Annotated in this window: 52 protein-coding genes and 13 tRNA genes (2 of these 65 cut by a window edge); 33 read left to right on the forward strand and 32 right to left on the reverse strand. The window is 70.4% G+C overall.

All coding sequences use genetic code 11. The annotated features are described in order from the left end of the window. A protein-coding gene (locus tag M1L60_RS30360; protein WP_253240971.1) for a M17 family metallopeptidase crosses the window boundary here: on the forward strand, window positions 1-436 show its 3' end. 893 nt of this gene lie to the left of the window's left edge; only the last 436 of its 1329 coding nucleotides appear in the window; its start codon lies off the left edge, out of view; the stop codon is at window positions 434-436. A gap of 61 nt (window positions 437-497) precedes the next feature. Here the strand turns inward: M1L60_RS30360 and M1L60_RS30365 are convergent, their stop codons facing one another. Together M1L60_RS30365 and M1L60_RS30370 are read right to left on the reverse strand one after the other, a co-directional pair. Then, complete coding sequence (locus tag M1L60_RS30365) at window positions 498-1406, reverse strand: serine/threonine-protein kinase (protein ID WP_253240972.1); 909 nt, start codon at window positions 1404-1406, stop codon at window positions 498-500. Then, window positions 1403-1936, reverse strand: coding sequence for an RNA polymerase sigma factor (locus M1L60_RS30370; protein ID WP_253240973.1), 534 nt, complete (start codon window positions 1934-1936; stop codon window positions 1403-1405). The genes M1L60_RS30365 and M1L60_RS30370 overlap by 4 nt, the downstream gene beginning before the upstream one ends. Window positions 1937-2153: 217 nt before the next feature. Between M1L60_RS30370 and M1L60_RS30375 the strand changes: the two genes are divergently transcribed. Together M1L60_RS30375 and M1L60_RS30380 are read left to right on the forward strand one after the other, a co-directional pair. After that, window positions 2154-2831, forward strand: a complete 678-nt coding sequence (locus tag M1L60_RS30375; protein WP_253240974.1) for a lytic polysaccharide monooxygenase auxiliary activity family 9 protein — start codon at window positions 2154-2156, stop codon at window positions 2829-2831. A gap of 61 nt (window positions 2832-2892) precedes the next feature. Then, complete coding sequence (locus M1L60_RS30380) at window positions 2893-3450, forward strand: hypothetical protein (RefSeq protein WP_253240975.1); 558 nt, start codon at window positions 2893-2895, stop codon at window positions 3448-3450. Window positions 3451-3528: 78 nt separating this feature from the next. Here M1L60_RS30380 and M1L60_RS30385 read toward each other — a convergent pair whose 3' ends face one another. Next, complete coding sequence (locus M1L60_RS30385) at window positions 3529-4530, reverse strand: MsnO8 family LLM class oxidoreductase (RefSeq protein ID WP_308208560.1); 1002 nt, start codon at window positions 4528-4530, stop codon at window positions 3529-3531. Between the two features lie 133 nt (window positions 4531-4663). On the opposite strand from M1L60_RS30385, the gene M1L60_RS30390 reads away from it, so the two are divergent. Continuing rightward, a complete protein-coding gene (locus M1L60_RS30390) occupies window positions 4664-5206 on the forward strand; it encodes a hypothetical protein (protein WP_253240977.1) in 543 nt (180 codons plus the stop codon). Here the strand turns inward: M1L60_RS30390 and M1L60_RS30395 are convergent. The 4 genes from M1L60_RS30395 to M1L60_RS30410 all read right to left on the reverse strand — a co-directional run bounded on the left by M1L60_RS30395 (window position 5150) and on the right by M1L60_RS30410 (window position 8721). Continuing rightward, complete coding sequence (locus M1L60_RS30395; RefSeq protein ID WP_253240978.1) at window positions 5150-5926, reverse strand: hypothetical protein; 777 nt, start codon at window positions 5924-5926, stop codon at window positions 5150-5152. The two genes, M1L60_RS30390 and M1L60_RS30395, sit on opposite strands and share 57 nt — an antisense overlap. Before the next feature lie 122 nt (window positions 5927-6048). Next, window positions 6049-6636, reverse strand: a complete 588-nt coding sequence (locus M1L60_RS30400) for a GIY-YIG nuclease family protein (RefSeq protein WP_253240979.1) — start codon at window positions 6634-6636, stop codon at window positions 6049-6051. A 76-nt stretch (window positions 6637-6712) separates the two neighbouring features. Then, window positions 6713-7969, reverse strand: a complete 1257-nt coding sequence (locus M1L60_RS30405; protein ID WP_253240980.1) for an HNH endonuclease signature motif containing protein — start codon at window positions 7967-7969, stop codon at window positions 6713-6715. A 287-nt stretch (window positions 7970-8256) separates the two neighbouring features. Beyond that, the gene (locus tag M1L60_RS30410) at window positions 8257-8721 is read right to left on the reverse strand and encodes a DIP1984 family protein (RefSeq protein ID WP_253240981.1); all 465 of its coding nucleotides are present in this window, start codon (window positions 8719-8721) and stop codon (window positions 8257-8259) included. Window positions 8722-8823: 102 nt separating this feature from the next. Between M1L60_RS30410 and M1L60_RS30415 the strand changes: the two genes are divergently transcribed. Next, window positions 8824-9015, forward strand: coding sequence for a hypothetical protein (locus M1L60_RS30415; protein WP_253240982.1), 192 nt, complete (start codon window positions 8824-8826; stop codon window positions 9013-9015). Window positions 9016-9049: 34 nt separating this feature from the next. On the opposite strand, the gene M1L60_RS30420 is transcribed toward M1L60_RS30415, so the two are convergent. Genes M1L60_RS30420 through M1L60_RS30450 form a run of 7 tightly spaced genes read right to left on the reverse strand, consistent with a single transcriptional unit; the run spans window position 9050 to window position 16893 of the window. Beyond that, window positions 9050-10582 (reverse strand): PucR family transcriptional regulator, encoded by a 1533-nt coding sequence (locus M1L60_RS30420; RefSeq protein ID WP_253240983.1) that lies wholly within the window; start codon window positions 10580-10582, stop codon window positions 9050-9052. Then, on the reverse strand, window positions 10579-11688 hold the full coding sequence (locus M1L60_RS30425; protein ID WP_253240984.1) for an S-methyl thiohydantoin desulfurase family protein: 1110 nt from the start codon (window positions 11686-11688) through the stop codon (window positions 10579-10581). Before M1L60_RS30425 ends, M1L60_RS30420 begins: the two co-directional genes overlap by 4 nt. Next, window positions 11685-12965, reverse strand: coding sequence for a hydantoinase/oxoprolinase N-terminal domain-containing protein (locus M1L60_RS30430; protein WP_253240985.1), 1281 nt, complete (start codon window positions 12963-12965; stop codon window positions 11685-11687). The genes M1L60_RS30425 and M1L60_RS30430 overlap by 4 nt, the downstream gene beginning before the upstream one ends. Window positions 12966-12983: 18 nt before the next feature. Further along, window positions 12984-13976, reverse strand: coding sequence for an ABC transporter permease (locus M1L60_RS30435; RefSeq protein ID WP_253240986.1), 993 nt, complete (start codon window positions 13974-13976; stop codon window positions 12984-12986). After that, a complete protein-coding gene (locus M1L60_RS30440; protein WP_253240987.1) occupies window positions 13973-15484 on the reverse strand; it encodes a sugar ABC transporter ATP-binding protein in 1512 nt (503 codons plus the stop codon). Before M1L60_RS30440 ends, M1L60_RS30435 begins: the two co-directional genes overlap by 4 nt. Before the next feature lie 49 nt (window positions 15485-15533). Further along, entirely contained in the window at window positions 15534-16559 is a 1026-nt protein-coding gene (locus M1L60_RS30445; RefSeq protein WP_253240988.1) for a sugar ABC transporter substrate-binding protein, read from the reverse strand. A gap of 10 nt (window positions 16560-16569) precedes the next feature. Continuing rightward, window positions 16570-16893 carry an antibiotic biosynthesis monooxygenase family protein gene (locus tag M1L60_RS30450; RefSeq protein WP_253240989.1) on the reverse strand — a complete coding sequence of 108 codons (324 nt, stop codon included), beginning with the start codon at window positions 16891-16893 and terminating at the stop codon, window positions 16570-16572. A gap of 331 nt (window positions 16894-17224) precedes the next feature. On the opposite strand from M1L60_RS30450, the gene M1L60_RS30455 reads away from it, so the two are divergent. The 3 genes from M1L60_RS30455 to M1L60_RS30465 are packed head-to-tail and all read left to right on the forward strand — an operon-like array spanning window position 17225 to window position 22145. Continuing rightward, entirely contained in the window at window positions 17225-19270 is a 2046-nt protein-coding gene (locus M1L60_RS30455) for a hydantoinase/oxoprolinase family protein (protein ID WP_253240990.1), read from the forward strand. Then, window positions 19267-20958, forward strand: a complete 1692-nt coding sequence (locus M1L60_RS30460) for a hydantoinase B/oxoprolinase family protein (RefSeq protein WP_253240991.1) — start codon at window positions 19267-19269, stop codon at window positions 20956-20958. Before M1L60_RS30455 ends, M1L60_RS30460 begins: the two co-directional genes overlap by 4 nt. Then, on the forward strand, window positions 20955-22145 hold the full coding sequence (locus M1L60_RS30465; protein WP_253240992.1) for a metal-dependent hydrolase family protein: 1191 nt from the start codon (window positions 20955-20957) through the stop codon (window positions 22143-22145). The genes M1L60_RS30460 and M1L60_RS30465 overlap by 4 nt, the downstream gene beginning before the upstream one ends. Here M1L60_RS30465 and M1L60_RS30470 read toward each other — a convergent pair. Genes M1L60_RS30470 through M1L60_RS30485 form a run of 4 tightly spaced genes read right to left on the reverse strand, consistent with a single transcriptional unit; the run spans window position 22142 to window position 24737 of the window. Next, complete coding sequence (locus tag M1L60_RS30470; RefSeq protein ID WP_253240993.1) at window positions 22142-22639, reverse strand: DUF302 domain-containing protein; 498 nt, start codon at window positions 22637-22639, stop codon at window positions 22142-22144. The genes M1L60_RS30465 and M1L60_RS30470 overlap by 4 nt on opposite strands. A gap of 10 nt (window positions 22640-22649) precedes the next feature. Next, window positions 22650-23582, reverse strand: coding sequence for an NAD(+)/NADH kinase (locus tag M1L60_RS30475; protein WP_253240994.1), 933 nt, complete (start codon window positions 23580-23582; stop codon window positions 22650-22652). After that, window positions 23575-24030 (reverse strand): DUF4345 family protein, encoded by a 456-nt coding sequence (locus M1L60_RS30480; protein ID WP_253240995.1) that lies wholly within the window; start codon window positions 24028-24030, stop codon window positions 23575-23577. The genes M1L60_RS30475 and M1L60_RS30480 overlap by 8 nt, the downstream gene beginning before the upstream one ends. Further along, window positions 24012-24737: an SDR family oxidoreductase gene (locus M1L60_RS30485; RefSeq protein WP_253240996.1), complete on the reverse strand. Its 726-nt coding sequence runs from the start codon at window positions 24735-24737 to the stop codon at window positions 24012-24014. The genes M1L60_RS30480 and M1L60_RS30485 overlap by 19 nt, the downstream gene beginning before the upstream one ends. Window positions 24738-24842: 105 nt before the next feature. On the opposite strand from M1L60_RS30485, the gene M1L60_RS30490 reads away from it, so the two are divergent. Further along, window positions 24843-25649 (forward strand): FAD-dependent oxidoreductase, encoded by an 807-nt coding sequence (locus tag M1L60_RS30490; protein ID WP_253240997.1) that lies wholly within the window; start codon window positions 24843-24845, stop codon window positions 25647-25649. Here the strand turns inward: M1L60_RS30490 and M1L60_RS30495 are convergent. Then, window positions 25538-26884 carry an FAD-dependent oxidoreductase gene (locus M1L60_RS30495; RefSeq protein WP_253240998.1) on the reverse strand — a complete coding sequence of 449 codons (1347 nt, stop codon included), beginning with the start codon at window positions 26882-26884 and terminating at the stop codon, window positions 25538-25540. The genes M1L60_RS30490 and M1L60_RS30495 overlap by 112 nt on opposite strands. A 970-nt stretch (window positions 26885-27854) precedes the next feature. On the opposite strand from M1L60_RS30495, the gene M1L60_RS30500 reads away from it, so the two are divergent. From M1L60_RS30500 to M1L60_RS30520, 5 genes are all read left to right on the forward strand, one after another. Continuing rightward, window positions 27855-27928: transfer RNA gene (locus M1L60_RS30500), tRNA-Gly, on the forward strand. A gap of 4 nt (window positions 27929-27932) precedes the next feature. After that, window positions 27933-28004: transfer RNA gene (locus tag M1L60_RS30505), tRNA-Leu, on the forward strand. Between the two features lie 65 nt (window positions 28005-28069). Beyond that, a tRNA-Thr gene (locus tag M1L60_RS30510) sits at window positions 28070-28143 on the forward strand. 3 nt (window positions 28144-28146) lie between these two features. Further along, window positions 28147-28219: transfer RNA gene (locus M1L60_RS30515), tRNA-Leu, on the forward strand. 42 nt (window positions 28220-28261) lie between these two features. After that, a tRNA-Ala gene (locus tag M1L60_RS30520) sits at window positions 28262-28334 on the forward strand. A 2-nt stretch (window positions 28335-28336) separates the two neighbouring features. Here M1L60_RS30520 and M1L60_RS30525 read toward each other — a convergent pair. After that, the gene (locus M1L60_RS30525) at window positions 28337-29215 is read right to left on the reverse strand and encodes a prenyltransferase/squalene oxidase repeat-containing protein (protein WP_253240999.1); all 879 of its coding nucleotides are present in this window, start codon (window positions 29213-29215) and stop codon (window positions 28337-28339) included. A 17-nt stretch (window positions 29216-29232) separates the two neighbouring features. Between M1L60_RS30525 and M1L60_RS30530 the strand changes: the two genes are divergently transcribed. From M1L60_RS30530 to M1L60_RS30565, 8 genes are all read left to right on the forward strand, one after another. After that, a tRNA-Ile gene (locus tag M1L60_RS30530) sits at window positions 29233-29306 on the forward strand. Window positions 29307-29324: 18 nt separating this feature from the next. Next, window positions 29325-29411, forward strand: a tRNA-Ser gene (locus tag M1L60_RS30535). A 36-nt stretch (window positions 29412-29447) separates the two neighbouring features. Continuing rightward, window positions 29448-29520 (forward strand) — tRNA-Lys (locus M1L60_RS30540). 1 nt (window position 29521) lies between these two features. Next, window positions 29522-29597, forward strand: a tRNA-Met gene (locus M1L60_RS30545). Between the two features lie 2 nt (window positions 29598-29599). Next, window positions 29600-29671: transfer RNA gene (locus M1L60_RS30550), tRNA-Val, on the forward strand. A 15-nt stretch (window positions 29672-29686) separates the two neighbouring features. Beyond that, a tRNA-Val gene (locus tag M1L60_RS30555) sits at window positions 29687-29758 on the forward strand. A gap of 2 nt (window positions 29759-29760) precedes the next feature. Further along, window positions 29761-29835, forward strand: a tRNA-His gene (locus M1L60_RS30560). An 88-nt stretch (window positions 29836-29923) separates the two neighbouring features. Then, a tRNA-Cys gene (locus M1L60_RS30565) sits at window positions 29924-29994 on the forward strand. Between the two features lie 154 nt (window positions 29995-30148). Here M1L60_RS30565 and M1L60_RS30570 read toward each other — a convergent pair. Then, a complete protein-coding gene (locus M1L60_RS30570) occupies window positions 30149-30826 on the reverse strand; it encodes a hypothetical protein (protein WP_253241000.1) in 678 nt (225 codons plus the stop codon). Between the two features lie 192 nt (window positions 30827-31018). Between M1L60_RS30570 and M1L60_RS30575 the strand changes: the two genes are divergently transcribed. The 5 genes from M1L60_RS30575 to M1L60_RS30595 all read left to right on the forward strand — a co-directional run bounded on the left by M1L60_RS30575 (window position 31019) and on the right by M1L60_RS30595 (window position 36283). Then, a complete protein-coding gene (locus tag M1L60_RS30575; RefSeq protein WP_253241001.1) occupies window positions 31019-32158 on the forward strand; it encodes a sensor histidine kinase in 1140 nt (379 codons plus the stop codon). Next, on the forward strand, window positions 32155-32817 hold the full coding sequence (locus tag M1L60_RS30580; RefSeq protein ID WP_253241002.1) for a response regulator: 663 nt from the start codon (window positions 32155-32157) through the stop codon (window positions 32815-32817). The genes M1L60_RS30575 and M1L60_RS30580 overlap by 4 nt, the downstream gene beginning before the upstream one ends. 10 nt (window positions 32818-32827) lie before the next feature. Then, window positions 32828-33598, forward strand: a complete 771-nt coding sequence (locus M1L60_RS30585; protein WP_253241003.1) for an enoyl-CoA hydratase-related protein — start codon at window positions 32828-32830, stop codon at window positions 33596-33598. Between the two features lie 101 nt (window positions 33599-33699). Further along, complete coding sequence (locus M1L60_RS30590) at window positions 33700-35073, forward strand: glycosyl hydrolase family 18 protein (protein ID WP_253241004.1); 1374 nt, start codon at window positions 33700-33702, stop codon at window positions 35071-35073. A 190-nt stretch (window positions 35074-35263) separates the two neighbouring features. After that, entirely contained in the window at window positions 35264-36283 is a 1020-nt protein-coding gene (locus M1L60_RS30595) for a hypothetical protein (protein ID WP_438862171.1), read from the forward strand. A 251-nt stretch (window positions 36284-36534) separates the two neighbouring features. Here M1L60_RS30595 and M1L60_RS30600 read toward each other — a convergent pair whose 3' ends face one another. Together M1L60_RS30600 and M1L60_RS30605 are read right to left on the reverse strand one after the other, a co-directional pair. Continuing rightward, a complete protein-coding gene (locus M1L60_RS30600) occupies window positions 36535-36921 on the reverse strand; it encodes a DUF6582 domain-containing protein (RefSeq protein WP_253241006.1) in 387 nt (128 codons plus the stop codon). Window positions 36922-36924: 3 nt separating this feature from the next. Next, on the reverse strand, window positions 36925-37449 hold the full coding sequence (locus M1L60_RS30605) for a TetR/AcrR family transcriptional regulator (protein ID WP_253241007.1): 525 nt from the start codon (window positions 37447-37449) through the stop codon (window positions 36925-36927). A gap of 31 nt (window positions 37450-37480) precedes the next feature. On the opposite strand from M1L60_RS30605, the gene M1L60_RS30610 reads away from it, so the two are divergent. The 4 genes from M1L60_RS30610 to M1L60_RS30625 all read left to right on the forward strand — a co-directional run bounded on the left by M1L60_RS30610 (window position 37481) and on the right by M1L60_RS30625 (window position 43361). Next, entirely contained in the window at window positions 37481-38557 is a 1077-nt protein-coding gene (locus M1L60_RS30610; RefSeq protein ID WP_253241008.1) for an FAD-dependent oxidoreductase, read from the forward strand. A gap of 1 nt (window position 38558) precedes the next feature. Beyond that, window positions 38559-39836 carry a peroxidase family protein gene (locus M1L60_RS30615; RefSeq protein ID WP_253241009.1) on the forward strand — a complete coding sequence of 426 codons (1278 nt, stop codon included), beginning with the start codon at window positions 38559-38561 and terminating at the stop codon, window positions 39834-39836. A 77-nt stretch (window positions 39837-39913) separates the two neighbouring features. Further along, a complete protein-coding gene (locus tag M1L60_RS30620) occupies window positions 39914-42265 on the forward strand; it encodes an ATP-binding cassette domain-containing protein (RefSeq protein WP_253241010.1) in 2352 nt (783 codons plus the stop codon). Window positions 42266-42395: 130 nt separating this feature from the next. After that, window positions 42396-43361 carry a phosphotransferase family protein gene (locus M1L60_RS30625; RefSeq protein ID WP_253241011.1) on the forward strand — a complete coding sequence of 322 codons (966 nt, stop codon included), beginning with the start codon at window positions 42396-42398 and terminating at the stop codon, window positions 43359-43361. Between the two features lie 89 nt (window positions 43362-43450). On the opposite strand, the gene M1L60_RS30630 is transcribed toward M1L60_RS30625, so the two are convergent. The 5 genes from M1L60_RS30630 to M1L60_RS30650 all read right to left on the reverse strand — a co-directional run bounded on the left by M1L60_RS30630 (window position 43451) and on the right by M1L60_RS30650 (window position 47127). After that, window positions 43451-43666: a DUF397 domain-containing protein gene (locus M1L60_RS30630; RefSeq protein ID WP_253241012.1), complete on the reverse strand. Its 216-nt coding sequence runs from the start codon at window positions 43664-43666 to the stop codon at window positions 43451-43453. A gap of 20 nt (window positions 43667-43686) precedes the next feature. Continuing rightward, window positions 43687-44526, reverse strand: a complete 840-nt coding sequence (locus M1L60_RS30635; RefSeq protein WP_253241013.1) for a helix-turn-helix domain-containing protein — start codon at window positions 44524-44526, stop codon at window positions 43687-43689. A gap of 495 nt (window positions 44527-45021) precedes the next feature. Further along, entirely contained in the window at window positions 45022-45777 is a 756-nt protein-coding gene (locus M1L60_RS30640; RefSeq protein ID WP_253241014.1) for a DUF5753 domain-containing protein, read from the reverse strand. A 373-nt stretch (window positions 45778-46150) separates the two neighbouring features. Continuing rightward, window positions 46151-46594 carry a hypothetical protein gene (locus M1L60_RS30645; RefSeq protein WP_253241015.1) on the reverse strand — a complete coding sequence of 148 codons (444 nt, stop codon included), beginning with the start codon at window positions 46592-46594 and terminating at the stop codon, window positions 46151-46153. Window positions 46595-46650: 56 nt separating this feature from the next. Continuing rightward, window positions 46651-47127 (reverse strand): MarR family winged helix-turn-helix transcriptional regulator, encoded by a 477-nt coding sequence (locus tag M1L60_RS30650; protein WP_253241016.1) that lies wholly within the window; start codon window positions 47125-47127, stop codon window positions 46651-46653. Between the two features lie 55 nt (window positions 47128-47182). Between M1L60_RS30650 and M1L60_RS30655 the strand changes: the two genes are divergently transcribed. Further along, window positions 47183-48352, forward strand: coding sequence for an FAD-dependent monooxygenase (locus M1L60_RS30655; RefSeq protein ID WP_253241017.1), 1170 nt, complete (start codon window positions 47183-47185; stop codon window positions 48350-48352). Here M1L60_RS30655 and M1L60_RS30660 read toward each other — a convergent pair. Both M1L60_RS30660 and M1L60_RS30665 read right to left on the reverse strand, forming a co-directional pair. Further along, window positions 48347-49570 carry a PP2C family protein-serine/threonine phosphatase gene (locus tag M1L60_RS30660; RefSeq protein ID WP_253241018.1) on the reverse strand — a complete coding sequence of 408 codons (1224 nt, stop codon included), beginning with the start codon at window positions 49568-49570 and terminating at the stop codon, window positions 48347-48349. The genes M1L60_RS30655 and M1L60_RS30660 overlap by 6 nt on opposite strands. A gap of 173 nt (window positions 49571-49743) precedes the next feature. Then, complete coding sequence (locus M1L60_RS30665) at window positions 49744-50346, reverse strand: hypothetical protein (protein WP_253241019.1); 603 nt, start codon at window positions 50344-50346, stop codon at window positions 49744-49746. 122 nt (window positions 50347-50468) lie between these two features. Between M1L60_RS30665 and M1L60_RS30670 the strand changes: the two genes are divergently transcribed. After that, window positions 50469-54437, forward strand: a complete 3969-nt coding sequence (locus tag M1L60_RS30670; RefSeq protein ID WP_253241020.1) for a tetratricopeptide repeat protein — start codon at window positions 50469-50471, stop codon at window positions 54435-54437. Here the strand turns inward: M1L60_RS30670 and M1L60_RS30675 are convergent. Next, window positions 54434-55873, reverse strand: a complete 1440-nt coding sequence (locus tag M1L60_RS30675) for a Dyp-type peroxidase (protein ID WP_253241021.1) — start codon at window positions 55871-55873, stop codon at window positions 54434-54436. The genes M1L60_RS30670 and M1L60_RS30675 overlap by 4 nt on opposite strands. A 55-nt stretch (window positions 55874-55928) precedes the next feature. Next, window positions 55929-56130, reverse strand: the 3' portion of a protein-coding gene (gene asnB / locus M1L60_RS30680) for an asparagine synthase (glutamine-hydrolyzing) (protein WP_253241022.1). Its footprint extends 1748 nt past the window's final position; 202 of the gene's 1950 nt are visible here — the last part of the coding sequence; its start codon lies off the right edge, out of view — the gene reads right to left on this strand; its stop codon occupies window positions 55929-55931.

Below are 56130 nucleotides of genomic sequence, written 5' to 3' on the forward strand. Positions count from 1 at the left end.
CTTCGAGGGCCGGGTGATCCTGGCCGACGCCCTGGCCCTGGCCGCCGACGCCGGCCCGCGCCTGCTGGTCGACCTGGCCACGCTGACCTACCAGGCCGAGATCGCGCTGGGCCCCGAGATCGCCGCCGTCCTGGCCCGCGACGACGACGCGGCCGCCCGCTTCCTGTCAGCGGGGGCCCGCGCCGGCGAGCCGCTGTGGCGCCTGCCCTACGACGAGCGCTACCTCGACCAGGTCAAGACCCCGTCCGGCGTACGGAACCATCCCCTGCACGACTCGGGCCGGGCCATCACGGCCGCGTTGTTCCTGGGCGAGTTCGTCCCCCGCACGGTCCCCTGGGTCCACTGCGACATGACCGGCCCGGCCTGGTCGGGCGACGCCTCGGCCGACGGCGCCACCGGCTTCGGCGCCCGCACCCTGCTCGAGCTACTGACCTGACCGGCTCCGCCTCGTCGCCGCTCCACTTCACGTCGGCTTTGCTTTGCGTCGGCGCTGCGGGTCAACCGTGGAGCTGAGACGGCCGGTAGTCGCGGGACTTGCCGTCAGCGTGCACGACGATGCGCACGCCGTCGGCCTCGCCACCCTCGTGACCCGGCCACCACGCCGCCCACCAGCCGTCGCGCAGGCTGGCCCGAACCTCGGTGCCGTCGGGCAGCTCGATCTCGACCTTCTCGACGCCGGCGCCGGCCCGGCCGATCACGCTGGAGTACCAGCCCTCGCTGCCTTCCACGGCGCCCATCGACACGGTCCGCACCCGTCCAGCGGCGGGCGCCGGGGACGCCGTGTCGAGCAGGTCGGCGCCGGCCGCACCCTCCGCCGGATCGAGAACAAAACAGCTGGTCAGCGCGGTGCTGTCCATTTTGACGAGCACCAGGGTGGCGTCGCCGCGGCGCTCGGCCAGCACGATGTCGGCGGCGGTGGGCGGGGTCTCCCAGTCCGCTCCCCAGCCAGTCGCGCACTGCTTCGCCTGTGGAAGAACGTCGGCGACGGCCACGGCCTTCGGGGTGGCGGTCCACGAGGCGTACGCCCGGTTGCCGTTTCCGTTCGGAACGAGCTGCACGGCCGCTACCGCGACAGCCGCGGCCGCCGCCACGGCGACGCCACCGAACATCAGCCGCCGCGCCCCGGACCGACGGGCCCCCGGTCCCAGGACACCCTTTCCCGGGGCTCCCCGTCGCGGGGCTCCCCGTCGCGGGGCTCCCCGTCGCGGGGCTCCCCGTCGCGGGGCTTCCTCCATGGGCTCTCGCCCCAGTGCGCCCAGCCATCGAGTTCCGGGCCGTCGACCCGTGGCCGGCGCCGATTCGCGCAGCAGGTCGTCGAGGCCGGCCGTGGCCCGCGCCCGGCGCTCGGCGGTGGGTTCGAAGTCGCGCATCGGGTCGAGGGTCGACAAGCGGTCGAGTTCGTTCATGTTCTGCTCCAGGTTTCGACAGGGGAGGAAAGGTCGGTGGCCGGCTCCAGCCCGGCGCGCAGCCGGCGCCGGGCCCGGTTGAGCCGCATCCGGAAGGTGGCCCGGTGGCAGCCCAGCACGGCCGCCGCCTGCACGTCGGTGAGCCCGTCGAAGGCGACCAGCGCGAGCACCTCGCGGTCGGCCGCGCTCAGCGCCCACCACGCCCGGACCAGGTCGATGCGCGCGTCGACACCCGGCGCCCGGTCGGCCTCGGTGGTACTGTGGTCACCCACCATCCGGACGTCGACCGCACCGCGACGCAGCCGCGACCGGGCCTGGTTGGCCAGGATGTTGCGGGCGATGCCGAACAGCCAGGGCCGGGCGTCGTCCGGTCGGTCACCGAAGCGCCGCCACGCCACGAGAAAAGCGGCGGAGACGACGCCATCGGCGTCGTCGTCCGGGATCCGCCGTTTCACGAAGCGCAGCAGGTCGGTGTAGGTGGCCGCGTGCAGAGCGCGGAAGCGCTCCTCGGCGGTGTCGTCGTGGTCCACACCCTCTACCTGTCGTCAGTCGGCCCAGTGTCACACCCCGGCTTCCCGGCTCGGCCCCATCCCGCCGAACCGCATCACCACCGGGCCCGGTCACTACCGCCGCCGAGGCTCGGTCATTGCGGATCTAGATAGACAAAGGTTGATATCTGGACACCGAGATGCGACTCTAGGTGGGAGCGCTCCCATCCCCCGAATGCCGAAGAACGGAGGAGGAACCGTGCTTCCACACGATTCCCTGCAATCCCGGCAGCAACGCTCAGCCGCCCGCCGCCCCGTACAGGTCCTGATCGCGTTGTTCGCCCTGGTGGCGGCCCTGCTGCCCGGGGCCGGCGCGGCCCAGGCCCACGGCACGATCATCAACCCGGCCAGCCGCGCCTACCAGTGCTGGCAGTCCTGGGGCAGCCAGCACATGAACCCGGCCATGCAACAGCAGGACCCCAAGTGCTGGGAGGCGTTCCAGGCCAACCCTGACACCATGTGGAACTGGATGAGCGCCCTGCGGGACGGCCTCGGCGCTCAGTTCCAGGCCCGCACCCCCGACGGGCAGCTGTGCAGCAACGGGCTCAGCCGCAACAACACCCTGAACAGCCCGGGCGCCTGGCGCACGACCAACGTGACTCGCAACTTCACCGTCAACCTGTACGACCAGGCCAGTCACGGCGCCGACTACTTCCGGGTCTACGTCAGCAAGCAGGGGTTCAACCCGGCCACCCAGAGCCTCGGCTGGGGCAACCTCGACTTCATCACCCAGACCGGCCGCTACGCCCCCGCGCAGAACATCTCGTTCAACATCTCGACCTCGGGCTACACCGGCCACCACATCCTGTTCGTCATCTGGCAGGCCTCCCACCTGGACCAGGCCTACATGTGGTGCAGCGACGTCAACTTCACCTGACCCACACCCGGCCCGGGGCGGCAACCGTCGCCCCGGGCCGGACCCGCTGCGAGGAGAGCCAATGACGGTGTCATCCAAGGCCCGCTACGTGGGCGTAGCGGCAATCCTGCTGGCCGCCACGGCCGGCGCGGCCGTGCTACGCGACTCGGGCGCTCCCGCCGCGGCCGACCTCGACTCGCAGATCGTGACCCTGATGCGGGACACGCTGGAGAAGTCGGACCCCGGCCAGCACAACCACGCCGGCCACGCCGCTCAGCCGTCGGCCTCCGCGAGCCCGTCGCCCGTCATCTGCGGCGTCCGCGTCTACGGCCACGAGCCGTCCGAGGCCACAACCCTTTCCGGCGTACGGGCGGTGTACGGCTTCCACCTCTGCGGCGTCGCCGAATCGAAACGCCCGTGGGACGTCGCCGTCAAACTGGCCGGCCCACTGATCCTCGACGTCACGACGACCCCGCCCGGCATCCAGGTCGTCGAAGCCACGGCCGACATCAAGTTCGTGGACCGCCTCCGGCAGATGTTCCCTACCCCATACGCGGAAATGGCCGCCAAGGAAGCCCTGTCCACCACCGAGATGACCGAGTTGCGCCGCCGCTACGACGCCGCCGCCGACCTACCCTGACCGCCGGACGCGGCAACGGCCCGCCTATCGCCTCGGCCCGCTGCCGCAGCCCCGCCGGCTCCTGCCCGCACTGAGCGCCTACGACCGGCCGAACAACGAGCCCAGTGCCCTGTCCGAGGCTGCCAGCGCGTCCCGGTCGAAGGTGCTGCCCGCGGCGACCAGCTCGGCCGCTCCCGTACGGTCGAACAACTCGGCCAGCCGGCGCTCGACCTGGGCCGGCGTCCCGGCCACGGCCGCCGCGACGGTCTGCTCGAGATACTGCTGCTGGCGCGGCGTCCGAGTGGCGGCGCGCACCTCGGCCACCGGCACCAAGGGCGGGAACACGCCGGTGGTGCGGCTCAGCGCCATCGCCCACGCCTCGGGCAGCATCAGGTCGGCCGCCTCGGCCTCGGTGTCGGCGATCAGCACGTCGGTGCTGACGGCCACCCACGGCTCAGACTGCTGCGGCGACGGCCGGAAGGTGCGCCGGTATTCCGCCAGCCGCTCCAGCCCGGGCGCCGGATCACCGCCGAGGCCCAGGAGCGGCCCGCCCACGATCACCGGCAGCCCGAGTTCGGCCGCGACCCGCAATCCACTGCCGGTAGCCAGCACGTACATCGGCACCGGGCTCGCCGGCTGCGGGTGCATGCTGATCTCGGCCGTACCGTCGAGGAACCGACGCAGCTCGCCGAGGTCGGTCGCGAAGTGGTCGTCGGCAGTGTTCTGCCGCAGCGCTCGGCGGACCGGCGCGGTGAATCCGGGCGAGCGCCCCAGCCCCAGGTCGACCCGCCCCGGCGCGAAGGCTGACAGCGTGGCGAACTGCTCAGCTACCACCAGCGGCTGATGGTGCGGCAACATCACTCCGGCCGACCCGATCCGGATCGTCGTGGTCGCCCCGGCGACCGCCGCCAGCAACACCGCCGGCGCCGACCCGGCAATCCCGGGAACACCGTGATGCTCAGCCACCCAGAACCGGTCGTACCCCAGCTGTTCCACCCGGGCGGCTCGCGCCACCGTGCGGCCGAGCGCCATCGACTCAGCCTCCCCGGCCCGAGTGCGCGACCGATCCAGCAGCGAGAGACGAACCCCGGCGTTGATCACCCCAGGTGCAGCAGCCCCCGGCCGGAGCTTGTTCCCGGCGCCTCGGCGAGTCACATGCACGGTGCGCGTCGGTGTTACGGGGCCACCCGGGCTGTGTCTTGTCCGGCCAAAGGAGCGCTTATAGGCTCCCAGCATGGTTGAACGTGTTCAAGTAGCGATGGACGTAGCCCGCATTCGACGCAGCCTCCGCGGGTGGACCGGCGCACTGGTAGGGCTCGTAGCGCTCGCGCGCTGCGGAGCGGGCGTCCTGTCGTTCTTCGCGCTGGGCCCGCTCACCGGCTTGGCGCTCTACCCCTTGTGGGAGATCTGGGGAACCGGCCCGATCGTGACCGACTGGCTGTTGGCCGCCCTGTTCACGGCGGCCGGAGTCACCGCCGCGACCCGGATGAACTCCGTCTGGGGCTACCGCCGAGCCCGGATCGTCGGCTGGTTCGTCGTGGTCGACACCGTTGTTTATGTCGCTTCCACCGGCGGCGTGCTGATAGCAGAGGCCGGGAGCCACAACGACCCCTGGTGGAAAATCCTCGCCGCGATCCTGGTCGCGAACCTCGCTCTGGCCGGCCTGGGTCTGAAGGTCATCCACCAGGCGACCTCGGCCTACCGGATCCAGCGACAGCTCCTACGCGGCAACTACATCCGCAAACGCCGCCTGACCGACGCTCACGTCGCCTGGTGACAGCCCCACCCACAACACGAGAGCGCGTCGGAGCGCCGGCGCGGTTCCCGCAGATGCCGATACGCGAAACAGGCTCAACACGACCTCGCACGAGGGGTTGTAGGCCTCCACTGGACGCAAGCCACTGCCTGCCAGCTCTTCCTCGAAGAGGAGGACAGCAAGGATCAAATGCGTGGCCGTCGTCCTGTCATGCCCCATACGGACGGTTTCGGCGACGGCTTCATCTTCCAGGAGCGCCAGGACGGGACTCGCTTGAGCGAACACGCGGAAGAAACCAGCGGCCAATCGTTGCGTCAGCGCTCCAGAACGGGGCCCGCGGTCGCGCCCAGGTTCGGTCAGTACGCCCGCTCGACTCAGCATGTCCACCAGCCCTCGACGTGGCGGTTCACCACCAGGGTCGGGCCAGGTCCGGCGGGCCACCACCGTCAGCAGCTCAAGATCTAAACCTTGTCGCTGGACAAGGCGGCTCGCCGCGTTGCCGGAGTCCCCGAGCAGAGACTCCAGCACATGGTCGGGACCAGCCCACGGGCCGCCTCGCGCGACGGCAATGGCCATCGCGCGACAGACAGCCTCACGAGCCTCCTCTGCCCACTGCGGCGCATGCTGAGAGCTCTCGGCCGGCGTCCAGCCGAAGACTTGCCAATGCACCTCCCGCATGACTCTGAGCAACGGCAATTCGTCGTCGGCCGAAAGCGCGATGGGGCCGCCGTTCTGGGTCACGCGGGACCTGCCGCCCACCCCCGCGTGCGGAGAGGCGTTCCCCAAGACCTTGCGAAACGCAGCATCGCGGGCGGGCTGTCACTCAGCACGATGCTTGCTCACATCGCGCGATCCAGGGCCGGTCAGCGCGTCGCTGAAGCATCGCTCGGCCGGCTGGAGGCGTTGTACGCGTTCTTGGCGGCGACCACGGCCGCCTGGACGTATTCGGGCGCGACGCCGTGGACGTTCAGCGGCGGATGCAGGCGCGAGACAAGTTCGGTCTCGACGGAAGAAGGCTCCTCTTCCTCAGCCCAGGTCAGACGAAGGTGCGCGTACATCCACGCGGTCAGTCGTGCCTCGTCCTCGGGAATCAGGACCACACGATCGGTCCAGGTTGTCCGGTAGGCCTCAGAGACGAGGAGCCCCGCCAACGTACGGCGCAGGGTGGAGCTGCCAGACCGCCTCAGATGGTTGCGCAGAATCCGCCCGCGCAGGCTGGTCGCTCGGCCGATGTACAGCAGCCGGAATGACGGGTCAGCCGCGTTCGGAGATCCAGGCAGCTCCGGAAAGACGGCGAGCGTCGCCCACCACGCATAAACACCGCTGCCGCGGCCGAGTCTCTTGGCGGCGGCGCCGAGGTCGACCGGCCCGCCGGACAGCAGGTGCAGGGCCTTGTCCGCCCGCGTCCAGGGGTTTGAGGCGTAGTCGGGTCGTTCTCCGGGAGTCGTCATCGAGGCCATGGTAGGCGTTCGAGCTCAGCGTCCCCGGGTAGCAACCTGGGCGCCCGAGCGACAGTCGGTTGCTGCCCTATAAGCGCAGGTGGTAGAGGTTGCGGCGCGGAACACGGGCAGGGTCGACGTCCGGCGGCGGGATGAATTCGGGTTGGCCATCGGCGCCGAGGCGGATCTGCCAGCCCGCCGTCGGGTGATGAATCAGCCGGTGGTGGCGGCGACAGAGCAACACCAGATTGCCGAGGCAGGTAGCGCCGCCCTCGGTCCAGGCGAGGACGTGGTGGGCGTCCGTCCAGCGGGGTGGGCGGTCGCAGTCGGGGAAGGCACAACCCCGGTCGCGCAGGTGCAATGCGCGCCGCACCGTGCCGGTGGGCAAACGTTGCGAGCGGCCGAGGTCGAGCACCTGGCCGGCACCGCCGAGGACCGCCGGCAGAATCTTGGCGTCGCAGGCCAGCCGGCGTAGCGATTCGGCCGACAGGCGTACGCCGTCGTCGGTGGTGGCCGTGCCCAGCGCCTGGGTGAGCGGGTCGAACGCGACGGTGACCGACAGCTGGGCCGGTTCGCCGCCGGTGGCCGGCAGCTCGCCCGTCCGCAATGCCAGGCGGCACACCTCGGCCAGGGCGTCGGCCCGCCGCTGGGCCGGGTTTCGCTCGTCGCCCACGATCGGGGCGCACAGCGGGTCGAGCGCCGCCCGCACCAGCGCAGCATCTTCCACGCCGAGGGAGCCGGACAACCGGACCACCCCGGCGACCGGGGCCGACAGCGTGAACCCGCGGGCGCGGTGGGCGCGCTCCTCCTGTTTGGTGAGCGCCAGCTCGTCGGTCCGCTCGGCCAGTTGCGGGGCGACGTGGGCGAGGATCCGCTCGCCGACCCGGCGCAACTGCAAGGGCGGCAGCCGTTCGGCCAGCTCGATCATGGCGGTGGTGGCGTCGTGGGCCACGCGGCCGTCGGCGTCGGCGTCGCCGGCCTCGGCCAGTTCGGTGGCGACCGTGTCGATGGTCGCGGTGATGACGGTGGCCTGGCCGGTGTCGACCCGGCCGTCGAGCAACGCCTGTTCGACCTCGGGATGCCGGGCCAGGGCGGCGGCTCGCTCGCCGAGCTCACGCGCGGCGCGGCGGTCGATCAGCAGGTGCGACCGCAGCCAGCGCGGAGTGGTCTGGTGGCCGCGCACCTCGGCCTGCCGCACCAGCCGCGCCTGCAACGCCACGGCGATCTGTTCCAGCCGGTAGGCCGTCCGCAGGCCGTCGACAATGTCTTCGTCGGACAGCGACCACAGCGGGGCCGCGGCGAGCTTCGCCGCGTCCTCACTGATCTGCTGCACCTCGGCCAACATGCGACCATCTTCGAACACACGTACGACAGTTCCCGAGCCCGCCGGAGGCCGTCTCAGATGAAGCAAATTGCGGAGTTTCCCCGAGCCCGCCCTCACCGTCGTGGATCCACACATGGTGGTGTGCTGTGCCCTGTGCGCTGTCACTTGTGCCGCGTGCTGGGCATGCGTTGTGCGTCAGGGAGTTGAACCCTCGCGCCTGCCCCCGGCGCGCCAGGGAGTGAGTCGGATTACCCGCCGGCTCTCGGGTTCGTGTGCGCCTCCACGTCGGCTACCTGCTCCGCACTTCGTCAGTCGAGCAGGTCGACCTCCCAGTTGGTGCGCTGGATCAGCGTGTCGACCTCGCGGATCTGCCGGGCCAGGTCGTCGGCCTGGCGGCGGATGTCGGCCACCGGCAGGGCCGGGATCATCTTGAGTTCGGAGCGCAACTGCCGGTACCCGCGCTGGCCCTCACCGGCCGCGGCGTTGGCGGCCGCGGTGATGACGCCGTGCCGCAGGCGCAGGACGTCGCGGCGAGCGAGCGCGTCGGTCAGAGTGCCGCCCTCGACGACGGTGGCGGCGTTGGTGCGGTTGATCCGGCGGATCAACGTCTCGAGCTGGTCGAGCACCTCGCCCGCCTCGGCCAGCAGGGCCCCGGAGTCTTCGGCCGGCGTCTCGCCCTCCTGGTAGCGGGCGCTTCCGGTGATACGGGAGCGGAGCTGTTCGGTGCGGCGCGACGCATCCGCGCGCAGCGCAAGTGCCTCGGCGAGTTTCATGGGGACAGTATGGACGCCCAAGATCTGCGGACGCCTCCCATTAAAGGTGACGTCCGGCCGATAGCCCGCGAAGACCCTGCCCACAGTCTTTATCTTCGAATTGTGACTGCCACCCTGAAGTCCGTTGATCTGCCCGACGGAACGACCGCCCACGATGAGACCCTCGACCGCTGGTACGTGAAGAAGCCCGTCGGTTTCTTCCCGTGGCGGGCGCCCAACGGCGAGAAGCTGACCGATTTCGAGGTCGACAACTTCCTGCGGTCGGGCCGCATCAGCATCACGCTGCCTACGTGAGGCATCACGCTGCCTACGTGAGGCATCACGCTGCCTACGTGAGTTCGTTGTTGCTCCACAGCGCGGTCAGGGCATAGCTGAGCACGTGCAGGGCCAGGCGCTGGCCGGGTTCGTCGTAGGTCAGGCCGAGCTGCCGGGCCCGGGCGAGCCGGGCCAGAACCGTATTGCGGTGTACGCCGAGCTGCTGCGACGCCTGGCTCAGGGAACCGCCCGAGTCGAGCACGGCCAGCACCGTCTGCACCAAAGCGGCCCGGTCCTTGGCGGCCATCAGCTCTTCCAGGGTCAGGTCGGCCACCTGCGCGATCTCGGTGGTGGGCAGCCAGGCCAGGGCCGCGTTCGCGCCCACCTGGTCGAACCACTGCACCGCGCCCGGTCCGTCCTCGCGGGCGACGTGGGCCGCCAGCCGGGCCTCGGCCACCGAGCGCATCAGCCCGGCCACCCCGGCGTGGGCCCGGCCGACGCCGATGACGAGACGGTGGGCGACGGCCGAGTCGCGGAAGCCGGCCAGGGCGCGGCGCAGCGAGGTCACGTCCGCAGGGTCGGCGCCGCTGTGCCACGAGATCCAGCCGTCGCCCTCGGCCACCAGCGGCCAGGTCGAGTGGCCGCGCTGCCAGGAGGCCCGGATGAGATAGGTGATCTCGGGCGGGGGTTCGCCGGACGGGCGCAGCGGGGCCAGCCACACCGCGCGGTTGGCCTCGCCCACCTGCCAGCCGAGTTCGCTGGTCCAGGGCGGCGCCTCGACGTCGGCCGGTGACGGCGCGGACGGCAGGCGCCGCAGCAGGTCGAAGGCGGCCTGTTCGTGGGCGGCGCGGGTGGCCGTGTCGAGGCGGCTCTGCGCCCACGCCGCCTGCAGCGAGGGCCGGGCCAGCCGCAGCAACGACTCGACCTGTTCGAGCGAGACCGAAGCCGTGGCCGAGACCGAGGGGGAGGCCGGGCCGGTCGAGGGCACGGCGGCGATCAGGCGGGCCGCCGACCGCTCGCCCGGCGCCTGCACTTCGACCTCGATCAGGCGTACCTGGGGGCGTTCGGTCAGGGCCGCGCTCTGCCCGGCGATGACTACGCCGCCCACCACCAGGGCCACCGGCACCTGTTGCAGTTCGCGGTTGAGCACGCCGAGCACGCCGCGGATGCCGGTCTGTTCGGCCAGCAGTTCGGCCAGCCGGGCCTGGCGCAGCGCCCGGGCCGCGGCGGGCGCGCTGACCTGGCCCGCGAGTTGCAGGGCGACGTCGATCGGGTCGTCGTCGATGACGATCAGCGACATGTGCAGACGCTCGGCCAGGGCGACGCTGGAGCCGCCGGCCACCGAGCGCGCGACGACCACCGCCGACAGGTTGCGTTCCCAGGCCAGGTGCAGGGCCGCGGCCAGCGACCAGCCACCGGTGGCGGCCTCGTTGTGCAGCACGACCAGCCCGTGCGGGGTGCAGCGGCGCAGCCGGTCGAACGTCTCGGCCAGCACCACCTGCTCGACCGGGCGCGACGGGTCGGCCAGGTGCGGCTCGGCGCCGGCCAGGGGCTGGATCCGGGCCAGCTCGCCCAGCGTGATGGGGAGGGTCGAGGAGCGTTTCATCGGCGCCGCGGGTGCACGAGGGGGATGCCGTGCGAGCCCATGCCGACCATCTCGATGCCGGCCGGCGAGTACCAGACGGCGTCGGCCGGGGTGACCAGCACGTCGATCAGGTCGCCCGGCTCGAGGCTGTCCAGCGTGGCCAGCGTGCCCCGGGAGACGTCGAGCAGGCACATCAGGTCGGGGGCGCCGGCGATCAGGGCGCCGTCGGCGAACACAGCCACGATCTCGCTGCGCAGCTCGATGCGCAGCTGGCGGCCGAGCCCGCCGACCTCGTCGACGACCAGGCTCGACGGGTGGGCCGGGATGGTGACGTCGCTGGGCCGGCTCAGGTGCTCGAGCTCGGCGATGCGGCCGCGAGCCAGGCGGCGGCAGCCGGTGATCGCGCCGAGCCGGGTGACCAGCCGGTCGGGGTCGGTCCGGTCGAGCAGCAGCCGCCCCACGTTGGCGATGCGGGACATGGTGCCGGGCAGCGCGGCCCGGCGCAGCACGCCCGCGGTGGTGGGGTAGGCCGCGAGGGCGGCCCAGCCGCCGACGGTGTCCACGTTCGCGCGCAGCATGCGGTCGGCCCGCGGCCCGGCCGGCACCTCGATCAGCACGCTCTCGCCGGTCGGCCCGACCGCGGCCAGCGGCGTCGGCGACACCCCGGACAGGTGCATGGCGGTGTGGTGGATCAGCGCGAAGGCCCGGCCCATACCGTCCGCGTCGAGCAGCGGCACCCGCAGCTGGGCCGCGGTCACCACGGCCACCAGCGCGCTGATGGTGGCCGCGGCCAGCGGATAGATGGCGCCGAAGGTGATCTGCTGGAGGCGTTCGATCTGGCGGACGGCCAGCTCGAACTCGTCCCCGGCGGGTGGCAGGTCGGACATCGCCGAGCCCGAGCCGATCACGCACACCGACACGCAGGGGGTCTCGGGCGGCAGGGACTCGACCCGCAGCAGCGGCACCGGGCCGTTGCGGTCGAGCAGCCCGGCCAGCCACGAGTTGATCGACGTCTTGTTGGAGTCGCCGACCGCCGGGGAGTAGAACTTGGCCCCCTCGTACAGCGCGGGCACGTCCTCGGCGGTGATCGAGGAACTCGCTCCGACGTACCCGGAAACGCTGGTCATCGCCGGGCCAGCGAGGTGTCGGGCAGGCCGGCCACCCGCACCCGCACCCGCACCGTGCCGGACGGGCTGTAGGGCACGGCGACCGTGGAGATCTCGGCGACGTGGGTGGTGCCGGGGGCGGCGCCGTTGGCCATGACCATCGCGGTCGCCCGTTCCTCGGCGTCGCGCCGCACCCGGTCGAGCTCGGCCCCGGACTCGATGAACGCCACCTCGTCGAGCCACGAGGCGGGCCGGCTGATCGCCGCGCCCACGCAGGCCAGCAGGGACGGCCCCTCGCGCGGGCGGATCACCGGCACGTCGTCGCCGGGCCGGGCCGGTGGCTCCGGGGTCAGCACCGCGGTCGGCACGACGAGTTCGGTGCCGATGCCGGCCGGCTCGTCGGGGCGGACGGCGGCCAGCCCGTGCCGCACCTCGCCGGCCAGGGCCCGGCCGTCGTGGGTGAGCAGCACGCGGCAGTCGTCGAGCCCGGCCAGGTGGGCCGCACCGCACAGTTCCAGAGCCTCGGTCGCGCCGAACGCCACGACCGGCGTGACCCGGATGCGCGAGGGGGTGCTGTAACCGCCGTCGCCCCGGGCCACGCGCAGCTCGAGCGAACCGGGCAGGCGGGCCAGCGTACGTTCGCAGCGGTCCAGCACTCGTTCGGTGAGCGCGGTCAGCGCGCAGTCGAGCACCACCGTCGTCTCCCGCGCGACCAGCCCCTGGCCGCCGTAGTCGCTGGCCACCGAGATGCGCGCGCCCGGCACCGCGGCCAGCACGGCGTCGGCCACCTCACGCTCGTGGGCCGGGCGGGCCTGGGAGCCGGCGGCGACGACGGCCACGTGCCGGATCCCGGTGCCGGCCAGCTCCTCGCACAGCAGGGCCAGCCCCTCGCCGTCGAGCGGGGCCAGTTCGTTGCCGAGCAGATCGTGCCCGCCGGACACGGTCCAGCGGCGGGCGATCCGGCGTTCCACCAGTTCGGCCGGCGAGCGGGCCAGCGCCGGGTCGGTGGCCGCGCGGGGCACGATCCGCACCGCGGCCACCGGGGGCACTTCCGCTTCCGGGCGTACGAGCGTGTCGAGCAACAGCGGGGCCAGGTCGACCGTGACCGCGCCGGCTCCGCCGGGGGCGGCGCGCAACGCCACCCCCACGGCGGCCGCGATCACGCCCTCCAGATCGGTGCGGGCCGGCGCCACCGGTTCCACCGCCCGGACGGTGGCACCGTGCACCACGGCGGCGTAGGCCCGGTGCGGCCGCAACGTCACCCCGATCTGCGCGACATCATCGCCCTGAGCAGGCATTTGATGATCGTACTCGCGCTACCGGGTACGTTTTCGCAGCCAGCGGTCCATCGTCACGGCAAACAAGATCAGCAGGCCTTGCAGCACTTGCTGATAGATCGTGTCCCAGCCGAGCAGGTTGAAGCCGTTGCCGATCAGGGTCAGCAGCAGCGCGCCGACCAGGGCCCGCCACACCGCGCCCTCGCCGCCGAGGATGCTGGTGCCGCCGACCACGGCGGCCGCGATCGCGGTCAGTTCCATGCCGCTGGCCATCGTCGACTGGGCCGAGCCCGCCCGCGAGGCCAGGATCAGCCCGGCCAGCGCCGAGCAGACTCCGCTGATCATGAACGCGGTGACGTGGATCGAGCCGACCCGGATACCGGACAGGCGGGCCGCCTCGGCGTTGCCACCGACCGCGTAGAGGCGCCGGCCGAACGTCGTACGGGAAACCACGACGGCCAGGATCGCGACCACCACGACGAACATGATGGTGGCCGACGTCAGCCCGAACAGCGAGGGCCAGGTCAGCATGCCGAAGGTCTCGGCCGATGCGGTCAGGGGATAGACGATGGCGCCGCCGGTCACCATGACGGCCAGGCCGCGGTAGACCATGCTCGTGGCCAGCGTGCCCACGAACGAGTTGACGCCGCTGCGGACCACCACCGTGCCGGTGACGAAGCCGAGCAGCGCCCCGGCCACCACGGCCGCGAGCATCCCGACGTAGACGTCGGTGACCCGGCCGACCTGCACCCCGATGATCGCCGAGAGGGCGAGCGTGGCGCTGGCCGTCAGGTCGAAGACGCCGCTGATGATGCAGATCGTGGCCCCCGTGGCCAGCAGGCCGATGACCGCGGTCTGGTCGAGCAGGTTGACCAGGTTGCCGCTGGTCAGGAACGTGTCGGTGCTGACCGAGAGGGCGATCACGATGATCACCAGGGCGGCCACGATGCCGTAGTCGCGCATCCGGAACGCCAGGCGCGACATGTTGCCGGCCTCCGGCGCGGCGGTCTTGGGCAGGGTGTCGACGCTCAACGGGGTTCTCCTTCGTGCGAACCGAATGCGGCGGCGATGACGACCTCCGGGCTGGTGCCGCGCGGGTACTCGCCGACCGGTTCGCCGTGCCGCAGCACGAGCACCCGGTGCGAGAGCGCCAGCAGTTCCTCGATCTCGGACGACACGCAGACGACAGCCATGCCGTCGGCGGCCAGCCCGGTGATCAGGTGGTGGATCTGGGTCTTGGCGGCGACGTCGACGCCGCGGGTGGGCTCGTCGATGAGCAGCACCTTGGGCTTGCGCAGCAGCCACTTGGCGAACAGCGCCTTCTGCTGGTTGCCGCCGGACAGCGTCTCGATCGGGGCTTCCGGGTCGGCCGCACGGATGTCCACCGACTTGGCGATCTCGCCGACCGCCGTCTTCTCGGCCGGCCGCTTGACGAACGGTCCCGTACGGCGTCCGGAGAGCGACGACAAGGCCACGTTCTCGGCCACCGACCGCTGCATGACCAGGCCCTGTTCCTTGCGGGACTCGGGCACCAGGGCCACCCCGGCCGCCATCGCGGTCCGCGGCGAGTGCTGGGCCAGCGTGACCCCGTCGACCTCGACGACGCCGTCGGTGGCCCGGTCGGCCCCGAAGAGCAACCGCAGAGTTTCCGTACGACCGCTGCCGACCAGACCGGCGATGCCGAGGATCTCGCCCGCGCGCACCTCGAGGTCGACGCCGTTGACCAGTCCCCGGCGCAGCCCGCGGGCCGCCAGCACGACCGGCGCGCCGTCCGGCACCGGCTGCGGGTCGGGGTAGAGCACGTCGATCTCGCGGCCGACCATGTGCCCGACCAGCTCGCGGGGCGACGTCTCGCCCGCGGTGAGCGTGCGGATCAGGGCGCCGTCGCGCAGCACGGTGATCCGGTCGGCGACCGACAGCACCTCCTCGAGGAAGTGCGAGACCAGGATGATGGTCGTGCCCCCGGCGGCCAGCGTGCGGATGAGCGCGAGCAAGTTCTCCTTCTCATGCTCGGCCAGCACCGCCGTCGGCTCGTCCATGGCGATGACCCGGGCCCCCCGGGCCAGCGAGCGCAGGATCTCGACCTGCTGCTGGACGCCGATCGGCAGACCGTCGACCCGCGCGTCGGGGTCGACCGTGAACCCGGTCGTCTCGATCAGGCCGGCCAGCCGCTTACGGTCGGCGCGGGCGCTGACCAGTCCCCCGCGGTGCGACCAGCGGGCCAGGAACACGTTGTCCAGCACCGACAGGGCCGGCACCAGCGCGCCCTCCTGCGAGATCAGGCTGATGCCGTGTTTGATGGCGTCGCGCGGGCTGCCCACGGTGACCTGCTCGCCGTCGAAGCTGAGGCCGCCGGCGTCGGCCTTGATCGCCCCGCCCAGGATCTTCAGCAGGGTGCTCTTGCCGGCCCCGTTCTCGCCGACCAGGCCGTGCACCTCGCCCGGCGCGATGTCCAGGTCGATGTCGTGCAGCACGCTGACGCCGCTGTAGCTCTTGCCGACGCCGCGCACCGCGATCGACGGCGCTTTCTGACTGCTCATCAGGCCTCCGTAACTTGAGGCGCCGGGGTTGCCCCCGGCGCCTCCGCCGTCAGTCCGAGTAGTCCGCCGTCTTGCCGGCCAGCTTGTCCTTGGTGCCCAGACACGCGTAGTCGGTCAGGGTCGAGCACGCGTCGGTCGCCTCGGGGACGGTCTCGCCGCGGGCCTTCTTGATGCCGAGTTCGGCCGCCTTGGCCCCCTGCGCCTTCTCGGGCATCGCGTACGTGCCGTACCAGGTGCCCTTCTCGACGAAGTCGTAGGCCTGCTGCGAGCCGCCGTTGCCGACGAACGTGATCTTCTTGCCGGCCGCCAGCGGGGTCGCGCCCTGCAGGGCCTGGGACGAGCCGATCACCACGTTGACGTCCGGGTGGGCCTGCAGCAGGTTCTGCATGGCGCCGCGTCCGCTGTCCGGGGTGTAGCCGCCGACGAAGTTCGAGATGACCTCGGACGCGCCGCCGGCCTTGAGCGCGTTGACCGCGGCCTCGGTGCGGGCGGTGTCGAGCGGGTAGTTGGCGAAGCCCTGGAAGTAGGCCACCTTGCAGGCGCCGTCGGTGACCGTCTGGCAGCCCTCGAGGGCCATCTTGGCCAGGCCGTCACCGTTGACCGTGGGCGGGTCGATGATGTTGATGGTGCCGGGCACCTGGGGCTCGATGGTGTCGTACTTGCCGCCGATCGGGGTGAACTCGACGACCACGGTGATGCCGGCGGCGACCGCCTGCTTGACCGGGTTGACCACCGCCGTGCCGTCGTTGGCCTGCACGATCATGACGTCGTAGCGCTTGGACGTCACCGCGTCCTGCAGCTGGTTGACCTGTGTGGGCCCGTCGAAGTTGGAGTCGAGGAAGGTGGCCTCGGCATTGTTGGCGTTGGCGTACTCCTGCACACCGGCCCAGGTGGCCTGGGCGAACGAGTTCGCCTTGGCGAAGCCGAAGAAGCCGATGCTGAGTTTCTTGTCGGCCGGGACCGCCGAGGCGGCCGCGCCGGTGCCGGCGTCGTTGTTGTTGTTGGGATTGCTGCAGGCGGTCAGCGCGGCCACGGCGACCAGGCTGATGGCGAGGGGTCGGGCAACTCGTATCACTGGTGCTCCTCTAATTCTGCGAAAGAGGCTCGACGAGCTCGAAGACTCCGCCAACGAGCGGCTCGTCGTCGTTTTTGTCCAGCAGTGCGAAGAGCCCCTCGGACAAGGAGGCTCGCCACGGGTCGTCGACCCAGTTGCGGTAGTCCGCGGCCGTGTCCCAGTCGGCGATGACCAGGTGGGTCGCGGGGCTGTCGTCAACGGATCGCAACAGTTCGGCAGCACGGCACCCGGGGAAGACCCGGGCCCGCTCCAGAATCCGCCGATCCGCGTAGAAGGCTTCCAGCGCGTCGCCGTGGCCGGCGGCTGCTTGAAGGGTGAGGACGCTGCGGACCATTGGTACCCCCGCTGTGTCGGGTGGTTGGAGTTGGCAAATGCTGACGGTGGCCGTTCCGCCACGGATGTGCGCTCAGCACAGCCGCGGGGCGCGCCGCTGTGCACGGCCACCTACGGGCCGGTTCACAGCTCTGAGCACTCCCACCAGCACCGATTGACACCTCAGAAACGGCTGTGACAGGTTCGGGGCCTCGCCGACGCCAACCGGTGACGACCATCCAGCTGACTCGCCCGTCGGACAACGGGCCGCTTTCTTCTCAGCTGCCACTTCCGCTTTCTCGAACGAACGGCGCGCGCCGCCGTGCGGAAAAACGGCGAAAGGCGATCCCACGATGACCAGCAACAGCCGCGTCGCGATCGACGTCGGCGGCACCTTCACCGACGTCGTCGAACTCCTTCCGGACAGCGGCGAGATCCGCTTCGGGAAGGTGCCGACCACGCCGTCACAGCCGACCGCGGGCGTCCTGGACGCGTTCGGCACGACCGAGGCGCCGATGGCCCAGGTCAGCATGTTCACCCACGGCACCACGCTCGGGCTCAACGCGCTGCTCACCCGCACCGGGGCCCGCACGGCGGTGGTCGGCACGGCCGGGTTCCGCGACGTCTACCTGCTCGGGCGCACCGACCGGCGGACGAACTACGACATCACGTACAAGAAGCCGAAGGCGCTGGTCGAGCGCTACGACACGTTCGAGGTGCCCGAGCGCAGTCTGTTCGACGGTTCGGTGCACCTGCCGCTGGACGAGGCGGCGGCCCGCGAGGTCGCCGCGACGATCGCCGAGCGGGGCTACGACTCGGTCGCGGTGGCGTTCCTGCACTCGTACGCGAATCCGGCCCACGAATCCCTGATGCGGGAGATCCTGGCCGAGGTCGCGCCGGACGTGGTCGTGACCGTCTCGCACGAGCTGTCCCGCGAGTACCGCGAGTACGAGCGGACCAGCACCGCCGTGCTCGACGCCTACGTCAAGCCGATCGTGCGCCGCTACCTGGAACGGCTCGAGGGTGAGCTGGCCGGCGGCGGTTTCGGCGGGCGCTTCCTGATGACCCGCAGCGGCGGCGGCGCGATGACCGCCAGCTCGGCCCGCGAGCAGCCGGTCAGCCTGATCCTCTCCGGCCCGGCCGGCGGCGTCATCGGCGCCACCGCGTTCGGCCGGCTCATCGACCGGCCCAACCTGATCACCATCGACATGGGCGGCACCAGCCTGGACGCGTCGCTGGTGATCGACGGCGAGCCGGTGCTGCACCAGGGGGCCGAGTTCGAGAGCCTGCCGATCAACACGCCGTCGCTCTACATCCACACCATCGGGGCCGGCGGCGGTTCGATCGCCTGGCTCGACGACGCGGGCGCGCTGCAGGTCGGCCCGCAGAGCGCCGGCGCCGACCCCGGCCCGGCCTCGTACGGCAAGGGCGGCACCCAGCCCACCTTCACCGACGCCGCGCTGGCAGTCGGCTACATGGGCACGACGGCGGCGCTCGGCGGCCGGCTCAGCCTGGACGACCGGCTCGCCCTGAGCGCGCTGGAGCCGCTGGCCGAGAAGCTCGACATGACCCCGCTCGGCCTGGCCCGCGGCATGATCCGCATCTCGACCACGAAGATCATGGGCGCCGTCCGGGCCATCACGGTCGAGGTCGGGCGCGATCCCAAGGACTTCGCGCTGCTCTCGTTCGGCGGCGGGGGCGGCCTGGTCGCCGTCGACGTCGCGCAGGAGCTGGGCATCCCGACCGTCGTCGTGCCGCCGGGGCAGGGCGCGTTCTCGGCCTTCGGCATGCTCTTCGCCGACGTGCAGCACGACTTCGCCCGGACGGCGGTGACCGCGCTGGCCGAGCTGGACACCCCGGCCGTGGCCGCGAGCTACTCCGAGATGGCCGCCGAGGCCGCCGACGCGCTGGCCGCCGAGGGCTTCACGCCCGAGAACCGGGTGCTGACCCGCAGCGTCGACGTGCGCTACGCCGGTCAGGAGCACACCGTCACGGTCCCGGTTCCCGAGGGTACGACCGGGATCGCGGCCGTGGTCGAGCAGGAGTTCACCGAGCTCCACGAGCGCCAGTACGGCCACGTGATGGACGACCCGATCGAGATCACCACGCTCCGGCTGCGTGCCTCGGGGCAGGTCGACAAGCCGGAGTTGCCCCGGCTCGGCGTACGGGAATCGGGCCCGGCTCAACCCGAGGGCCACCGCGACGTGTACGTCTCGGCCGAGCAACCGGCCGTGCCGTACGCGCTGTTCACCCGCGAGGAGTTGCTGGCCGGCGACGAGATCGCCGGACCGGCCGTGATCCATGAGCACACCGCGACCACCGTCATCCACGCCGGCGACCACCTGCGCGTCGGGGAGCACGGCGAAATGGTCATCACCGTTCAAGGGGCAGCCGCATGACAACCGTCGACTCGATCACCATCGAGGTCATCCGGCACGGCCTGCTGGCCGCGGCCGAGGAGATGGCCCGCAACCTGTGCCGCACGGCCTACAACACGGTCGTCTACGAGATTCACGACTACGGCATCGGGATCCACGACGCGAACGGCGACGTGGTGGCCGACGCGCCCGGCATCGCCGTGTTCACCCGCGGCAACGACCACGGCATCAAGAAGGCGGTCGAGTTCCTCGGCGTCGAGAAGCTGCTGCCGGGCGACGTGTTCATCATCAACTACCCCTACTGGTCGTCGGCGCACACGCTCGACCCGCTGGTGTTCGCGCCCATCCACAGCGCGAAGGGCGAGCTGATCGGCTACTCCTCGTGCCGGATCCACGTGCTCGACCTGAAGCAGAAGGACGCCGGCTACGTCCTCGACTCGACCGACATGTACCAGGAAGGCATCTTCTTCACCGCGGCCAAGCTGTACCGCGAGGGGGAGATGAACGAGGACATCTTCAACGTCGTCAAGTTCAACAGCCGCATGCCCGAGCGCACCATCGGCGACCTGCAGGCCCAGGTCTCGGCGTGTTTCTCGGGCGTACGCCGTACGCAGGAAATCGCGGCCAAATACGGCGCGGACACGCTGACCGAGGCGATGGCCGCGATCAACGACCACGGCGAGCGCCTGGCCCGGATCGCCCTGGCCAAGCTGCCCAAGGGCACGTGGACGGCGCACGACTTCGTCGACCAGGACGGCGTCGACCTCGACCGCATGATCCGGATGAACGTCACCGTGACCGTCACCGACGACGAGATGATCGTCGACTGGACCGGCAGCGAGAAGAACGTCCGCGGCCCGATCAACCTGCCCGTGGGCCAGACCGAGGCGTTCTGCAGCCTCATCTTCAAGTCGCTGACCACGCCCGACACCCCGGTCGTGGCCGGCAACTTCCGGCCGCTGCGGGTGATCACCGAGCCCGGCTCGGTCATGCACGCCGTACCGCCGATGCCGACCTTCACGCTGTGGACCGGGCTGCTCGGCGGCGAGGTGGTGCTCAAGGCGCTGGCCCAGGGCATGCCCGACCTGGTGCCGGCCTGCTCCGGGGGCGACGTCTGCTCGATGATGGGGCTGGGCGTGAACCCGCGCAACGGCGAGGCCTGGCTCGAGGCGACGAACGAGGCGGTCGGCTTCGGCGGGCACGCCCACGGCGACGGCGCCGACGGGATCATGCACATCAGCGAGCCGGGTTGCCGCAACAACCCGGTCGAGGTGCTGGAGACCAAGTCGCCGATGTTCATCGAGTCGTACGGGTATCGGCCCGACACGGGCGGGGCGGGGCGCAACCGCGGCGGTGTCGGCGTGCAGCGGTCGTACCGGTTCACGGCCCCGTCGACCGGCATCTGCATCGTCTACAAGACCAAGACCAAGCCGTGGTCGATCGACGGGGGCGGCGAGGGCGACAACAACCACATCGTGCTCAACCCGGGCACCGACCGCGAGACGGTCACCGGGGGCAGCTACAACCGGCTCGACACGGGTGACGTGCTGGTCAACAACACCGGTGGTGGCGGTGGCTACGGCAACCCGTTCGAGCGGGACGTTCTGAAGGTGGCGGCCGATGTCCGCAACGGCTTCGTGTCGATCTCGTCCGCTTTGAACGACTACGGTGTCGTGGTGGACCCGGTGACGTTCGAGGCCTCCCGATGACTTCGCTGTCGATCGTCAACGCCGCGATCTTCGACGGCGTGGCCGACGAGCTGACCGAGGGCGCGGTGCACGTCGTCGACGGCCGGATCACGGACGTCGGCGGGGCGCCGCAGCCGGCGGACCGGACCATCGACGCCCGCGGGCGGACCGTGCTGCCCGGCCTGATCGATGCGCACTGTCATGCGTACGGAATCGGTCTGAACATGCTCGAGATCGAGTCGCGCCCGCTGAGCTACGTCGCGCTGGTGGCGGCGCAGCGTCTGCGGGCGGCGCTGTCGCGCGGATTCACGACCGTCCGTGACCCCTCGGGGGGCGACGCGGGGCTCGACCGGGCGATCCGCGAGGGGCTGCTGCCGTCGCCGCGCTATCTGTGGACGGGCGCGGCGCTGAGCCAGACCGGCGGGCACGGCGACTTCCGGGCGGCCGACTCCGACGTGTGCGGCTGCAACACGCACACGTGCGAGGTCGTCGACGGCGTCGACAACCTGCGGGTGGCCGTGCGTGAGCGGCTGCGCCGCGGCGCCCACGCCATCAAGATCATGGCGTCGGGCGGGGTGGTGTCGCTGACCGACCCGATCCGCATCCCGCAGTACTCGCCGGAAGAGATCCGGGCCGTCACCTCGGAGGCGGCGCAGCGCGGCAGTTACGTGGCCGCGCACGCCTACTCCCCCGAGTCGATCCGGCACGCCATCGACAACGGCGTGCGCACGATCGAGCACGGCAACCTGCTCGACGCGCCGACCGCGGCGGCGATGGCGACGGCCGGGGCGTTCCTGGTGCCGACGCTGGCCGCCTACGACGCGATGGACCGGCGCGGGCCTCAGTTGGGCATGACGCCGGTGCAGCAGGCCAAGAACGCCGAGGTGCTCGAATCCGGCCGCGAGGCGGTTCGCCTGGCGCGGGCGGCCGGTGTACGCGTCGGATTCGGCACCGACCTCATGGGCCTTCTCGAGGACGAGCAGCTCAACGGCCTGCGGCTGCAGGTCGAGGTGGACGGCGCGCTGACCGCGCTGAAGTCGGCCACCTCGGTCAACGCCGCGTTGTTGCGCCGCGACGATCTGGGCCGGGTGGCGCCGGGCGCCGTGGCCGATCTGCTCATCGTCGACGGCGACCCGCTCTCGGATCCCGCCGTGCTCTGGGGCCCGCCCTCGGGACGCACCGTCGTGCAGGGCGGCGTCGTCGCCTAGACGGCTCCGCGCAGCAGGGTCAGCACCGCTTCGTCGAGGCGACGGGCCACGTCAAGAGCCTCCTCATTCCCGTACGGGGTGAGGAGGCTCGCCGTCGTGTCGTAGGCCACGCGTACGGTGTCGCCGTCCTCCCACACCAGCAGCGTGATCGGCGCGTAGGCTCCGGCCTCCGGCACGTGCCGGGTCATCTTGGTCATCGTGAACGGGTTGCCGACGAGCAGGCGGACCAACCGCTGCGGGGTGCGCCCCGGGATCTTGTTGAGCACCGCGTCCTGGTCGAGCCGCAGGAACTGCAACAACCCGGACGGGCCGGCCGCCTCGGTGGCCAGCTGCCCGAATTCCTCGTACGTCCCGGCGGTGTTCCAGCCCTTGACGGCGGCCGGCAGGTCGGGGCGGGACACGCCCTCGTAGATCCCGGCCAGCACGTCGTCGAACTTCTTGGTGGTCGCTAAGGTGACCCGCTCGACGGGCACCTGACTCCTGGTCTCGGTCATGCTCCCGACGTTAGGCCGGTCCGTCGGCCGGTACATCCGTCAGACGACGGGCCCTGTCCCGCAGCTCCTCGGGCACCAGCTCGACCAGTTGGTCGGGGCGCAGGGGCAGGTCGAGCACGCTCAGCTTGACCCGGGCCCGGGCGCCGTGGGTGTTCTGGTCGAACCGGACCACGTTGGCCGCGTTGGCCCGCATGCGCAGCACCATGTCGGTGTCCGGGGCGATCGTCAGCACCGTGGCGCCGTCGAGCGAGAGCCGCGTCTCGCGACCGGGCGCGCGCAGCAGCACCGTCTCGTCGCCACCCAGCACGATCGGGCGGCTGATGCCGGACATGGGCGCGACCGGGGTCAGCCCGATGAGCGGCGCCGACGGCGAGATGATCGGGCCACCGGCGGCGTAGTTGTAGGCGGTCGAGCCGGTCGGCGTGCACACCACCACGGCGTCGCTGCGGTAGTAGCCGTGCTTCACGTCGTTGATCTCGAGATCGAGGCTGACCGCGGTCCACGGGGTCGTCGCCGTCAGAACCACGTCGTTGAAGGCCAGCGCGGCATCACCGGGCCCGGTGAGCTCGAGGCAGCTGTGCGGTTCGAGGCTGAAGTCGCCGGCGATCAGCCGGTCGAGGGCCCGCGGCAGTTCCCGGGGCGTGACCTCGATGAGGAAGCCGATGTTGCCGTGGTTGACCCCGAGCACCGGGGTCGGCCGCCCGGCCACCAGTCGCATGGCGCCGAGCATCGTGCCGTCGCCGCCCAGGCTGAACACGAAATCCACCTGGTCGGCGAACTTGTCCTCGTCCAGCGGCTCGACGCCGGGGCCCAGGCGGGCGGCGTCGGGCGGGCGCGCGACCACGCGGATACCGTGCTCGCCCGCCAGCGCCGTCACCGTCGCGACCGACTCGCTGACGTCGTTGCGGGGATGAACCACCAGACCGAGGACGCGATTACCCATGCTCCGACGATGCCACAGCGTCCTTGACCGGCAACCTTCTGACCGGGAGCAGCAGCAGGATCGACAACACGAGAACACCGCCCAGGCTGACCGCGTTGCCGATCTTGTCGATGGTCTCGAACATCTCGAGGTGCAGCATGTGCCACAGGAAGTGGATCGAGTTGAAGATCAGCCAGGCCCCACCGGTGACCCGCATCGCGTCGGCCGTCGGGCGCCGCCACGCCCATACGCTGAGCACCAGCAACGCCAGATAGAGGGCGCCGACGTCGCGGACCAGATGTTCGCTGTACGGGCCCAGGATCGACACCCAGTTCTTGCGGGGTCCCGGGAAGTCGTTGTAGAAGGAGACCGGGAACGCCGCCGCCCACACCCCCACGTACGCGGCCGACACAGCCAGAAGCCCGGCGATCCAGCGCTTGACGGCCAGGGTCATCGCGCCGCGGCCCACTGCTCGAACGTGATCCGGCCCTGGTTGTAGTCGCCGGTCGGCAGCAACCCGCCGCGGGCCATCGACCGCGAGGCGGCGTCCGGCAGCGGCACGTTCAGCACCAGCTTGCCCTTGGCCACGCGCTTCACCATGTCACCCATCCGCAGCACCTCCGGACCGGCCAGTTCGGTGGTCCGGCCCTGGGCCGGCCCTTCGGCCAGGCGGACCAGTTCGGCCGCCACGTCCGCGGCGGCGACCGGGCGGGTCACCATCGTCGGCACCAGCTTGACCGGGCCGGGGATCTGGGCCATGACCTGCTCGGTGAACTCGAAGAACTGCGTCGCCCGCAGGATGGTGACCGGGATCGGGCCGGCCAGGGCCAGTTCCTCCTGGCGGCGCTTGCCCGCGTAATAGGCCGAGTCGACCCGGTCGACGCCGACGACCGAGACCACGACGTAGTGCTTGACGCCGGCCCGCTCCTGCGCGGCGAGCAGATTGCGGGTCGTGGTCTCGAAGAACCCGATCGCGACCTTACGGTTGAGCGTGACCTTGTTGGCCACGTCGATCACCACGTCGACGCCGCGCAGGGCCTCGTCGAGCCCGGCCCCGGTGAGCAGATCGACCCCGTTCGAGCGCGAGATCACCACGACCTCATGGCCCTGGGCCCGCGCCTTCTCCACGACCAGTTTGCCGAGCCAGCCGGTGCCACCGGCGACCGCCATCCGCATTGTGTCCATCCTTCTCGTCGAATCGGCTACCTGAAGGGAGGACGAGACGGTCGAAGCTGGTGTGACGCGGTGTGGCCCGAGCCATAACGCGGATAGCCTGCCGAAGTGACGACGCGTGTGGTGGTGCTGGGCGCCGGCTTCGGCGGACTGGAATTGGCGACAACCGTCGGAGGCTCGGCGGCCGACGTCGAAGTTACCCTGATCGACCAGGCCGAGGGATTCGTCTTCGGTTTCTCGAAACTCGACGTGATGTTCGGGCGGTCCGCCCCCGCTCAAGTGCTGCACCGCTACGCCGACATGGTGAACCCCGGCGTGCGCTTCGTGAACGCAGAGGTCACGGCCATCGACCCGCAGGCGAGACGCGTACGGACCAGCGCCGGCCCGTTCGAGGCCGACATCCTGGTGGTGGCGCTGGGGGCCGACCTCGACCCGGCGGCCACCCCGGGCCTGCTCGAGGGCGGCCACGAGTTCTACACGGTGGCGGGCGCGTTCGCGGCGGCCGACGCCCTGGCCGCGTTCGAGGGCGGACGGGTGGTCGTGGCGGTCACCTCGACGCCGTTCAAGTGCCCGCCGGCGCCGAGCGAGACCGCCCTGCTGACCCACGAGTTCCTGACGGCGCGCGGCCGGCCGGGCCAAGGTCGACGTGAAGTTCGTGGCCGGCCGCCCGCCCGTCGGCTCCCTCGTCGGCCCGTCGCCCGCCCTGATGGCCGACAAGCAGGACTTCGGCCGCGACCGGATCCAGCGCTGGTTCGGCCACCCCTGGCCCACCGAAAGCTAGCCGCCGGCGCGCGGGGGCGGGGTCAGGCGCGGGCGCCGATGGCCAGGGCGCGCAGCAGGAAGCGGGGTTCGGTGAGCGCGCTCGGATGCGCGAGCATGGTCGTGACCTGCCCGAGGCGCTGGCTGATCGTCTGATCGCGCATCGACGCCTTGAACACGAGCCCGCTGAGCCAGCTGATGGCCTTGTAGCCCTTCGGGTACGGCCCGTCGACGTGCGGCAGCGCGAGGTCGGCCATCGTCGAGACCTGCCAGGCCGCGTCCACGACGACTTTCACGTCCCGGAAGTACGACAGGGCCGGCTGGGCCAGATCGGCCCCGCCTCGCAGATACTCGGACAGCGCCGAGGCATGCAGCGTGGCCGAGGTCATGCCCTGCCCGTACACCGGGTTGAACGAGGCCACGGCGTCCCCCACCGCGACCAGCCGCGCCGGGAACCGGGTCAGCCGGTGGAAGTCCCGCCGCCGGCTGTCCGCTTGGTGGTACGTGATGACGTCACCGACCTGCACGGCCGTCGTCGCCACCGCCCCGAACTCGGCCGGGAAGTCGCCCACGCACCGCTCCCGGAACTCGCCCGCGTCGCGCCCCGGCCGGTCGTCGGCGTACCCGGAGACCAGCACGGTCCACCGGTCGCCCTCGATCGGCGTGAACCCGCCGATCCGCGCCACCTTGCCCGGCCCCGGGTTGGCGATCGAGATGCAGGTCAGCACCTTGGCGTCGGCCGGCCGCCGGAACAGCGCCGTCGCGTAGTTGAGCTTGATGCCCATCCTCTGCATCGGCGGCTTGGCGAACCCGTGCGACTCGAGCCAGTCGCCGAGCCGGCTCGACCGCCCCATCGCGTCGACGACGAAGTCGGCCGGCACCTCCTCGTCCCCGTGACGAACGCCGACGACCCGGTCGCCGTCCAGCACGATCCCGTCGGCCCGCCCGTGCGCCGTACGCACGTTGGGCAGGGCCAGCACCCGGTGCCGGATCAGCGCCTCGAGAAAGGGCCGGCTGGACACCAGAGCCTGCGCGGCCGGCCCGCTCGGCGGCTCCTCGCGCAGCTTGCCGTCCATGTAGAACCGGTTGGTGTCAGGCGAAGGATCGACCGCCCCCGCCGCCAGAGCCGCCTCGATGAAGCCCGGAAAGAACCGCTCCAGCTGATTCAGCCCCGACGGAAGCAGAGCGTGCACCTGGCTGCCCTGCGGAACCCCCGGCCGCGGCCCGACCGCGTTCTCCGGGTCGGCCGCGATCTGCTCATCGGCCACGTCGAGCCCGACGAGGTCGTCACGCTCGATGATCAGCACCTGCTCGGCGTGATCGCTGAGCACCCGGGCCGCCATCAGCCCCGCGATGCTGCCCCCGAGCACGACAGCCTGCCGGAACAACACCCGCTGCCCCGTCGGCGGCTCGGACGTCGAAATAGCAGCGAACCTGTGCGCAGCAGACACCCGAGCCCCCCGATAAACATTAAAGTTTCTTTTCCGGCCCCACGATAGCGGTGCATCGAGAACCGTCGCTACCAGGCTGCCCAGCGTAAACGCCCGACCTGACGCCCGCGCCCCGCCCGTGTCGTTCCCGCCTTCGGCACCCGAGGTTCAGCGCAAGTAGGAGGCTCCGTTCAGGTCGAGGACAGCGCCCGACGACCACAGCGCCTCGGGCGAGCTCAGGTGGACCACGGCCTGTCGGCAACACTCATGCGGCAACTCCTTCCGACGCTCCCGGTGGGACCGGGAGGTGGCTCGACGATAGCTCTTTCCGGCCCCGTCCAAGCGTTATCCACAGGTCGCGAAGTTATCCACATTCCGGCGGTCCGGGATTGCCTCCGGACGGCCTTTTCCAGTACGGGCGCCGACTTCAAGAAAGTGGCAGTAAATAGCGTTGCCAACCGGCGGCGGGCGGCCTACCGTAGTCATCACACCGGGAACGACAGAGACAGGGAGAGACCGATGTCGCGGCACGCCTCGATTACACCGCAGCTGCTCAAGCCGCATGTCGGTGCCGTCCTGACGTGCGGCCTTGCACCCTACGGCAAGCCCTACCGGGCCCGGTGGCGCAGCTAGCGAACGCTAGCGCAGAAACTCGCCGCCGAACCCGACAAGGGGACGGCGGTTTTTCGTTTCTCGACCAATTTTACATCGGCACTGTGGGCCATTCCACGCTGCCCTGATAATTGCACCGGCCGCCGCCGGAAGCGATTGCTAATTGACAACTCCACAGCGGATGGCACAACAAATCCGGAGCGAGGGAGACGGCAACCCGCGCGCCTTGGGAGCGTGAGACACCCCGTTCGACTCGGGGGCTCCGGACGACACATCTTGGGAAGACACAGCTGCCGACCAGAGATGGACGGCGGCTCACGCGGTTGTAGCTCAGCCAGGCAGAGCGCCACCCCGCCAAGGTGGAGGCCGCCGGTTCGATCCCGGCCAGCCGCTTCCCGCCCTCGTAGCCCAACGGCAGAGCACGACGTCGAGAACGTCGCCAGTGCGCGTTCAAATCGCGCCGAGGGCACGCACCACCGCCGGTCCGGCGCTGCGCGAATCGTCCGCGCAGCGCCGGGGCGGGCTCAGCACCAGGCCGGTGCAGCACGAATGGCTCGTGCAGCCGACTCGTAATCGGCAGGTTGTGGGTTCGAGTCCCGCCGCCGGCTCACGCCCGGGTAGCCCAATGGCAGAGGCACGCCGCTCAGGACGGCGCCAGTGCGCGTTCGAATCGCGCTCCGGGTACGCATCCGTAGTCATAGATGTCATGAATATCCTGAATGTTTAGGGCTCGTAGCTCATCTGGTAGAGCGCCGCTCTCGCACAGCGGAGGTGGCCGGTTCGACCCCGGCCGGGTCCACGTCACGGGGTGCCCCGCAGCACGATCACGGCCTGCACGGTGGCGTAACCCCGCCATTCCAGGGCCGCGGCCGGGCTGAACGCCGTGAACGTGATGTCCCACCCGCCGTCCGGCTTCTGCTGGCCGGCCAGGCGGGTCAGGTCGGTCTGGACGGCGTCCCGATCGAACATCTGCCTCGAGGGCGCGTCGGCATGCGGGGTGAAGTCGAGCGGATGAAGCACTTCACCCTCGATGCCGCCGGCCACCGGGGTCGGGCCGTCCGTGCGTACGTGGGAAACGAACCCGTCGAGAAGCGAGCGGGCCCGGGCCGAGGTGGGCGCCACCGCGTCCAGGAAGTGCATAGCGAACATGACCTCGTGCGCGGACGGCGTCCCGGTCGTCTGCTCGATCCGGTCCAGGCAGTAGTCGGTCGACGCCTGCAGCCACGGGTGGTCGGCGACGTCCTCGCGGTGCCGGGCCAGCCGGTGCGCCTGCGCGGCCAACTGGGTGGCCATCTGGAGCGACGACGTGTCCACGTCGGCGGTGATCCAGTGCGGCGCGCTGCCGTCGGCGTCCACGAAGGGCAGCGCGAACGGGATGCCGCCGTCGGGCCGCGAATGCGTGGCCAGCCAGTCGCACAGCTCGATCGACCGGCGGCTGGTGTCACGGACCTCGGCCAGAACTTCGAGGGCGTGCATCGCCGCCACTGGTTGGCTGGTCACCGAGCGCAGGTCCGGTTCCAGCGCCCACCCGTACCCGCCGTCGGGGTTGCGATGGGCGTCGAGTGCCGGCAGCACCTCGTCGGCCGAACCCTCCCCCAGCAGGTGGCGCAACCGGCGTCGCTCGAGGACGCGGGCATGGGTCGTCACGAATGAGATCGCCGCATCGAGATCAAGGCTCATCCGAGCATCCTGGCCCAGTCGCCGTAGCTCAGCAGGTCGGAGCGCCGCCCTGATAAGGCGGAGGCCGGTGGTTCGAACCCACCCGGCGACACGATCCACCGGAAATCCCGGAGACGCCAGCCGATGGGCGCCGGCCGCCGCCTCGAAAGCGGTTGGGGGGTCACACCCCGTGGGCGTTCGACTCGCCCCGTCTCCGCTTGTTCCAGCACGTCACGCATTTCCAACACATCAAGCGCCGCTAGCTCAACTGGTAGAGCAACGGACTCTTAATCCGTGGGTTCGGGGTTCGATTCCCCGGCGGCGCACTGCAGGGTGGAGGAGTTCGGTCGTCCTCGCCGGTCTCATAAGCCGGAAACCGCGGGTTCGAATCCCGCCCCTGCTCCCGTTCCGGTAGCTCAGCGGGAGAGCGCCGCCTCGACAAGGCGGAAGTCGCTGGTTCGATCCCAGCCCGGAGCACGCAAGGAAAGGCCGGTCCGTATGGCTCAGCGGGAGAGCGTCCCCCTCACACGGGGAAGGTCCCAGGTTCGAATCCTGGTACGGACACTGTGGCTGTAGCTCAGCGGTAGAGCGCCGGGACGTGGCCCCGGAGGTCGCCGGTTCGAGACCGGCCAGCCACCCCAGTGCGCGTCGTGGACGGCGGCACGTCCAGCGGTCCGTAAAACCGTCGCCTTGTGGCAGACCTGGGTCGGCACCAGGGACGCGCACCACAGTCGCATGCCCGAGTGGTCAGGGGCCCGCCTGCAAAGCGGTCTACGCCGGTTCGAATCCGGCTGCGGCTTCGATTGCCATCCGCTGTGGGGTCATAGAGAAGCGCTGTGGAGTCATAGAGAGAGCTTGGCCGACGCCCCAGTGCGCGTCGGCTGCTGTTGAGGGCTGGACGTCGTGCGCGGCCGTGGTGTTCCGGTGCATTGCGGTGGAACACCACGGCCACGATCAGTGGGCGTTGGCCAGGGTGGGCTCGGCGGCGGTCACGTCGGCCGCCGTTCGGCGCAGCAGGCGCAGGCCGATCAGGAACAGCGGGGCGCAGCAGAGGGCGCCGGCCACGCTTCCGGCCAGTGGGGAGACCATGCCGCCGATCATCGGGCCGCCGATCATCGGGAGGAGCGCGACGGGGGTGGCCCACCAGCCGATGATGCCGTTGCGGGCCAGACCGGCCATGAGCACGGCCGGCATGAGCAGGCCCAGGACAACACCGGAGCGCAGCCAGACGACCATCGAGGGGTCGCCGTTGACCTTGTCGAAGATGGTCACGGCCTGGTCCATGGTGACGACGGTGGGCAGGGCGGCGTTCATCCAGTCGGCGAAGAGGACGCCGGACATCTGGATCGCTCCGATGACCGTCGCCACCGCGCCGATGGTGGCCAGGACCTGACCGCGGGGGCCGCGGAGCAGGGTCAGGGCGGCCGGGATGCCCAGCGCGATCGCCAACCAGTAGTAGTGGAAGAGGTTGGCCGACAGGATCGACAGGTCCCAGTCCCGGGCCAGCGAGTCGATGTAGGCCCGGGGTGAGTCGTCGTCCTGCGGCGGGGAGGTCACCATCGCGCCGAGCAGCAGGGCGGGGGTGGTCACGAGGGCGGCGCCGGCCAGGCGGCGGAAGAGGTTGTTCGTCATGGTTCAGACGCTATGAAGCGGACCGGGGGCTCCGGATCATCGTGGGCGGCCGATCGTTGTGCGACCGGTGGGCGCCGGATCACGGGCGGGGTCCTCCCCCGGGATGACCGGGCGTCGTCTCCGGAGAGGATCCGGCGGGACGGCACGATCACTAACGTCGGGCGCGTAGAGGCTGGCCGGAAAGGAGCGCACGTGCGGGTACCGCAGAGTCGGCGGCAGTGGCTGGTGGTCGGGCTCGTCGCGGGCGCCGTTTGGGCTGTGGTGGCCGTGGCTGAGATGACGGGGAGCAAGGTTCCGGCCGGGGCGGGGTGGGGCGAGGTCAGCGCTTCGGTGGTGCTGTTCCTCTGTTTTCCGCTGGCAGCCTGGTTCCCGATCAGCGCCATGGTGGTTTCGGTGCTTGTCGTGCCGTACATCGTGATTCTGGATCTTCCGGGGGTTGGCGGGTCGCAGCTCATCGCGCAGCTGGTGTTGGTGGCGCACGCTGCGTTTCGGCAACCGGCTCGGCGGACTGTTCCGGCTGCGGGTGCCGCCTTTCTGATTCCGTCGACCGCGTTGTTCCTCACCGGGGAGACGTCTTGGGAGTTCGTGTTCTTCGCGGTGCTCGAGACGTTCGGGTGGAGCGTGGGGGCTCTGCTGCGGCGGGAGAAGTTCCGGTCGGCGCAGCTGGCGCAGCTGGCGGCCGAACTCGCGGCCGAGCGGGAAGCGCGGGCGCGGGCCGCGGTGGATGAGGAGCGGGCGCGGATATCGCGCGAGTTGCACGATGCTGTCGCGCATACGGTCAGTGTGATGACCATGCAGGCGGGGGTGCTTCGGCGGCGGTTGAGTGATCGGCCGGTCGAGCGGGATGCGCTGGCTCAGGTCGAGGAGCTCGGGCGGCGCAGCGTGCAAGAGATCCGGCGGGTGGTGGGATTGTTGCGGCCGGACGATGCCGATGGGCTCGGGCCGGCGCCCTCGCTGCGGCGCCTGGACGACCTGCTCGCGCACGTGCGGGCGGCGGGGCTCGAGGTCGAGCTGCTTGTCACCGGAGAGCCGGAAGAGCTGCCCACGGCGTTGGACATGTCGGCTTACCGGGTGACGCAGGAGGCTTTGACTAACGTTCTGCGGCACGCCGGGGCGAGCCGGGCCACGGTCGAGGTGTCGTACGGGCCGGGGGAAGTGACCTTGACTGTGACGGATGACGGGCGGGGCGCGTCCGGCGAGGGCAGCGGGCACGGGCTCGTCGGGATGCGAGAGCGGGTCGGGCTTTTCGGCGGGCAGCTGCGGACCGGGACGCGCGCCGAGGGCGGCTACCGGGTGAGCGCGACCTTCCCGCTGAGCGAGGTGGTTCGGTGAGCGGGCGGGTCATCCGGATCGTGCTGGCTGATGATGAGGCGATCATGCGGGCGGGGCTGCGGATGCTGCTGTCCGACGAGCCGGACATGGAAGTGGTCGGGGAAGCCGCGGACGGTAATGAGGTTGTGCGGCTCGTGGAGCGGGTGCGGCCCGACGTGGTGCTGATGGACGCGCGGATGCCGGGGCTCGACGGGATCGGGGCGGCGCGGCTGATCGGGGAACGGCATCCCGGCGTACGCGTGCTGGTGTTGACCACGTTCGACGAGGAAGTGCTGGTCGACGGGGCGTTGCGGGCGGGTGTGGCCGGTCTTCTGCTCAAGGTGTCGCCGCCCGAGCAGCTGCTGGACGCCCTGCGCGAGGTGGCGGCGGGGCGCGGGCTGCTCGATCCGGCGGTCGTTCCGCGGGTCATTCACCGGTACGCGGGCACGCCGCAGGCCCGGCCGCGCGACCCGGCCCTCGATCTGCTCACTCCGCGTGAGGCCGAGGTGCTGGCGCTGGTCGGGCGGGGGCTGTCCAACCCGGAGGTCGCGGCCGCGCTGCACCTGGGCGAGACGACGGTCAAGACCCATCTCGGGCGGGCCCTGGACAAGCTCGGGCTGCGGGATCGGGCGCGGGCCATCGCGTACGCGTACACGAGCGGCCTGATCGAGCCCGAGTAGCGTGACGCGGGTGCCAGAGATCGTCACCGAGGTTCGCGACGGCGTCGGCTGGGTCACCATGAGTAACCCGGCTCGCCGTAACGCGCTGTCCACCGCCATGCTCGCCGCGCTCGAGAACGCCGTACGGGAACTCGATCTTGATCTTGAGGTTCGGGTTGTCGTGCTGCGCGGGGCGGGCGAGACGTTCACGGCGGGGGCGGACATCTCCGAGTTCGCGGCCCACCACGACTCGACCGCGGCCCGGGAGACGTGGGAGCGGACGCTGACCGGGCTGTTCGAGACGCTGAGCGGGCTGACCACGCCGCTGATCGCGATGATCCGCGGGCACTGTTTCGGGGCCGGCATGGCGCTCGCGCTCAGCGCCGACCTGCGGATCGCGGCCGAGGGCAGCACGTTCGGCATCCCCGCGGCCCGGCTCGGCATCGGCTACCCGTTCGCGCTGGCCCAGACCCTCGTGCACGTCGTCGGGCCGGCCCACGCGGGCGAGATGTTGTTCACGGCCCGGGCCTACGCGGACACCGAGGCCCTCGGCGCGGGCCTGGTCAACCGCCTGGTGCCGGCCGGCGACCTCGAGGCCGACGCGCTGGCCACGGCCCGCGCGATCGCGGCCAACGCCCCGCTCGCGGTGCGCGCGGCCAAGGCGGCGATCAAGGCCGCCGCGTACCCGTCGATGATCGAACGGGCCCACGAGCTGATCGCCGCCACGACCGGGTCCGAGGACGAGCGCGAGGGGCAGCGCGCGTTCATGGAGCGACGCTCACCAATATTTCGAGGCCACTAGATATATTGACGACTATTAGTAAGTCTTGCTAAAAGTTAGTGACCCGAGTCATCCCCACGGCGCGTTCCCCTCGCGGCCGGACACGAAGGGTCACCATCCCCATGGCAATCAGAAGAAGCCGGTGGGCCGCCGCGGCCACCGCGTTCACCGTCGCCGCCGTCGGCACCCTCACGGCGCTGGCCGTCCAGGGCCCATCCCAAGCGGCCGTGCTGCCCAACGGGTTCAAGAGCGTCGGCTACATGCCGTCGTGGGCCGGCAGCGTCACCAGCATCCAGTACTCGAAGCTGACCCACATCAACTACTCGTTCGCACTGCCCAACGCGAACGGCACCCTGCAACCGATCGAGAACACGTCGAAGCTCCAGCAGCTCGTCACCCTCGGTCACCAGAACAACGTCAAGGTCTCGCTGGCCATCGGCGGCTGGAACGACGGCAACGACTCCGCCTTCGAGTCGCTCGCCGCCAACTCCGGCACCCGCACGGCGTTCGTCAACAACGTCATGAACACCGTCCGGCAGTACGGGCTCGACGGCGTCGACATGGACTGGGAGTACCCGGACCCCGGCGCCTCCGGCAACAACTACACGGCGCTCATGCAGCAGCTCAGCACGGCCCTGCACAACGAGGGCAAGCTGCTCACGGCCGCGGTCGTCAGCGAGGGCGGCACCGCCAACGGCGTCCAGCCGGCCGTGTTCGGCTACGTCGACTGGCTCAACATCATGGCGTACGACGGCGGGTCGCCCCACGCCAACTACGACTGGTCGATCAACGCCGCCAACTTCTGGAAGAACCGCGGCCTGCCCAAGGCCAAAACGGTGCTCGGGGTGCCGTTCTACAGCCGGCCCGGCTACCTGACGTACGCGCAGCTGGTGGCCCAGGATCCGGCCAACGCCAACCGCGACTGCACGCCGTCGGGCGAGTGCTACAACGGCATCCCGACCGTCAAGCGCAAGACCCAGTGGGCGATGGCCAACGCCGGCGGCATCATGAACTGGGAGCTCTCGCAGGACGCGACCGGCGCCAACTCGCTGGTCAGCGCCATCTACGACACCGTCATGGGCGGCGGCGGCCCGACCACCCCGCCGCCGACCGGACGCACCGGGCGGATCACTGGCCTCGCCGGCAAGTGTGTCGACATCGCTGCCGCCAGCAGCGCCAACGGCACGGCCGTCCAGCTGTACGACTGCAACGGCACCAACGCCCAGAACTGGACCGTGGCCACCGACGGCACGATCCGCGGCCTGGGCAAATGCCTGGACGTGAACGCGGCCGGCACCGCCAACGGATCGCTCGTCCAGATCTACGACTGCAACGGCACGAACGCGCAGAAGTGGACGGCCCAGTCCAACGGCACCCTGATCAACACCGGCAGCAACAAGTGTCTGGACGCCTCGAACAACTCGTCGGCCAACGGCACCCGCCTGCACATCTGGGACTGCTTCGCCGGCGCCAACCAGCGCTGGGTCCTTCCCTGACCGATTGAGTACGACAGCGGCCCGCCCCGGCTCGGGGCGGGCCGCTCCGTTGTCTCCGACGGGTTAGGCCGGGCGGCCGACCGCCGCTCTTCCGGGCGACTGACCGGTGGCGCCCCGCTCGGCACGATCGCCGCATGCGCAGTTGTGTATCCAGCCTCGGCGACCGGAACCCCTCCCCCTCGTGACGTGGATGCTGGCGGTCGCGGCGCTGGCCGCCGTGGCCTGGGGGATCTCCGACTTTCTGGCCGGGCTGCTCGCCCGCCGCCTACCGGTCCTGACCGTCCTGATCGGCTCGAAGCTGGCCGCCATGGGGCTGGCCCTGGCCGTCGTCGCCGTCCGCGGTGTCGCGCTGCCGGCGGATCCGCGCTTGTGGCTGGGCGTGGCGGCCGGGCTCGTCGGCCTGCCGGCGATGGGGCTGCTCTATCGGGCCATGCGGGACGGGTCGCTCGTCGTGGTGGCGCCGGTTGCCGCCGGGGCGGCCCTGGTACCCGTCGGGTGGGGACTGCTGCACGGCGAACGGCTCGGGGTGGTGGCCGGGCTCGGTGTCGTGGTCGGGCTGTTCGGGATGACGATGTCCAGTTGGCCGGTGGCGTCGGCAGGGTCGGCGCGGGCGTTTCGGTCGGCGCGGTGGTGCTCGCTGGGGGCGGCAGTGGGGCTGGGCGTCTATTTCGTGCTGCTCCACGAGGCCGGGGTGGTCGATGAGATCTGGGCGACCGCGCTGGCCCGGATCACCGGGGGCAGTCTGGCGCTGCTCGTCCTGATTGCCCTGCGGCAGCGGCAGGTGGCTGTCGTTCTGAAGATCGCGTCGGCAAAGATCGCCGCCGCCAAGATCGCTATTTTCAAGATCGCCGTAAGCCACCGCCTCCCCCGCCCACCCAGGGACGTGGGCGAAGCTAGTCGAAATTTGGGGTACGAAGCGGCTTGTCCACAGGTCGGCTTTCGTCCCCAGGCCGGGTTGCGGGTCGGGGCGAAACGCCTCGGGCTCGGGGTTGCCGTGTCGGTCGTTCTGGTCGGAGCCACCGACGCCCTCGCGGACGGAGCATTCATCGTGGCGGCGTCGGCAGCCCTGGCCCCGGCGGCGGTGATCGCCTCGCTCTATCCGGCGGTCACGCTTGTGCTCAATCGGTCCCTGTTGCGGGAACGGCTGCACACCATTCATTTGTACGGAGTGTTGGCCGCGCTCTTCGCCGTCGCCTGCCTCGCCCGCTGAGCCCGCCGCCGCCCACCCGGCCCTGAGCTCGCCGTCGCCTGCCTCGCCCGCTGACCGCGCCACCGCCCGCTTGAACGCTGATCGGGCCTTCGTCGCCCGCCTGACCAGCTCGTTGGATCTATCCGACCAACGAACAGAGTTCCTACGCCGATCTTCGTGGCACGCCGATTCGTCGTCCGGCGCGAAAGTGGGAGCAGCCCTCCAAACGGCGTCTGGCGGCCCACCTCGAACTGCTGAAGTGACACCGCGAACTACTTGCGCAAGGCCGCGATGAGCTGCTTTTTCGTCATCGTGGAGCGGCCCGGGATCTTCTTGCGCCGGGCCTCGGCGTACAGCTCCTTCTTGGGGGCCTGGGTCCGCGGCTTGTCGGAGGAGCGGCGGGCCTTCGACGGCTTGCCCAGTTCGCGCCAGCTGGTTTCGGTCATGTCGATGCCGAACTTGGTGGCGGCCTTCTTGAGGCGCTTGAAGGCTTCGTCCCGCTCCTTGTCGGTCACGTCGCGGACCTGGTCGAAGCGGGCGATCGCGTTCCGCACGTGGCGGGCGTCGTTGAGGGGCTCCTTGCGGACGCGGGGGAACGCGAACGTGCTGTCGGGCAGCGCGTTGCGCTCGTCGGCGTCCAGCGGTTTCTTCGCGGCCATGGGCTAGCGGATACCCCGCAGGTAGGCCTCAATCACCTCGTCCGCGTTGTCGACCCGGGATCCGGCCACCCGGTCGAACAGCAGGCCGTCGACCAGGGCGATCAGGCCGGGGGCGTGCCGCCCGGGGTCGGCCACCCCGGCCTGGGTCAGGGCGGCCTCGGCCGTGGCCAGGAACTGGGCCCGGACCGGTGAGGCGGTGGTCAGCAGCGGATGCAGGTCGGGGTCGCCGGCCAGGTCGACCATCAGGGCGTAGCGCACCCGGTGGTCGGCGGCCCGCACGGCCAGCCGGTCGAGCAGCGAGGCGGGGCCGGCGGCCATGTCGGCCTGGGTGCGGTTGGCCAGGCGGTGGACCATCAGTTCGATCAGCTGGCGGCGGGTGCGGGCGTAGTACGACGTCGACCCGGCCGGCAACTCCAGGGCGCGGTCGATCGCCCGGTGGGTCAGCGACCGTAATCCTTCCGCGGCGACGAGCGTGATGGCCGCGTCGGCGATGGCCTCGCGGCGATCTGTGTTCGGTGACACCTTCACACGGTCACTCTACATGCGTAGAGTCCTCTACATGGGTAGAGTCGCGATCATCGGGGCCGGCATCGGCGGCCTCGCCACCGCCATCGGGCTGCAGCGGCACGGCTGGGACGTCGCCGTCTTCGAGCGTTCGGGGCCGAACTCGCAGGTCGGCGCCGGGCTCTCGCTGTTCGCCAACGGGTTCCGCGCGCTCGACGCCTTGGAAATCGGCGATGCCGTACGCGCCATCGCCGGGGAACAGCAGCCGCTGATCAACGGGCAGCGCCGCCGCGACGGCCGGTGGCTGGCCACGATGCCCGCGAGCGCGACCCGCGAGCTGCGCGTCGTGCACCGGGCCGACCTCCATCGCGTGCTCACGGACGCACTCGAGCCGGGCTCCATCACGTACGGAACGGAAGTTGTTGATCTGCCGACCGGCTTCGACGTGGTGGTCGCGGCGGACGGGCTGCGGTCACCCACCCGGGGGACGGCGGTGCGCTACAGCGGCTGTACGAGCTGGCGCGGCGTCACCGAGCGGCCGGTCGACCTGCTGGGCGGGGCCGGGGAATCGCTCGGGCGGGGTGAGCGGTTCGGCCTGGCCCCGCTGCCCGACGGGCGCGTCTACTGGTTCGGTGTCGTCTCGATGCCGGCCGGCAGCACCTTTCCCGACGAGTTCGCCGAGGTGCGCCGCCGCTTCGCCGGGTGGCACGCGCCGATCGCCGAGGTGCTGGACGCGACCGACCCGGCGGCCGTCGTGCGCACCGACATCCACGACCTCGCGCGGCCGTTGCCGTCGTTCGTCCGGGGCACGACCGTGCTGCTCGGCGACGCCGCCCACGCGATGACGCCCGACCTCGGCCAGGGCGCCAACATGGCCCTCGAGGACGCGGCCACATTAACCCGGCTGCTGTCGACACTGCCAAGATCAGAAGCCCTTATTACGTACGACCGGAAGCGGCGCCCGCGCACCCAGGCCACCGCCCGCAAGGCCCGAACGATGGGCCGTCTGCTGCAGAGCCGCAGCCCCCTGCGCGACGTGCTGCTGCGCCTGACCCCGCCGTCGGTGGCCGCCCACCAACTGGCCGCCTTGCAGGACTGGTCACAACCCGAGGTGCCGTCCGGTCGTAGCTGACATGACCGTGAACCACTGTCTCAGCCTGGTCCGTGCCGTCGACCGCCCGACCGGGGCGGCCCGCTACGGCCGCATGTTCCCGGGTCTGGAGCCGCTCGGCGCCGACACCCAGCTGCTGATGCGAGCGGGCGACAACGGCGGGGTGTGCGACGCCGCGGCCGTGCTCGACGCCCTCGCGCCGGGTGGCGACGACGCGACCGGCGCCGCCGGGTGGCCGTTCTTCGGCCAGCTGATCGCGCACGACATCACCGCCGACCGGTCGGCCCTGATGGGCGGCACGCACACCGAAGCGCTCAAGAACGCGCGGGCGCCGAAGCTCGACCTGGAAATGATCTATTCGGACGGCCCGGTCGGCTCGCCGTTCCTGTTCGACGTCAACGACCCCGCGAAGTTCCTGGTCGGCGCCGACGTGCCCCGGAACTCGCAGGGGGTGGCGCTGATCGGCGATCCGCGCAACGACGTGCACCGGTTCTCGCTGGCGCTGCACATCGCGCTGCTGCACGCGCACAACCGCCTGGTCGACCGGCTGGGCGACTTCGACCGTGCGCGTATCACGCTCACCTGGCACTACCAGTGGACCGTCGTGCACGACTTCCTGCCCCGGCTGGTCGGCGCCGAGCTGACCGAGCAGGTGCTGACCGAGGGCGGCCGCTGGTTCCACCCGGCGCAGGGCGAGGCGTTCATCCCGCTCGAGTTCGCCGACGCCGCGTTCCGCTACGGGCACGGCCAGATCCGCCACACGTACCAGCTGGTCGAGGGGGGCCCGGCCGTGCCGCTCTTCCCCGACCTGGTCGGCTTCGGCCCGCTCGCCCCGGACCAGCGCATCGACCTGGCCCGCCTGTTCGACGTGCCCGGCCGCCCGCCCGCGCAACGGGCCAAGCGCCTCGACGGCACGCTCGCGGCCAGCCTGATCGGCCTGCCCCACCAGGTCACCGGGGACGTCGACACCGGCGCCTACCGCTCGCTGGCCGTCCGTGACCTGCTGCGTGGCGAGACGACCCAGCTGCCCAGCGGCGAGGATGTGGCCCGGCTGCTCGGAGTCGAGCCCATCGCCCTGAAGGAGGAATGGCCGAACGGCACGCCGCTGTGGTTCTACATCCTGAAGGAGGCCGAGGACGGCGACCGGCTCGGGCCGGTCGGGGGCCGGATCGTGGCCGAGGTGCTGCTGGGGCTGCTGCGGGCCGACCCGGCCGGCTACCTGAGCCTGGATCCAGATTGGCAGCCGTTGCTACCGGCCCGCGGAGCGGCGTTCGACCTGGCAGACTTGCTCATCCCCTGATCAGGAATGAAGAAGCAAAGTGGCCGCAATGGCCCCTAGAGTTCCCGGGGGGAAGCCGACGAACGAGGGAGCCGGGGATGCACGACGCCGACAGCCACGACATGATCCGCGTGCACGGGGCACGCGTGAACAACCTCAAGGACGTCAGTGTCGAGATCCCGAAACGCCGCCTGACGGTGTTCACCGGGGTCTCCGGCTCGGGCAAGAGCTCGCTGGTCTTCGGCACGATCGCCGCCGAGTCGCAGCGGCTGATCAACGAGACCTACAGCGCCTTCCTGCAGAACTTCATGCCGTCGATGGCCCGGCCCGACGTCGACGTGCTCGACGGGCTGACCACGGCCATCCTGGTCGACCAGGAGCGGATGGGCGGTGACGTCCGCTCCACGGTCGGCACGGCCACCGACGCCAACGCCATGCTGCGCATTTTGTTCAGCCGGCTCGGGAAGCCGTACATCGGATCGCCCCAGGCCTTCTCGTTCAACATCGCCTCGGTCAGCGGGGCCGGCGCGGTCACCCTGCAGAAGGGCGGCCGCGAGGTCAAAGAGAAGCGCACGTTCAGCCTGCTGGGCGGCATGTGCCCGCGCTGCGAGGGCCGGGGCTCGGTCAACGACATCGACCTTTCCCAGCTGTACGACGAGGAGAAGTCGCTCAACGAGGGCGCGATCACGATCCCCGGCTACAGCATGGAGGGTTGGTTCGGCCGCATCTTCCGCGGCGTCGGCTACTTCGACCCCGACAAGCCGATCAAGAAGTACACCAAGAAAGAGATGGACGACCTCCTCTACCGCGAGGCGACCAAGGTCAAGATCGAGGGCATCAACCTCACGTACACGGGTCTGATCCCCAACATCCAGAAGTCCTACCTGTCCAAGGACATCGACGCCGTCCAGCCCCACGTGCGCGCGTTCATCGAGCGGGTGGCGATCTTCAAGACCTGTCCCGAGTGCGAGGGCACGCGGCTGAGCGAGCCGGCCCGCTCGTCGAAGATCAAAGGGATCAGCATCGCCGACTGCTGCGCGATGCAGATCAGCGACCTCGCCGACTGGGTCCGCAAGCTCAAGGAGCCGTCGGTGGCGCCGCTGCTCACCGCCCTCGGCGAGACCCTCGACTCGTTCGTCGGGATCGGGCTCGGCTACCTCTCGCTCGACCGGCCGTCGGGCACGCTGTCGGGTGGCGAGGCCCAGCGTACGAAGATGATCCGGCACCTCGGCTCCGCGCTCACCGACGTGACGTACGTGTTCGACGAACCCACGATCGGCCTGCACCCGCACGACATCCAGCGGATGAACAACCTGCTCGTCCAACTGCGCGACAAGGGCAACACCGTGCTGGTGGTCGAGCACAAGCCCGAGGCCATCGCGATCGCCGACCACGTCATCGACCTCGGCCCGGGCGCCGGCAGCGGCGGCGGCCAGGTCGTCTACGAGGGTGACCTCGCGGGGCTGCGGGCCAGCGACACGCTCACCGGCCGCCACCTCGAATACCGGGCCACGCTCAAGGAGAAGGTGCGCCAGCCCACCGGCACGCTCGAGGTGCGCGGGGCCGACAGCCACAACCTGCGCAACGTCGACGTCGACATCCCGCTGGGGGTGCTGACCGTGGTCACCGGCGTGGCCGGCTCGGGCAAGAGCTCGCTGATCCACGGCTCGGTGGCGCCGCGCGAGGGAGTCGTCGCCGTCGACCAGGCGGCCATCCGCGGCTCGCGGCGGAGCAGCCCGGCCACGTACACGGGCCTGCTGGAACCCATCCGCAAAGCGTTCGCCAAGGTCAACGGCGTCAAGCCGGCGCTGTTCAGCGCCAACAGCGAGGGCGCGTGCCCGAACTGCAACGGCGCCGGCGTCATCTACACGGACCTCGGCGTGATGGCGAGCATGGCCACCACCTGCGAGGTGTGCGAGGGCAAGCGGTTCGACGCCTCGGTGCTCGAATACAAATTCGGTGGCAAGGACATCAGCGAGGTCCTCGAGATGCCGGTGTCGGAGGCTCTGCCGTTCTTCCAGGACGGCGAGGCCAAGACGCCGGCCGCGGCCACCGTCCTGGCGCGGATGGCCGACGTCGGCCTCGGCTACCTCAAGCTGGGCCAGCCGCTGACCACGCTCTCGGGCGGCGAGCGCCAGCGCCTCAAGCTGGCCACCCGCATGGGCGAGAAGGGCGGCGTCTACATCCTCGACGAGCCGACCACGGGCCTTCACCTGGCCGATGTGGAGAATCTGCTGGGCCTTCTCGACCGCCTGGTCGAATCGGGCAAGTCGGTGATCGTCATCGAACACCACCAGGCCGTCATGGCCCACGCCGACTGGATCATCGACCTGGGCCCCGGCGCCGGCCACGACGGCGGCACCACCGTCTTCGAAGGCGCCCCGGCCGACCTGGTGGCCGCCCGCAACACCCTGACCGGCGAGCACCTGGCGGACTACGTAGGATCCTGAGCTCACTCGCGTTGCGCCCGTCGGTGTCGAGGGCGCCAAAAACGGCTAGGCGAAGCCGAGGGCGTTTTTGGTGGCCTCGACACCGACCTCCCGGGGCGCAACGCCGCCGAGCGGAGGCGAGGCCATATAGATGGAGAGCATCACCAAGAACCGGCAGTCGCTCGCGACCCTGCGAGCGATGGTGGCGCGAGCCTACGGACCGGATCAAGTTCCCTCCGGTACGACGGAATGGGTGCACGAACTGGGCCACGGCTGGTTCAACGTGGCCTACCGCCTCCGCCTGCGCGACGGCTACCAGGCGGTCCTCAAGGTCGCGCCACCGGCCGGGGTCGAGGTGATGACGTACGAGCGCCGGGCCATGGCCACCGAGCTGGCCGCCCTGGCCCTCCTGGCTCAGACAAGCGTGCCGGTGCCGCGGGTCGACTTCGCGGACACGTCCCGCGATCTGGTTTACGCTGACTGGTTCGTCATGCGCTACGTCGACGCCGACAACTACGGCGTCATCCGCTCGTCGCTGTCCCCCTGCGAACAGGAACAACTCGACGTGGAAGTGGGGGCGGCGACCCGCTCGCTGAACGCGCTGACCGGTTCCGCCTTCGGCCCGCTCGGCGGCCCCGGCGTCCCGACCTGGCGGCAGTGCTTCCTCGGCCTGCTCGAAGACGTCCTGCACGACGGCGAACGCCGCGCGGTCGACCTCGACTACGCCGGCATCCGCGCCCGGGCCAAGACCCATGCCCACCACCTCGACGAGGTCACGACCCCCCACTTCGTCGAGTGGGACCTGTGGCCCAGCAACGTCCTGATCCGCGACGGCCGCATCGTCTGCCTGATCGACCACGAACGCGCCTTCTACGGCGACCCCCTCATCGAGGCCGGCTTCGTGGCCACCCAACTACCAGCCTTCGGCAACCCCACAGCCTTCCTGCGCGGCTACGGCCGGCCCCCGCTGACCGAGCCCGAACGCACCCGCCGCCGCCTCTACAACCTCTATCTGACCACCACCATGGTCGTCGAGGCCGTCTACCGGGGCCGCACCGATCCTGACCGCAACGCTTGGGCCCGGGCCCGCTACACCGAGGCTCTGGCTGCCCTCTGACGCCGGCATCGGATGACGAACGGGCGGCAGCCCGTACGGCTGCCGCCCGTCGCACCGGCTGATCGACGTTTGATGCTCAGTGGCTCCGGTCAGTCCAGGAGGTCGTCGAACTCGCCTTTCTTGGCTCCGTCGAGGAACGCGGCGAACTCGGGCTGCGTATAAAGGACCATCGCGCCGTCCGGGCGCTTGGAGTTTCTTACCGCAATGAATTCTTCGGCGCGGGCGATCTCCACGCAATTGCCACCGGCGCTCCGCTCGGCGATTCGCCAGGCAAGCGCTTCACGGTCGATATCAACAAGGCTCATGGTGTCGTTTCCCTGAGTTTCTAGGATAGGTCGCGGATTCGTTCGTCGATCATGCGCAGTGAGCTTTCCGGGTCGAGGGCGATGCCGGCCAGCGCGTCGAAGGCGCGCCGAATGCGGGTGACTTCTGCCGGTTCGTCCTCGAAAATCTGGCCGAGCTGACCCTCGGTGTAGATGACGGGCGGCAGCAGATCCTCGGCGAAATCGAGCACCGAGAATGGCCCGTCCAGCCCCGGGTTCACGCCGGCCGAGAACGGCAGGATCTGCACGGAGACATGCGGCAGCTCGGTCGCCAGTTGCCTGATGTGAAGCATTTGTTCGCGCAGCACGGCCGACCCACCCACGATCCGATGGACGATTGTCTCGTCGATGATCGCGTGAAATCGTGGAGGATTCTCACCCGTCAGGATCCGCTGACGTTGAATCCTGGACTCTACCGTTTCGGCCAGCTGATCCGCGGTGAAATGCCGCCGGAGCGGCGCGATCACCTCGCGCGCGTAATCGTGCGTCTGCAGCAGCCCGGGCGCGACCGCCATCTCGAAGTTGTCGATCGAGACGGCGGCCGTCTCCAGGTCGAGGTAGGTCGCGGTCGGGGACTCGAGGTCGTACCGCTGCCACCAACCCGGCTGGGAGCCCTCTTTGGCCAACTGGACCAGGCGCTCGGTGGTTCGATCGTCCAGCCCGTAATAGCTGCAGAGCGCGCGGACGTTGGGCGCGCCGGATCGCGGGGACGACCTCGCGGCCGTTTCCAGCCGGCTGATCGCCGCCGGCGACAGGCCGACGTCCCGAGCCACCTGGACAGCCGTGAGGTTTCTGTCCTCGCGGTACCGCCGGAGGAGCGCACCGAGCTCACGGTTGCGCACCGTCGGGCTGCTCCGCCTAGTCACCAGTCAACTCCTACCACCATGCCGTGATCATTGTCAAGGCGTCTGATGGCAACGGCGCCGTTGGAAAAACTTAGTGTGTCAACTTGAGTTTTGGCAATTGCCAACTCGGCGTGTTGCCAAGCAAACTGAGCGTAGGCCCAGAGTCGGGCCGGAACGGGACGAGCACCCCCGGCTGCCACCGGAGGTGCTCACTTGTCCAACCGTCCCCCCACCCGGTCACGCGGATCGAAAGGACGAGCCGGTGAAAAGTCTAGTACTCGATTTGTCCGCACAACAGCCGCCACCCGCACACGACGCCTCAATAGTTATGGTCCTGGGCGCGGCAATCCTGCTCATCTTCGCGCTGCGATTGATCGCGAGGTCGTTGCAACCGGTGGTGGAGGTACTGAAGTCGGCCGCCGCCATGGGCCTGGCGATCGTGTTCGCGGTAATCGCCCTGGCCCTCGTCGTCCTCTCGTTGTTCGCCTGAATTCAGGCCCACGCTGTCAGCAACGGAACCGCCAGGCCGGACAAAGTGTCGAAGCGTTCGCGATGGATGTGAACTTCGTCCGGCCCGGTGCGCACGACGTCGCCCTTCTCGCCTTCCAGATAAAGCAGCTCGGGCCGCTCGAGGACGACGAACGGACCTTTCAACCCGTCATGCAGGCCGGCGCTGTAGGGCACGATCCGGATGTCGATCCGCGGGTGGCGAGCGAGCAGCCGCAGCCGGTCGAGCTGAGCCCGCATGATCTCGGGTCCGTCGCCGGTCGCCCCGGCCCAGCGGTGCAGCGCGGACTCGTCGATCAGGAAGCGCATCGGCGGACGGTCGTCGCGGTCCAACAGAGCCTGCCGGGCCAGGCGGGCCTCGACCAGGGGCCCGACCGCGTCGCGGGCGGCGAACAGACCCAGCGCGACCTCGGCGTACTGCCGGGTCTGGAGCAGGCCCGGGACCAGGGCCGGCTCGAACGAGCGGATGCTCGAGGCCTCCGCTTCGTAGGTCGCGAGAAGCCGGACCTCCCGGCTCAGCAGATCCTCCCCCAGCCCGGCCACCGGGATCGCGTGGTCGAGCAAGCCGTAGTGATCGAGCAGCGCGGACAGGCGCCCGTCGTCGATCGGGCCGGCGACCGCCTCGACGGCCAGGAAATCGACGAGAGACCAGCCCAGGGCGTCGGCCACCTGCGCCGGACTCGCGCCGGAATCCGTTCGCGCTGTTCTGAGCCGGTTCCGCAGGGCGGGGCGGGGATCCATGCGATCAGCTCCTCAGGGCTTGACGAAACGGATTGGCGAGGGTGTGGTCCCTTCTCGTCGGCTCAAGATCGGTAACTCGTGGCAGCACCATGCTACCTATCGACCTGCCGAATTGAGCTATACCGGAGGCCGGCGGATAACCCGCACTCACGGCATCGGCATTGACGGTGGCGCCGGAGGGTATTCGTGAGTTCCGGCCGATCCCGACTTCCCGTATAATCGCGCAGGTCGCCGAAAACAACGCTCGCGGCGAAGCCCCGCCAAACGACACCCGGTCCAGGTTGCGGAATTTGTCTCTTCGGGGACGTTCGAGTGTTTGCACTCGGGCCAGCAACCGGACGGCGCCCTTCATCACCCGAACGACGCGGCCCGATCAGCGCGGCGGGCGGACCGGGAGGTTCTCGCCGTCGAGGAGGCGACGGCCGGCTTCGATCTTGGCGTCGGCCGGGTCGTGCAGGTTCCACAGGCGGGCCAGCTTTTCGGCCTCGGTCCAGCTGTAGCCGGCCTCGAAGAAGGCGTTCATCTCGACCTCGCCGGGAGGCAGCGACGGAGTCGGTTCCGGCGGTGGCGGCAGCGGGTCGGTGGTGGGCGGCGAGGACGGGACCACGGCGCTGGGGGTGGCCGCCGGGGGCAGGGCTGTCACGCCGCCCTGGATGAAGGTGTGCATCTGGACCAGGCCGGCCACCAGGCCCGCGCTGAGCACCACGCTGCCGGCCGAGCGCAGGATCAGGCTGCGGCGCCGGTAGATCTGCGCGAGTATCTCGATCCGGGCCCAGACCGTGGCCTGGTCGGGGACCAGGTGCTCGTGCTCCTCCATCGTTTCGCGGAGCCGTTCCTCGGGGTCACACACATCTGCTTAAGACGCCGCTCGGGTCACGTTTGTGCAGTTCCGCGCGTGTCCAACTGCTCCGCGTAAGCGTCCATGGTCTGGCAGACGTCGGTCAGCAGGCGGGTGAATTCGGCCAGCGCCTCGGGCGGGTACCGGTTCATCACCTCGGCCATGCGGTCGGCCAGCGGGGTGAAGAAGCGTTCCAGCGGGGCGTCGACGTTGTCGCCGGCGTGCAGGGTGACCACGCGGCGGTCGGCGGTGTCGCGGACGCGGCGGATGCGGCCGGCCCCCTCGAGGCGGTTGATCAGGGACGACATGGCGCCGGGGGTGAGGCCGACCCGCCGGGCCAGCGCGGACTGGGTCAGGGGAACGCCGCGCTCGTGCGCGCTCAGGATCTCGACCAGGGCGATGGCGTCGGTGACGTGCAGGCCGATCGCCGCGCCGAACCGGCGACCCAGTTCGCCGTACGCCATGCCGTGTTCGTGCAGGGCCGCCACCAGGCGGTCCGAGGAACTTGCCATCGCCAAACCGTATCAGCGCTTGATAGTTTGACCGTGAAACTATCGAGGAGGCCTCTTGAGCGCACGGATTCTGGTCACGGGAGCGGGCATCGCCGGTCCGGCCGTGGCGTACTGGCTGGCCGAAGCCGGCTTCGAGGTGGTCGTGGCCGAGCGGGCGGGGGCGCTGCGCGAGGGTGGGCAGAACATCGACGTACGGGCCACCGGGCGCGAGGTGATCCGCCGGATGGGCCTGGAGGACGCCGTCCGCGGGCGCAACACCGGCGAGATCGGCACCCGGTTCGTCACCGAGGCCGGCTCGGTCGTCTCGGAGTTCCCGGTCGGCGGCGACGGCGGGCCGACGGCCGAGCTCGAGATCCTGCGCGGCGCGTTGTCGAGGCTGCTGGTCGACGCCTGCCCCGAAGACGTGGACTGGCGGTTCGGAGCCGAGATCGTCGCGATCGAGCAGGACGACCACGGCGCCGAGGTCACCTTCGCGACGGGGCGGGAGCGCTTCGACCTGGTCGTGATCGCCGAGGGGGCCGGCTCCGCGACCCGGCGGCTGGTCTTCGGGGACGAGCCGCGCGAGCGCGAACTCGGCATGTACGTCACCTACGGCACCATCGAGCGCGAACCCCAGGACGACAACTGGTGGAACTTCCTGGTCACACCCGAAGCTCGGCAGATCTCGCTGCGCCCCGACGACGTCGGCACCATGCGGGCGATGCTCAATTTCCGGGCCGACACCCCGGTGCTCGAGGGTCTGAGCGCGTACGAGACCAGGCGCGAACTGTGCCGCCGTTTCGCCGATCTGGGGTGGGAGGTGCCGCGCATCCTGGACGGTTTCGAGGTCGCCGACGACCTGTACGTCGAATGGCTGCGCCAGATCCAGTGCCCGGCGTGGCACCGCGGCCGGGTCGTGCTGCTCGGCGACGCCGCCTGGTGCGTCACCCCGATCGGGGGCGGCGGCACGTCGCTCGCGCTCACCGGCGCGTACGTGCTGGCGGCCTTTCTCTCCCGAGGCGAGCCCGCCGAGGCCTTCGCCCGCTACGAGGAGTGGATGCGCCCGCTGGTCGACGACGCGCAGCAGCTGCCGCCCGGCGTCCCCCGGATCGCCGCCCCCGAGAGCTGGGCCGGCGTCCAAGCGCTGCGGCTGGGCACCAAGGTGGCCGCCCTGCCGCTGGTCCGCACCCTGGCCGGCCGGCTGACCTCGGGACCGGTAGCGGAACGGGACCTGCCCGAGTTATAGACGGCCCGGGATGCGGACGGCCAGCATGGCGATGTCGTCGGCGCGGTCGCCCGGCATCTCGCCGGCCAGGCGGGTCAGCAGGTCGCGGGGCATGCCGAAGTTGCGGATGCTCAGGCGGCGGTAGAGGCGGGCGAAGCCCTCGTCGATGTTGTGGGCCCGGTTCTCGACCAGGCCGTCGGTGTGCAGCAGCACGGTCGAGCCGGCCGCCAACGGCGCCGTGTACGTGTGGCGAGGGTTCCCCCGGCGGGCCCCGAGCAGCATGTCGTTGCCGGTCAGCGCGCGCACTTCGCCGTCGGGCTGGATCACCACCGGGGGCGGGTGGCCCGCGTTCGACCAGCGCAGCCGGTGACCCCCGTTCGGAGCGCGGTCGATGAACGCGACGACCGCGGTGGCCATGGTCGGCTCGCCCAGCGCGTGGTTGGCCGCGTCGAGCCGGCGCAGCAGGGCCGACGGCGGTTCGCGCCGGTCGACCAGGTAGGCCCGCAGCATGTTGCGGAGCTGACCCATCTTGGCCGCGGCCGCCGTGTCATGACCGACCACGTCGCCGATGACCAAGGCCAGCCGGTCGTTGGGGCCGGGAATCACGTCGTACCAGTCACCGCCGACCCGCTGCGACGCGGCCGCCCGGTAGTAGGCGGCCAGGTCGTAGTCGTCGACGTCGGGCAGCTGCGACATCATGGCCGACTGCAGGGTCTCGGTGATCGCGGCCCGGGCGTCGTGCTTGACCGCCCGGTCGAGGGCCTGACCGATGTAGAGGGCGAGCGTGGCGATCACGGCCCGGTCGAAGACGTAGAACGTCTGCGGCTCGTCCCAGGCGATCAGCACCGCACCGGCCAGGTCGGGCAGCGGGGCGCAGACCACGGCCTGCCAGCCGAGCTCGTCGAGGCCGTCGGCCAGTCCCGGGTGGACGACCATGAGGTCCATCGGGCTCTCGTAGTACTGGGAGTGACGGTCGCTGATCGCCCTCCCGGTCAGCGCGTCGGAGACACTGCCGGCGGTCCCGCCGCGCGGGCTCGGGGTGATCCCGGCCAGCACCACGGCGGCGTGCGTGGCGGACAACGCGTCGCGCAGCAGGGCCGGCACGGTCACGAGGACGTCGGCGGTGGTGGACGTGGCGGCCAGGGCCTCACTCGCGTGCAGCAACAGGCGGCTGCGGCGCAGGGCCGCGTCGCTCTGGACGGCCGGTTCCAGCTTCACGGGATTTCGCTCGGTCAACATCGATCTGCTCCCCCCAGGTCTTGGGTTAGAGCCTGCCGATCCGAGCGCTACCGTGCATCCGCCATTTTACTGTCGTCTTCCCTGGTTGCGGTCGCAGGCATGCCCATTGCGCCGCTGACGCCGCCCGTTGATTACCGATTTGGGATAGACGGGGAGCAGATGTGCCGACGCCGTCAGTTGTGGCGGCCGTCGCACTCCTGGATCTGGAGGATGAGGTCGGCGCTGTCCCGCTCCAGCGGGAAGAACGCGTCGAAGCTGATCGCGACCCACTGCCCGACGGTCACCGGACGCGACCATTTCATCGTCAGGTCGTCGTTGTAATAGGCGACCGTCTTCGTGGCCGACGCCGCGCCGTCCGGGATCGGGCTCCAGTAATTGATCGACAACATGTAGCGGCCCTGGTCGTCGCCGGGGAAGTCGAACTGCCCCTCCTGCCGCGGGACGCGGAACCACTCGTCGAGCACGACCGTGCCGGGGTCGGGCGCATCGAGCGAGGGAATGCCGTCCGCGCAGGAGACGTCGGCCAGCTTGCCGGCCCCGGTCTCCGGGTCGAAGGGCTGCTTGGCCAGCGTCATGCCGGTCGGCCAGGGCTCCCCGTCCCGGGTCGGCGGCGGCGAAGCAACCTGGATCCGCCGGAACAGCGACTCCGGTGTGCCACCCTCATCGGCCAGCGGACGCGCGTAGGGATACCCCAGCGGAGCCCCGAAGGCGAACCGCAGCGAGTGGACGCATGCTCCGAAGAGTTGGAAAGCTGCGTCGCTACTGCCCACAGTCATAACTTGCTCCCCATTGGCGACAGTCGCGCCGAGAGTGATGATTGTTCCTCGACAGTAGGATCAGAAAGGTGGCCGCACAAAGCGTGACGCAGGAGCCGCCGGGGACCCCACCGTCACAGATCGTGAGCGAGTTGGCCGCGACCTGGCGGTCCTACCTGCCCGAACATACGCTGCGGTTGCTCTTGACGGCCGACAGTGTCGGCAAGCCGCCAGTAACCCAGCGCGCCGAGGCGGTCGTGCTTTACGCCGACGTGGTCGGCTTCACCGCTCTGGCCGAGAGTTTCGCCGGTTCCGGCAGCTACGGCACTGAGCAGCTGACCAGAATCATCAACCATTGGTTCGCGGTCACTGCCGACGCCATCGCCGCCTCCGGCGGCAGTGTGGTCGACTTCGCCGGTGACGCTCTGGTCGGCATGTTCGACTACACCCCTGACAATGCGGCCGCTGTCGCACGCCGGGCCATTCGGTGCGCCGAACTCATCCGGGAGGCTACTGCCGGGGTCCCGCCGGTCCCCACGCCCGACGGTGCCCGTTCTTTGACAATCCGCGTCGGTATGGCCGCCGGTCCCCTGCTCCTGATGCTGCTCGGCGATCCCGCGACCCGGTTGCAGCATCTCATCGCCGGTCCGGCTCTCGCGAAAGCCATCGATGCTCTGCATCGGGCCGAACGCGGCGAGATCGTCGTGGAGCCGACGCTTCTGCAGATTGCCGGGCCGTTGGCGACTCCCGATGCGCCCTACGCGCCACCAGCACCGCCCACCGCCGAGCTCGAGAGGCTTATCGAGCCCTTCCTGCATCCGGCCATCCGGACGCGGCTGCGCTTCGGCCGGCACGAGTTGGTCAACGAGCATCGCAAGGTCACCACGGCCTTCGTCCGGCTGCCCGACATGTCGATCGACGACCCTGACACTGTCGAAGCGCTGCAGCGCTATCTGGCCGAGGCAGTCCGGGTCATCGACCGGTACGGTGGCCACCTGCGTCACCTGATGGCTGATGACAAGGGCACCGTGCTCGTAGCCGTCTTCGGCACGCCGGTCAGCTACGAGGACGACGAGGAGCGCTCGCTGCGGTGCTGCCTCGAACTGCTGGCACTTCCCGGGGGCGCCCGCAGCGGCGGAGTCACAACGGGGCCGGTCTTCTCAGGCGAAGTCGGCTCCGACGTGCGCCGGGAGTACGCCGTGGTCGGAGACGCGGTCAACTTGGCCGCCCGGCTCATGCAGGCCGCCCCCACAGGTCATCTCCTCATCGACCGGTCCACCTTCGAGCGCCTCCCCGATCTGCTGGTGGCTGACGGACCGATCGAGGTGACCGCCAAGGGCAAGGCGGCACCGCTGGCGGCCTGGGTGGTCCGGGCTGTCCGTGAGTCCCCGCACACAAGCCCGATTCCCGCACCCGCATCGGGTGTCCTGGTGGGACGGGCCACCGAGGTGGCTCGGCTGCGCGCGCTCGTTCACGAGTCCCTGGCTGGTGGAGGGCGCATCGCCTGGGTACACGGCGAGGCCGGGATCGGTAAATCACGCCTGGCCGCGGAGACCTGCCGGATCACCGGGACGCTCGGCTTCACCGGATACGGCGGCAGCTGCCGCTCGCACGGCACCAGCTCCAGCTACCTGGTCTGGCGTTCGATCTGGCGGGAGCTGCTCGAAATCGACGCGTCGCTCGGCCTGGAAGATCAGCGGGCGGCCCTGACTGATCGAATCGCGCGCTACGACGGCACCGGCCTCCGAGCGCCGTTGGTGGCGGCAATCATCGACCTGCCCATGCCCGACAACGACCTCACGGCGCAACTCGATCGGGCCGGCCGCGACGTCCTGCTCCGGTCGACGTTGCTGGCCTGTCTACGGGAACGCGCCGCGGCCGGGCCACTGGTGCTTCTCCTTGAGGACTGCCACTGGATCGACCCCGCTTCGCTCAGCCTGCTCGAACTTCTTGCCGACCGGCTCGCGGAGCTGCCCGTCCTTCTGCTGGCAACCTCCCGTGAGCCCGCGCCGGGCCGACTGACCGAGGCCGAGCACGTGACGGATGTGCGGCTCAACCAAATGACCAGCACCGACGCCCGGCGCTTGGCCACTCTGCGACTGCGCGAACGCTACGGGAACGAAGCCGAGATCGCAGACGGCCTGGTCGGCCAGATCGACGAGCAGACCGGCGGCAACGCGTTCTACATCGAGGAACTCATCGCGTACCTGCACGGCACCGGGGTCGACCCCGCCGATCCGGCTGGACTCGCCGCCCTGCACCTGCCGGACAGTCTCCAGCGCTTGGTGATGGCCCGCATCGACCAGCTCACCGACGACGAGAAAGCCGCCATCAAGGTGGCCAGCGTGATCGGCCGTCGCTTCCAGCCACCGTGGATCGCCTCGATCTACCCGGCAGCCGGCTCGTCCGCTCAGGTCGCGGCTCATCTCGGCCGGCTGCACATGCTCGAGCTCACGCCGCGGATCGCGACCGACCCCGAACCGGAGTTCGAGTTCAAACACCCGATCACGCAGGAGACGGCCTACCAGAGCATCACCTACGACACTCGGGCCACTTTGCACGAACGGGCCGGCCTTCTCATCGAGAAGACCTACGCCGACCGTCTCGCCCAGTACGTCGACCTGCTCGCCCATCACTACGCACGTACCGATCGCCGCGACAAGCAGAGGATCTGGTTCCGGGCCGCCGGCGACCGGGCCCGAGCGATCTTTGCCAACCAGGCGGCTACCTACTTCTACGAGCGTCTGCTGCCACTGTTGCCCGAGGCCGAGCAGGCGGCGCTCCATGTCGAGATCGGGGCCGTCTACCACCTGACCGGACAGTGGGCCGACGCCGAGAACCACTATCGGCTCGCCATGCGGGCCGCAGCGTCCTCCGGACGCCGCGACATCGTTGCCGCCGGGCAGCGCCAACTCGGCGATCTGCTCATGTACACCAGCTCGCACGCCGAATCTCTGAGCTGGCTCGAGCGTGCTCTGGCCGGTTTCGAGAGTGTCGGGGACGCCGACGGCCTGTCCCGCACGATGGACCGCATCACTTTCGTTCTCTGGCGGCAGGGCGAGTACGGGGAAGCCATCGCGATGGCGCACCGCCACCTCGCCATGGCGACCGAAGCGGGCGATGCGTCAGCGATGTGCGCCGCGCTCAATCACCTCGGCCTGTGTCTGATCGTCACCGGCCGAGCGGAAGAGGCACTCGACCACCTCAACCGCGCCTTCCAGGCGGCCGAACACGCCGGCGATCGGCACTGGATGCTGCACAGCGCCAACAATCGGGGCTGGGCGTTCCGGCGGACCGCCGATCACAAACAGTCCGTCGCGTCGTATCGGCAGGCCTTGGACGTCGCGCGTGAGATCGGTGATCGGCAGACATCCAGCATCGCTGTCGGCAACATGGGAGAGATATACCGGGACGAGGGTGACTTCGTGCGGGCTCGAGCCTGCGCGATGTACTCGCTTCGGGTCAGCGTCGAGTTGCGTGACTGGATCACTCTTGTCGACCGCGTGACGGGGCTGGGCGCGACGGCTGCGGCCGAGGGTCAGCCGAAGCAGGCTCAACTCCTGTTGGAACACGTCGTCCCGCTGGCCCGTGAGCTGGACGCGCCCAACTATCTCTGCGAATCGTTGCACCGGCTGGCCCGACTGCATCTGAGCGCGGGGCGGCCGGCGGTGGCCGAGCGGCTCAATTCGGAGGCTCTACGCGTGGCCGAAGAGCACGACGAGCGGGACATCCAGGTGAACGCGTACATCCTCGCCGTCCGGCTACGGGTCGGCCGGGGCGAGCTGGACCCGGCCTTCGCGGCCCGATCTCTACGCAAGGCAGCCGAAAGGTGGACCGAGCCCCACGAGATCGCGGCCTTGCTCGACGCCGCCTGGCAGTCCGACGTCGCCGATGAGGAGGCACGCATCGGGGCCGCAAAGATCTACGAGCAGCTCTATGCCCGGGCCCCCAGCCTCGAATACCGGGACGCCTACTTGCGGCTCACCGGTGTGCGGCTGCCGCCCGGGCCACCGTTGCCGGCTCTCCCTCAGTGGATCATCGCGGACACGGGTCCCGACCTGGAGACGCTCCTTCAGCGCATCGACCGTATGCCGCGCCAGACGGCGGGTTAGTCGGCCAGCTCTTCGTCGCCGGCCAGTTGGTGCAGGGTGGGGCGGGACGGGGCGAAGGCGTAGACGCTGCCGGTCGTGGTGACGAAGCCGCCGTACGCGGGCTTGGGGATGTTCTTGGCGATCGGGGCCGCCAGGCGTTTGCCGGCGTCCTCGGCGCTGTCGCCCAGCACCGGGTCGAGGCCGTCGACGCGGGGTGGGTCGGTGGGGGTCAGGCGGCCGTACTGTTCCAGGGTCTCGGAGGGGAAGCGGGCGTAGTTGGCCCAGCGCCGCTGCACGAACTCGAACTGCTCCTCGATGCTGGTCAGGTACGAGTTGAAGATGATGCCGCGCGGTTCGTCGGTCGGCTTCTCGGGGTCGTAGAGCGGCCCGAACGGCAGCCCCCGGCGCAGCATCTTGTGGTTGCGGTCGCGGAAGACCACGTCCTCGCGCGGGTTGACCTTGCGGATGTGGGCGTAGTGCGGCGTCTTCGTCCCGTCCGGGTCGTCGGTGAAGTCGAAGTCGTTCTCCTCGCCCCGGGCCGCGTCGGGCTTCGCCAGCGGCTTGCCGTCGAGACGGCGGCCGAGGGCCCGGGCCGCCGCGTCCTGCGGGGTCTCGCCGGGGGCGGCCAGCTCGGCCATGTGGTCCCACCAGCCGGGGACGTCCTGCACCAGGCGGCGGTAGACCTGGAACGAGCCGCCCCGCATCCATTTGGGCGCGGCCGGCTTCGGCTTCCAGGACGGGGGACGGCGCTCGCCCGGGCAGCCGACGATGAATTCGCCGGCCGCGATGACCGGGGAGCCGAAGAGCGCCTCGCTGTCGGGGAAGCCCCGGACGGCCGGCTGCGAGATGCCGTCGGCGAAGCCGAAGTGCTCGATGCGGTGGTGGCCGACCGGGTCGCGGTGCACCACGCCGACCTGGGTGTGCAGCTCTTTCAGGCCCTCGGCGGCGGCTCCATCGAGTTCGCGCCGCACCGCGTCGGTCAGGGTCTGCTCGTCGCCGGCGGCGATGGTCAGCAGCGCGTCGACCGTGGGGCCGCGACCGCCGACCTCCCAGTTCAGGGGGTCGTTGCGGCCGGTGTCGCCGATCAGGGCGGGCGTGGTGGTGAGCCGGTTGGCGTCGTCGAGCCGGGGGCCGAGCGGGCCGGCCCAGAACGCCTCGAACGCGGCCAGCCGACCGGCCGTCTCGGGGTGCAGGACGACCAGGCCGGGCGCGGTCAGCCCCACGTTGAGCAGGGTCTGCCCGGGCGCGAGGCGCGTCTCGCCCCGGGGGGCGCGGGCCGGCACGTCGTCGGTGCCGGCTACGCGGGTGGCGAGTTCGGCCAGCCAGCGGCGGGCGCCCGGCTGGTTGTTGGCGAACGACAGGGCCAGGAAGGCCTGGTGCCCGCCACCGAACGGACGCAGGATATTGCCCTGGATCTGGTCGGGACGGGCCAGCGGTGAGTCGGCGGGTGTCGCCATGGCTCGGGGTACCCCCTCGGTCGAGTTCAGGCGCGACCGATGGTAGTCCCGGTTGTTACTGGCCAGTCAGGACTGTCGTGATTCGGTCGTTCGCGTAAGAGGGAACCGGCGGGGTCAGGGTCATCGTGAGCGGGGCCGGGCGGATCGTGCGGTCGACGAAGATGGCCCACCACAGGCTGAACATGGCCACCGTCCACACCTTGCGGGAGTTGTCGGCCTGGCCGGCCCGGTGTTCGGTGAGCAGGCGCAGCGCGTAG

Source organism: Paractinoplanes aksuensis, assembly GCF_024137025.1.
GTDB lineage: Bacteria > Actinomycetota > Actinomycetes > Mycobacteriales > Micromonosporaceae > Actinoplanes > Actinoplanes aksuensis.

Coding starts and splice junctions, on each gene's coding strand:
- M1L60_RS30365 (WP_253240972.1), bottom strand. CDS start 1,406: ATGAACGAACTCGACCGCTTGTCGACCCTCGACCCGATGCGCGACTTC.
- M1L60_RS30380 (WP_253240975.1), top strand. CDS start 2,893: ATGACGGTGTCATCCAAGGCCCGCTACGTGGGCGTAGCGGCAATCCTG.
- M1L60_RS30390 (WP_253240977.1), top strand. CDS start 4,664: ATGGTTGAACGTGTTCAAGTAGCGATGGACGTAGCCCGCATTCGACGC.
- M1L60_RS30400 (WP_253240979.1), bottom strand. CDS start 6,636: ATGACGACTCCCGGAGAACGACCCGACTACGCCTCAAACCCCTGGACG.
- M1L60_RS30405 (WP_253240980.1), bottom strand. CDS start 7,969: ATGTTGGCCGAGGTGCAGCAGATCAGTGAGGACGCGGCGAAGCTCGCC.
- M1L60_RS30410 (WP_253240981.1), bottom strand. CDS start 8,721: ATGAAACTCGCCGAGGCACTTGCGCTGCGCGCGGATGCGTCGCGCCGC.
- M1L60_RS30420 (WP_253240983.1), bottom strand. CDS start 10,582: ATGAAACGCTCCTCGACCCTCCCCATCACGCTGGGCGAGCTGGCCCGG.
- M1L60_RS30425 (WP_253240984.1), bottom strand. CDS start 11,688: ATGACCAGCGTTTCCGGGTACGTCGGAGCGAGTTCCTCGATCACCGCC.
- M1L60_RS30430 (WP_253240985.1), bottom strand. CDS start 12,965: ATGCCTGCTCAGGGCGATGATGTCGCGCAGATCGGGGTGACGTTGCGG.
- M1L60_RS30440 (WP_253240987.1), bottom strand. CDS start 15,484: ATGAGCAGTCAGAAAGCGCCGTCGATCGCGGTGCGCGGCGTCGGCAAG.
- M1L60_RS30450 (WP_253240989.1), bottom strand. CDS start 16,893: ATGGTCCGCAGCGTCCTCACCCTTCAAGCAGCCGCCGGCCACGGCGAC.
- M1L60_RS30455 (WP_253240990.1), top strand. CDS start 17,225: ATGACCAGCAACAGCCGCGTCGCGATCGACGTCGGCGGCACCTTCACC.
- M1L60_RS30460 (WP_253240991.1), top strand. CDS start 19,267: ATGACAACCGTCGACTCGATCACCATCGAGGTCATCCGGCACGGCCTG.
- M1L60_RS30465 (WP_253240992.1), top strand. CDS start 20,955: ATGACTTCGCTGTCGATCGTCAACGCCGCGATCTTCGACGGCGTGGCC.
- M1L60_RS30470 (WP_253240993.1), bottom strand. CDS start 22,639: ATGACCGAGACCAGGAGTCAGGTGCCCGTCGAGCGGGTCACCTTAGCG.
- M1L60_RS30475 (WP_253240994.1), bottom strand. CDS start 23,582: ATGGGTAATCGCGTCCTCGGTCTGGTGGTTCATCCCCGCAACGACGTC.
- M1L60_RS30485 (WP_253240996.1), bottom strand. CDS start 24,737: ATGCGGATGGCGGTCGCCGGTGGCACCGGCTGGCTCGGCAAACTGGTC.
- M1L60_RS30525 (WP_253240999.1), bottom strand. CDS start 29,215: ATGAGCCTTGATCTCGATGCGGCGATCTCATTCGTGACGACCCATGCC.
- M1L60_RS30570 (WP_253241000.1), bottom strand. CDS start 30,826: ATGACGAACAACCTCTTCCGCCGCCTGGCCGGCGCCGCCCTCGTGACC.
- M1L60_RS30590 (WP_253241004.1), top strand. CDS start 33,700: ATGGCAATCAGAAGAAGCCGGTGGGCCGCCGCGGCCACCGCGTTCACC.
- M1L60_RS30595 (WP_438862171.1), top strand. CDS start 35,264: ATGCTGGCGGTCGCGGCGCTGGCCGCCGTGGCCTGGGGGATCTCCGAC.
- M1L60_RS30600 (WP_253241006.1), bottom strand. CDS start 36,921: ATGGCCGCGAAGAAACCGCTGGACGCCGACGAGCGCAACGCGCTGCCC.
- M1L60_RS30610 (WP_253241008.1), top strand. CDS start 37,481: ATGGGTAGAGTCGCGATCATCGGGGCCGGCATCGGCGGCCTCGCCACC.
- M1L60_RS30615 (WP_253241009.1), top strand. CDS start 38,559: ATGACCGTGAACCACTGTCTCAGCCTGGTCCGTGCCGTCGACCGCCCG.
- M1L60_RS30620 (WP_253241010.1), top strand. CDS start 39,914: ATGCACGACGCCGACAGCCACGACATGATCCGCGTGCACGGGGCACGC.
- M1L60_RS30625 (WP_253241011.1), top strand. CDS start 42,396: ATGGAGAGCATCACCAAGAACCGGCAGTCGCTCGCGACCCTGCGAGCG.
- M1L60_RS30630 (WP_253241012.1), bottom strand. CDS start 43,666: ATGAGCCTTGTTGATATCGACCGTGAAGCGCTTGCCTGGCGAATCGCC.
- M1L60_RS30640 (WP_253241014.1), bottom strand. CDS start 45,777: ATGGATCCCCGCCCCGCCCTGCGGAACCGGCTCAGAACAGCGCGAACG.
- M1L60_RS30645 (WP_253241015.1), bottom strand. CDS start 46,594: ATGGAGGAGCACGAGCACCTGGTCCCCGACCAGGCCACGGTCTGGGCC.
- M1L60_RS30650 (WP_253241016.1), bottom strand. CDS start 47,127: ATGGCAAGTTCCTCGGACCGCCTGGTGGCGGCCCTGCACGAACACGGC.
- M1L60_RS30660 (WP_253241018.1), bottom strand. CDS start 49,570: ATGTTGACCGAGCGAAATCCCGTGAAGCTGGAACCGGCCGTCCAGAGC.
- M1L60_RS30665 (WP_253241019.1), bottom strand. CDS start 50,346: ATGACTGTGGGCAGTAGCGACGCAGCTTTCCAACTCTTCGGAGCATGC.
- M1L60_RS30675 (WP_253241021.1), bottom strand. CDS start 55,873: ATGGCGACACCCGCCGACTCACCGCTGGCCCGTCCCGACCAGATCCAG.